The organism is Aristophania sp. ESL1142 (genome assembly GCF_058107345.1).
In genome coordinates, this window is record NZ_JBYLUH010000001.1 from 1035001 (window position 1) to 1091918 (window position 56918).

General features: G+C 47.8%; 54 protein-coding genes, 4 tRNA genes, 2 rRNA genes and 1 other RNA gene (2 of these 61 only partly in view). 44 read left to right on the plus strand and 17 right to left on the minus strand.

Annotation, left to right across the window (positions count from 1 at the left end):
* The 3 genes from AC3B6P_RS04845 to AC3B6P_RS04855 form a co-directional block, all read left to right on the plus strand.
* Positions 1-1885, plus strand: a 23S ribosomal RNA gene (locus AC3B6P_RS04845) (it extends 855 nt beyond the left edge of the window).
* A gap of 103 nt (positions 1886-1988) precedes the next feature.
* A 5S ribosomal RNA gene (gene rrf / locus AC3B6P_RS04850) occupies positions 1989-2103 on the plus strand.
* Positions 2104-2135: 32 nt separating this feature from the next.
* A tRNA-Met gene (locus AC3B6P_RS04855) sits at positions 2136-2212 on the plus strand.
* A 281-nt stretch (positions 2213-2493) separates the two neighbouring features.
* On the opposite strand, the gene AC3B6P_RS04860 is transcribed toward AC3B6P_RS04855, so the two are convergent.
* Together AC3B6P_RS04860 and cysK are read right to left on the minus strand one after the other, a co-directional pair.
* A complete protein-coding gene (locus AC3B6P_RS04860; RefSeq protein ID WP_489805547.1) occupies positions 2494-2790 on the minus strand; it encodes an amidohydrolase family protein in 297 nt (98 codons plus the stop codon).
* A gap of 581 nt (positions 2791-3371) precedes the next feature.
* Positions 3372-4361, minus strand: a complete 990-nt coding sequence (gene cysK, locus AC3B6P_RS04865; RefSeq protein WP_489804989.1) for a cysteine synthase A — start codon at positions 4359-4361, stop codon at positions 3372-3374.
* A 123-nt stretch (positions 4362-4484) separates the two neighbouring features.
* On the opposite strand from cysK, the gene AC3B6P_RS04870 reads away from it, so the two are divergent.
* The 8 genes from AC3B6P_RS04870 (at position 4485) to AC3B6P_RS04905 (ending at position 12156) form a co-directional block, all read left to right on the plus strand.
* Positions 4485-4931: an RrF2 family transcriptional regulator gene (locus tag AC3B6P_RS04870; protein ID WP_489804990.1), complete on the plus strand. Its 447-nt coding sequence runs from the start codon at positions 4485-4487 to the stop codon at positions 4929-4931.
* 89 nt (positions 4932-5020) lie between these two features.
* Positions 5021-6430: a siroheme synthase CysG gene (cysG, locus tag AC3B6P_RS04875; protein ID WP_489804991.1), complete on the plus strand. Its 1410-nt coding sequence runs from the start codon at positions 5021-5023 to the stop codon at positions 6428-6430.
* A gap of 16 nt (positions 6431-6446) precedes the next feature.
* A complete protein-coding gene (locus AC3B6P_RS04880) occupies positions 6447-6794 on the plus strand; it encodes a DUF2849 domain-containing protein (RefSeq protein ID WP_489804992.1) in 348 nt (115 codons plus the stop codon).
* Positions 6791-8461, plus strand: coding sequence for a nitrite/sulfite reductase (locus AC3B6P_RS04885; protein WP_489804993.1), 1671 nt, complete (start codon positions 6791-6793; stop codon positions 8459-8461). Before AC3B6P_RS04880 ends, AC3B6P_RS04885 begins: the two co-directional genes overlap by 4 nt.
* Complete coding sequence (locus AC3B6P_RS04890; RefSeq protein WP_489804994.1) at positions 8448-8849, plus strand: DUF934 domain-containing protein; 402 nt, start codon at positions 8448-8450, stop codon at positions 8847-8849. The genes AC3B6P_RS04885 and AC3B6P_RS04890 overlap by 14 nt, the downstream gene beginning before the upstream one ends.
* A gap of 87 nt (positions 8850-8936) precedes the next feature.
* A complete protein-coding gene (locus AC3B6P_RS04895) occupies positions 8937-9494 on the plus strand; it encodes a D-glycero-alpha-D-manno-heptose-1,7-bisphosphate 7-phosphatase (RefSeq protein WP_489804995.1) in 558 nt (185 codons plus the stop codon).
* Between the two features lie 3 nt (positions 9495-9497).
* Entirely contained in the window at positions 9498-10937 is a 1440-nt protein-coding gene (rfaE1, locus tag AC3B6P_RS04900) for a D-glycero-beta-D-manno-heptose-7-phosphate kinase (RefSeq protein ID WP_489804996.1), read from the plus strand.
* Between the two features lie 22 nt (positions 10938-10959).
* Complete coding sequence (locus AC3B6P_RS04905; protein WP_489804997.1) at positions 10960-12156, plus strand: AGE family epimerase/isomerase; 1197 nt, start codon at positions 10960-10962, stop codon at positions 12154-12156.
* A 61-nt stretch (positions 12157-12217) separates the two neighbouring features.
* Here the strand turns inward: AC3B6P_RS04905 and AC3B6P_RS04910 are convergent, their stop codons facing one another.
* The 5 genes from AC3B6P_RS04910 to AC3B6P_RS04930 form a co-directional block, all read right to left on the minus strand.
* Positions 12218-13000 carry a hypothetical protein gene (locus AC3B6P_RS04910; RefSeq protein WP_489804998.1) on the minus strand — a complete coding sequence of 261 codons (783 nt, stop codon included), beginning with the start codon at positions 12998-13000 and terminating at the stop codon, positions 12218-12220.
* A gap of 56 nt (positions 13001-13056) precedes the next feature.
* A complete protein-coding gene (locus AC3B6P_RS04915) occupies positions 13057-14124 on the minus strand; it encodes a hypothetical protein (RefSeq protein WP_489804999.1) in 1068 nt (355 codons plus the stop codon).
* Between the two features lie 18 nt (positions 14125-14142).
* On the minus strand, positions 14143-15105 hold the full coding sequence (hslO, locus tag AC3B6P_RS04920) for an Hsp33 family molecular chaperone HslO (RefSeq protein ID WP_489805000.1): 963 nt from the start codon (positions 15103-15105) through the stop codon (positions 14143-14145).
* 67 nt (positions 15106-15172) lie between these two features.
* On the minus strand, positions 15173-16114 hold the full coding sequence (argF, locus tag AC3B6P_RS04925; RefSeq protein ID WP_489805001.1) for an ornithine carbamoyltransferase: 942 nt from the start codon (positions 16112-16114) through the stop codon (positions 15173-15175).
* Positions 16111-17313 (minus strand): aspartate aminotransferase family protein, encoded by a 1203-nt coding sequence (locus AC3B6P_RS04930; protein WP_489805548.1) that lies wholly within the window; start codon positions 17311-17313, stop codon positions 16111-16113. The genes argF and AC3B6P_RS04930 overlap by 4 nt, the downstream gene beginning before the upstream one ends.
* 251 nt (positions 17314-17564) lie before the next feature.
* On the opposite strand from AC3B6P_RS04930, the gene AC3B6P_RS04935 reads away from it, so the two are divergent.
* From AC3B6P_RS04935 to dld, 9 genes are all read left to right on the plus strand, one after another.
* Positions 17565-18179: a regulatory protein RecX gene (locus tag AC3B6P_RS04935; RefSeq protein ID WP_489805002.1), complete on the plus strand. Its 615-nt coding sequence runs from the start codon at positions 17565-17567 to the stop codon at positions 18177-18179.
* Positions 18180-18224: 45 nt separating this feature from the next.
* Positions 18225-18710 carry a CHAP domain-containing protein gene (locus AC3B6P_RS04940; protein ID WP_489805003.1) on the plus strand — a complete coding sequence of 162 codons (486 nt, stop codon included), beginning with the start codon at positions 18225-18227 and terminating at the stop codon, positions 18708-18710.
* Between the two features lie 88 nt (positions 18711-18798).
* Entirely contained in the window at positions 18799-19089 is a 291-nt protein-coding gene (locus AC3B6P_RS04945) for a twin-arginine translocase TatA/TatE family subunit (RefSeq protein ID WP_489805004.1), read from the plus strand.
* Between the two features lie 37 nt (positions 19090-19126).
* A complete protein-coding gene (locus AC3B6P_RS04950) occupies positions 19127-20071 on the plus strand; it encodes a bifunctional riboflavin kinase/FAD synthetase (RefSeq protein WP_489805005.1) in 945 nt (314 codons plus the stop codon).
* Between the two features lie 87 nt (positions 20072-20158).
* Positions 20159-23017: an isoleucine--tRNA ligase gene (gene ileS, locus AC3B6P_RS04955; RefSeq protein ID WP_489805006.1), complete on the plus strand. Its 2859-nt coding sequence runs from the start codon at positions 20159-20161 to the stop codon at positions 23015-23017.
* On the plus strand, positions 23017-23538 hold the full coding sequence (lspA, locus tag AC3B6P_RS04960) for a signal peptidase II (RefSeq protein WP_489805007.1): 522 nt from the start codon (positions 23017-23019) through the stop codon (positions 23536-23538). The genes ileS and lspA overlap by 1 nt, the downstream gene beginning before the upstream one ends.
* A 115-nt stretch (positions 23539-23653) precedes the next feature.
* Positions 23654-24181, plus strand: a complete 528-nt coding sequence (locus AC3B6P_RS04965; RefSeq protein WP_489805008.1) for a DUF3035 domain-containing protein — start codon at positions 23654-23656, stop codon at positions 24179-24181.
* Positions 24178-26118, plus strand: a complete 1941-nt coding sequence (gene mutL / locus AC3B6P_RS04970) for a DNA mismatch repair endonuclease MutL (RefSeq protein WP_489805009.1) — start codon at positions 24178-24180, stop codon at positions 26116-26118. Before AC3B6P_RS04965 ends, mutL begins: the two co-directional genes overlap by 4 nt.
* 141 nt (positions 26119-26259) lie before the next feature.
* Entirely contained in the window at positions 26260-27963 is a 1704-nt protein-coding gene (gene dld / locus AC3B6P_RS04975; RefSeq protein WP_489805010.1) for a D-lactate dehydrogenase, read from the plus strand.
* Positions 27964-27976: 13 nt separating this feature from the next.
* Here the strand turns inward: dld and AC3B6P_RS04980 are convergent, their stop codons facing one another.
* Positions 27977-28543, minus strand: a complete 567-nt coding sequence (locus AC3B6P_RS04980; RefSeq protein ID WP_489805011.1) for a DUF1643 domain-containing protein — start codon at positions 28541-28543, stop codon at positions 27977-27979.
* 14 nt (positions 28544-28557) lie between these two features.
* Positions 28558-29769: a transglycosylase SLT domain-containing protein gene (locus tag AC3B6P_RS04985; protein ID WP_489805012.1), complete on the minus strand. Its 1212-nt coding sequence runs from the start codon at positions 29767-29769 to the stop codon at positions 28558-28560.
* Between the two features lie 379 nt (positions 29770-30148).
* Here AC3B6P_RS04985 and AC3B6P_RS04990 point away from each other — a divergent pair, with 379 nt between their 5' ends.
* The 3 genes from AC3B6P_RS04990 (at position 30149) to AC3B6P_RS05000 (ending at position 33280) form a co-directional block, all read left to right on the plus strand.
* Positions 30149-31846, plus strand: coding sequence for an alpha-keto acid decarboxylase family protein (locus tag AC3B6P_RS04990; RefSeq protein WP_489805013.1), 1698 nt, complete (start codon positions 30149-30151; stop codon positions 31844-31846).
* A gap of 221 nt (positions 31847-32067) precedes the next feature.
* Complete coding sequence (locus tag AC3B6P_RS04995; RefSeq protein ID WP_489805014.1) at positions 32068-32286, plus strand: hypothetical protein; 219 nt, start codon at positions 32068-32070, stop codon at positions 32284-32286.
* A gap of 118 nt (positions 32287-32404) precedes the next feature.
* Positions 32405-33280, plus strand: coding sequence for a hypothetical protein (locus AC3B6P_RS05000; RefSeq protein WP_489805015.1), 876 nt, complete (start codon positions 32405-32407; stop codon positions 33278-33280).
* A 29-nt stretch (positions 33281-33309) separates the two neighbouring features.
* Here the strand turns inward: AC3B6P_RS05000 and AC3B6P_RS05005 are convergent, their stop codons facing one another.
* From AC3B6P_RS05005 to ssrA, 3 genes are all read right to left on the minus strand, one after another.
* On the minus strand, positions 33310-34371 hold the full coding sequence (locus AC3B6P_RS05005) for an AbrB family transcriptional regulator (RefSeq protein ID WP_489805016.1): 1062 nt from the start codon (positions 34369-34371) through the stop codon (positions 33310-33312).
* A 68-nt stretch (positions 34372-34439) separates the two neighbouring features.
* Positions 34440-35021, minus strand: coding sequence for an SspB family protein (locus tag AC3B6P_RS05010; protein WP_489805017.1), 582 nt, complete (start codon positions 35019-35021; stop codon positions 34440-34442).
* Positions 35022-35108: 87 nt separating this feature from the next.
* Positions 35109-35431, minus strand: a transfer-messenger RNA (tmRNA) gene (ssrA, locus tag AC3B6P_RS05015).
* A 104-nt stretch (positions 35432-35535) separates the two neighbouring features.
* On the opposite strand from ssrA, the gene thyX reads away from it, so the two are divergent.
* The gene (thyX, locus tag AC3B6P_RS05020) at positions 35536-36450 is read left to right on the plus strand and encodes an FAD-dependent thymidylate synthase (protein ID WP_489805018.1); all 915 of its coding nucleotides are present in this window, start codon (positions 35536-35538) and stop codon (positions 36448-36450) included.
* 42 nt (positions 36451-36492) lie between these two features.
* On the plus strand, positions 36493-36744 hold the full coding sequence (locus AC3B6P_RS05025) for a hypothetical protein (protein ID WP_489805019.1): 252 nt from the start codon (positions 36493-36495) through the stop codon (positions 36742-36744).
* A 5-nt stretch (positions 36745-36749) separates the two neighbouring features.
* Here the strand turns inward: AC3B6P_RS05025 and fbaA are convergent, their stop codons facing one another.
* Positions 36750-37853, minus strand: a complete 1104-nt coding sequence (gene fbaA, locus AC3B6P_RS05030) for a class II fructose-bisphosphate aldolase (RefSeq protein ID WP_489805020.1) — start codon at positions 37851-37853, stop codon at positions 36750-36752.
* 220 nt (positions 37854-38073) lie between these two features.
* On the opposite strand from fbaA, the gene AC3B6P_RS05035 reads away from it, so the two are divergent.
* From AC3B6P_RS05035 to AC3B6P_RS05075, 9 genes are all read left to right on the plus strand, one after another.
* Positions 38074-38649, plus strand: coding sequence for a NifU family protein (locus AC3B6P_RS05035; protein ID WP_489805021.1), 576 nt, complete (start codon positions 38074-38076; stop codon positions 38647-38649).
* Positions 38650-38658: 9 nt separating this feature from the next.
* Positions 38659-39255, plus strand: coding sequence for a malonic semialdehyde reductase (locus AC3B6P_RS05040; protein ID WP_489805022.1), 597 nt, complete (start codon positions 38659-38661; stop codon positions 39253-39255).
* On the plus strand, positions 39252-39920 hold the full coding sequence (gene tsaB / locus AC3B6P_RS05045) for a tRNA (adenosine(37)-N6)-threonylcarbamoyltransferase complex dimerization subunit type 1 TsaB (protein WP_489805023.1): 669 nt from the start codon (positions 39252-39254) through the stop codon (positions 39918-39920). Before AC3B6P_RS05040 ends, tsaB begins: the two co-directional genes overlap by 4 nt.
* A gap of 22 nt (positions 39921-39942) precedes the next feature.
* On the plus strand, positions 39943-40380 hold the full coding sequence (locus AC3B6P_RS05050) for a GNAT family N-acetyltransferase (protein WP_489805024.1): 438 nt from the start codon (positions 39943-39945) through the stop codon (positions 40378-40380).
* 287 nt (positions 40381-40667) lie between these two features.
* Complete coding sequence (locus AC3B6P_RS05055) at positions 40668-41075, plus strand: Ros/MucR family transcriptional regulator (protein WP_489805025.1); 408 nt, start codon at positions 40668-40670, stop codon at positions 41073-41075.
* 108 nt (positions 41076-41183) lie between these two features.
* Positions 41184-41741 (plus strand): Fur family transcriptional regulator, encoded by a 558-nt coding sequence (locus AC3B6P_RS05060; RefSeq protein WP_489805026.1) that lies wholly within the window; start codon positions 41184-41186, stop codon positions 41739-41741.
* 135 nt (positions 41742-41876) lie between these two features.
* Entirely contained in the window at positions 41877-42707 is an 831-nt protein-coding gene (locus tag AC3B6P_RS05065) for a GNAT family N-acetyltransferase (RefSeq protein ID WP_489805549.1), read from the plus strand.
* A 17-nt stretch (positions 42708-42724) separates the two neighbouring features.
* Positions 42725-44236: an apolipoprotein N-acyltransferase gene (gene lnt, locus AC3B6P_RS05070; protein ID WP_489805027.1), complete on the plus strand. Its 1512-nt coding sequence runs from the start codon at positions 42725-42727 to the stop codon at positions 44234-44236.
* Between the two features lie 113 nt (positions 44237-44349).
* Positions 44350-44808, plus strand: a complete 459-nt coding sequence (locus AC3B6P_RS05075; RefSeq protein WP_489805028.1) for a helix-turn-helix domain-containing protein — start codon at positions 44350-44352, stop codon at positions 44806-44808.
* A gap of 7 nt (positions 44809-44815) precedes the next feature.
* On the opposite strand, the gene AC3B6P_RS05080 is transcribed toward AC3B6P_RS05075, so the two are convergent.
* Positions 44816-45478 (minus strand): protein-tyrosine phosphatase family protein, encoded by a 663-nt coding sequence (locus AC3B6P_RS05080; RefSeq protein WP_489805029.1) that lies wholly within the window; start codon positions 45476-45478, stop codon positions 44816-44818.
* 60 nt (positions 45479-45538) lie between these two features.
* On the opposite strand from AC3B6P_RS05080, the gene AC3B6P_RS05085 reads away from it, so the two are divergent.
* Positions 45539-45853, plus strand: a complete 315-nt coding sequence (locus tag AC3B6P_RS05085; protein ID WP_489805030.1) for a hypothetical protein — start codon at positions 45539-45541, stop codon at positions 45851-45853.
* 44 nt (positions 45854-45897) lie between these two features.
* Here AC3B6P_RS05085 and AC3B6P_RS05090 read toward each other — a convergent pair whose 3' ends face one another.
* On the minus strand, positions 45898-46107 hold the full coding sequence (locus tag AC3B6P_RS05090) for a hypothetical protein (RefSeq protein WP_489805031.1): 210 nt from the start codon (positions 46105-46107) through the stop codon (positions 45898-45900).
* A 125-nt stretch (positions 46108-46232) separates the two neighbouring features.
* Here AC3B6P_RS05090 and AC3B6P_RS05095 point away from each other — a divergent pair.
* Positions 46233-46307: transfer RNA gene (locus AC3B6P_RS05095), tRNA-Gly, on the plus strand.
* Positions 46308-46520: 213 nt separating this feature from the next.
* Here AC3B6P_RS05095 and AC3B6P_RS05100 read toward each other — a convergent pair.
* Both AC3B6P_RS05100 and ppa read right to left on the minus strand, forming a co-directional pair.
* On the minus strand, positions 46521-48230 hold the full coding sequence (locus tag AC3B6P_RS05100; protein WP_489805032.1) for a carbohydrate porin: 1710 nt from the start codon (positions 48228-48230) through the stop codon (positions 46521-46523).
* A 200-nt stretch (positions 48231-48430) separates the two neighbouring features.
* Positions 48431-48955 carry an inorganic diphosphatase gene (gene ppa, locus AC3B6P_RS05105; protein ID WP_489805033.1) on the minus strand — a complete coding sequence of 175 codons (525 nt, stop codon included), beginning with the start codon at positions 48953-48955 and terminating at the stop codon, positions 48431-48433.
* A 182-nt stretch (positions 48956-49137) separates the two neighbouring features.
* On the opposite strand from ppa, the gene AC3B6P_RS05110 reads away from it, so the two are divergent.
* The 8 genes from AC3B6P_RS05110 to AC3B6P_RS05145 form a co-directional block, all read left to right on the plus strand.
* Positions 49138-49211: transfer RNA gene (locus tag AC3B6P_RS05110), tRNA-Ile, on the plus strand.
* Positions 49212-49305: 94 nt separating this feature from the next.
* The gene (ettA, locus tag AC3B6P_RS05115; protein WP_489805034.1) at positions 49306-50985 is read left to right on the plus strand and encodes an energy-dependent translational throttle protein EttA; all 1680 of its coding nucleotides are present in this window, start codon (positions 49306-49308) and stop codon (positions 50983-50985) included.
* Positions 50986-51011: 26 nt separating this feature from the next.
* Positions 51012-51521, plus strand: a complete 510-nt coding sequence (locus tag AC3B6P_RS05120; RefSeq protein ID WP_489805035.1) for a GNAT family N-acetyltransferase — start codon at positions 51012-51014, stop codon at positions 51519-51521.
* A 20-nt stretch (positions 51522-51541) separates the two neighbouring features.
* The gene (gene argC / locus AC3B6P_RS05125) at positions 51542-52444 is read left to right on the plus strand and encodes an N-acetyl-gamma-glutamyl-phosphate reductase (protein ID WP_489805036.1); all 903 of its coding nucleotides are present in this window, start codon (positions 51542-51544) and stop codon (positions 52442-52444) included.
* A gap of 539 nt (positions 52445-52983) precedes the next feature.
* Positions 52984-53068 (plus strand) — tRNA-Leu (locus AC3B6P_RS05130).
* Between the two features lie 221 nt (positions 53069-53289).
* Positions 53290-54453 (plus strand): phosphoserine transaminase, encoded by a 1164-nt coding sequence (locus tag AC3B6P_RS05135; RefSeq protein WP_489805037.1) that lies wholly within the window; start codon positions 53290-53292, stop codon positions 54451-54453.
* The gene (locus AC3B6P_RS05140) at positions 54450-55589 is read left to right on the plus strand and encodes an ATP phosphoribosyltransferase regulatory subunit (RefSeq protein ID WP_489805038.1); all 1140 of its coding nucleotides are present in this window, start codon (positions 54450-54452) and stop codon (positions 55587-55589) included. The genes AC3B6P_RS05135 and AC3B6P_RS05140 overlap by 4 nt, the downstream gene beginning before the upstream one ends.
* Before the next feature lie 42 nt (positions 55590-55631).
* A protein-coding gene (locus AC3B6P_RS05145) for an adenylosuccinate synthase (protein ID WP_489805039.1) crosses the window boundary here: on the plus strand, positions 55632-56918 show its 5' portion. The gene runs 3 nt beyond the window's last position; 1287 of the gene's 1290 nt are visible here — the first part of the coding sequence; its start codon is at positions 55632-55634; the stop codon falls past the right edge of the window.

Consider the following 56918-nt stretch of genomic DNA (forward strand, 5'->3'; position numbering starts at 1 on the left):
GGCTAGGGGGGCCCAAAGCCTTACCAAACCTAACCAAACTCCGAATACCGAAGGAGTAGAGCGCAGCAGACAGACAGTGGGTGCTAAGGTCCATTGTCGAGAGGGAAACAGCCCAGACCACCAGCTAAGGCCCCTAAATCGTGGCTAAGTGGGAAAGGATGTGGGGATTCCAAAACAACCAGGAGGTTGGCTTAGAAGCAGCCATCCTTTAAAGAAAGCGTAATAGCTCACTGGTCTAATAGAAACCCTGCGCCGAAAATGTAACGGGGCTCAAGCCACGTGCCGAAGCTGTGGGTGTATGAATTATCATACGCGGTAGCGGAGCGTTCTGTAAGCCTGCGAAGGAGACGGGGTGACCCTCTCTGGAGGTATCAGAAGCGAGAATGCTGACATAAGTAGCGACAAACAGTGCGAGAAACACTGTCGCCGAAAGTCCAAGGGTTCCTGCGCAAGGTTAATCCCCGCAGGGTGAGCCGGCCCCTAAGGCGAGGGCGAAAGCCGTAGTCGATGGGAACTGGGTAAATATTCCCAGGCCTGCCAGAAGTGACGAATGAGAAATGTTGTATGCTCTTAACGGATTGAGCATGCTTTTGGACCATTCCAGGAAATAGCTCTGGCGAATAGACCGTACCCGAAACCGACACAGGTGGACTGGTAGAGTATACCAAGGCGCTTGAGAGAACGATGCTGAAGGAACTAGGCAAATTGCTCGTGTAACTTCGGGATAAACGAGACCTATATGTGGGCAACCATGTATGGGTGGCACAGACCAGGGGGTAGCGACTGTTTAGTAAAAACACAGGGCTCTGCGAAATCGAAAGATGACGTATAGGGCCTGACGCCTGCCCGGTGCCGGAAGGTTAAGAGGAGATGTGAGAGCATTGAATTGAAGCCCCGGTAAACGGCGGCCGTAACTATAACGGTCCTAAGGTAGCGAAATTCCTTGTCGGGTAAGTTCCGACCTGCACGAATGGCGTAACGACTTCCCCGCTGTCTCCAGCATCGGCTCAGCGAAATTGAACTCCCCGTGAAGATGCGGGGTACCCGCGGTCAGACGGAAAGACCCTATGAACCTTTACTGCAGCTTTGCAGTGGCATCAGGAAAATTCTGTGTAGGATAGGTGGGAGGCATTGAAGCAGTGGCGCCAGTCACTGTGGAGCCGTCCTTGAAATACCACCCTGACTTTTTCTGATGTCTAACCGCGGCCCATAAGCTGGGTCCGGGACCCTGCATGGCAGGCAGTTTGACTGGGGCGGTCGCCTCCTAAAGGATAACGGAGGCGCGCGATGGTGGGCTCAGGTCGGTCGGAAACCGACTGTCGAGTGCAATGGCATAAGCCCGCCTGACTGCGAGAGTGACAGCTCGAGCAGAGACGAAAGTCGGCCATAGTGATCCGGTGGTTCCACGTGGACGGGCCATCGCTCAACGGATAAAAGGTACTCTAGGGATAACAGGCTGATCTCCCCCAAGAGTCCACATCGACGGGGAGGTTTGGCACCTCGATGTCGGCTCATCACATCCTGGGGCTGGAGCAGGTCCCAAGGGTTCGGCTGTTCGCCGATTAAAGTGGTACGTGAGCTGGGTTTAGAACGTCGTGAGACAGTTCGGTCCCTATCTGCCGTGGGTGTAAGAGACTTGAGAGGATTTGTCCCTAGTACGAGAGGACCGGGATGAACGAACCTCTGGTGCACCGGTTGTCACGCCAGTGGCATAGCCGGGTAGCTAAGTTCGGAATGGATAACCGCTGAAAGCATCTAAGCGGGAAACCAGCCTCAAAACTAGGTCTCATAGAGCCGTTCAAGACCAGGACGTTGATAGGTCAGGTGTGTAAGTGAGGTAACTCACTTAGCTAACTGATACTAATCGCTCATATCTCTCACACATCAACACATGCACAGTCATCTCCTACTCACAAAATAACTAAAAAGAAATACTTCTCAATAAGCACTAACCCCCTCACTCTTTACCTTAAGGGTGAGCGGGAAGACCTGGTGGCTATGGCAGGGGGATTAAACCCGATCCCATCCCGAACTCGGCCGTAAAACACCCTAGCGCCTATGATACTGCACCTTAAGGTGCGGAAAAGTCGGTCGCCGCCAGGTCCCCTCGCTCACCCTCATATATACCCCACCAATGCGGGGTGGAGCAGCCCGGTAGCTCGTCAGGCTCATAACCTGAAGGCCGCAGGTTCAAATCCTGCCCCCGCTTCCAAATACATACTCCCATACACTAAAAATAATACCCAAAGATGCTTAGCCTCATCTCACTATGAGGGCAGCACATTCAATCAATATGCCTCATTGGTGATATAAGAGCCCCATAAAAAGCTAAAAAGCAGGATACACTCTTTCTAGAAAAATACAGTTCTGCTTGTTACAAGAGCCCCTGTTAAAGGGATTGGAACCCATATCCAGCATCAAGGATCAATGCTGCTCCCTCTCATTACCAATATAATATGACGGTCCGCGCTTATTTGGAGGAAAAACGACTAATCAGGGAACAGTGATAGGTCCTGGAGTGCTTGTTCCACTGTGCCAGACTTCAACTATCTTGTTTAAACTTCCAAAATCGCTGACAGGATTGCCTCTCACTACTAGAAGATCAGCCTTCTTGCCGGGAGACAGGACGCCTCTATCCTGTAAGTTTAACAGATGAGCCGCATTCTCTGTCGCTATATGAATTGCCGCAAGTGCAGGGAGGCCCGCCTCTTTGTAAAGTGCAAGTTCCCGTTGCTCCGCAACTCCAGGAACCCTGCTCGGAAATGCACCACTATCCGTGCCAAAGCCAATTCGTACGTGCGCTTGATAAAGACAGTAAGTTCGCGTTCTTTATTGCTCCTTCCTCCCTATCAGAGAGCTTAAAGAGAATATTGCCAAAAAAGAGCAGAAAAATAGAGCGATCATAATGGTATTTTCAGGAAAATGATTTTCTGAGGCAGTAGACTAGTTGTAATTTATGCGCGTAGTGAATGGATTAAGAAAAATCAGCTGGGCTGACGCTTTGCCTTTGAGGTTGCGATGGGAAGATTGATTAAAATAGCTTATGTCTCTGAAGAATCATAACAGAAAAAAGCCTATCAATGATATTGTGGTAAAAATGTTGGTTTTTTAGTCATCAATTGTTTTGGATTACCAATTCTGGTCATAGAATGCCATGGATCAGGGTGTGATCTTTCGCTAGATTTTAATAGCCGAATGGCTGTAAAATTCTTTGTATTAAAGAAAGCCGATGTAGTTTTGCTCAAAATAATTGAAAATCTGCCTTGTTCATAAATTCTCTCAGTCGTGCCGAAAATATTAGTCGTCGCGTAAGAGAGACGTAGACGAGGCGAGGGGGCTTTCATTTTTATTTGTTAAAACGTGTCAGCCCTTCAAAGACCCGCAAATAACCCTGTTGACAGATAACGCTCTGCAAAAGAAGGGGCGATGGTGACAATGGTTTTTCCTTTATAGGAAGGCTTTTTGGCCAGCTTGATGGCGACGTACAGTGCAGCACCTGAGGAAATGCCAATAGGAATTCCTTCTGTTCTGGCACAGAGGCGGGCAATTTCAATGGCGTCCTGCTCTGATGCCGTCATGACTTTGTCAATAAGGGACAGGTTGAGTGTATCTGGTTTGAAACCTGGTCCAAGACCCTGAATTCCGTGGGGACCTGGGTCATCACCATTAATGATCGCACTTTCTTGTGGTTCCACGCCAATGACTTGAAGGTCTTTCTTGCGTTCTTTAAGGCCTTCAGCAATGCCAGAGGCTGTACCGCCTGTACCTAATCCTGCAACGACAACATCAACCCTGCCCTGTGTATCAACCCAGATTTCTTCGGCTGTGGTTCTGGCATGAATGGTAGGATTAGAGGCATTTACGAACTGGCTTGGCATCCAATAATGTGGGGAAGTAGCAACGATTTCTTCAGCACGATTAATGGCGCCCGTCATCCCGAGGGAAGCGGGAGTTAGTTCGAGCTGGGCACCCAGCAGTCCCAGCATTTTACGACGCTCCAGAGACGCACTTTCAGGCATGGTGACGATCAGTTTATAGCCAAGTGTCGCAGCCGCAAATGCAAGAGAAATACCTGTGTTTCCGGAAGTTGGCTCAACAAGAACAGATTTGCCAGGTGTAATAAGGCCTTTTGATTCTGCATCGCAGATCATGGCCAATCCAATCCTGTCCTTGACTGAACCAAGAGGATTAAAGAATTCCAGCTTCAGGAGAATAGGGGCAGATAACCCTTCTTGCTGACTCAAACGATGTAAAGCGACTAGCGGTGTGCCACCTACTGTTTCGAGTATAGACCCATAAACGCGCCCGCGAGGAGGTAAGGCCAGGTTCTGAGGACAAGAAGAGGATAATTGTTCTGACATAAAAGAAAGTTTATCAGAAAATTAGAGAGTTTGCACGTGGTGAAAAGTTACTCTCTTTATTTTACGCTATGATATCGGGTAAATAGGGCTGAGAGATTTTATAACTATATAAAGAAGGGTGTCATGTACCTCAGAAAAGATCGTATTCTGACCGCCTTGGCTATTATGTTGGATGTTGCTTTTTATGCGGGACGCTCAGGTGTCGTAAGTGGGAATGATATTGCGAAACGAAATGGTTTGATGCGGCGTGGCATTGAGCCGATTTTGCAGGCCTTATCACGAGCACAGCTTCTAGACAGTGTTAGAGGGCCAAAAGGTGGTTATAGACTGGCCAAATCTCCTCGTATCATTACGCTTAAAGAGATTGCTAAAGTTGTTGGTACACAAGAAGATCTTTCAGAATCTGCGAAAAGTGATCTGCTTGAGACGGTCCTTTTCCCTTATTGGCACCAGTTAAATACGGAAATTGAAGAAAAGTTAGGCGGAGATACATTAGGAGACTTCCTTTTGCAGGCAGAGAAATCTGGTTTATCACGCCCGAGTCAGGCCCCCTTGAGTTTTTCGATCTAGCATAATAAACGAAGCTATCAGGGTATTTGGAATAATAACTAAAAATTTTAGTTAATTATCCCCAAAGGGTTATGCAAAGCTTTCAAGTTATGAAATTTACGCCGTCTTACTTGCCTCTTGCTTTCCGATTGGACTCGCTTTCTGTCCTGATTGTGGGAGGAGGGGCTGTCGCTTCTCATAAATTACGTCTTTTGCAGGGGCGGTGTAGCCGGATTCACGTCTGGACCAAACGGGCTCATCCTGAAATTCTCAAAGCGGCTGTAGATAATGTCATTACGCTTCAACTGGGTGAGGTTACTGGAGAGACATTGGAAAAGAGTCTTCCACAATATGGACTGGTTTTTGCTGCCACGAATAATGAAGTATTGAATGCGCATATATCAAGAGTTGCACATGAACATAATATACCGGTTTGCGTCGTTGATAATGTAGCTTTATCAAGTTTTATTACACCTGCATTTGTCATGCGTGACCCTGTTCAGGTAGCTATTACAACGGGGGGGACCTCGCCTGTAATGGCGCGCCGTCTGCGGCAAATGATTGAACAGATTCTTCCGACCCGCTTAGGTCATGCTGCCAAATTTATGGCCTCGAAAAGGGAATGGCTCAGAAGCCAGTTGCCAGATAATGTGCAAAGACGGCGTGTCCTGGAAGGCTTTCTGGATAGTCCTGCGTTTGAAGCTGCGTTGGATGGGGATGAGCCTGCGGCGCAAACCGGATTAGAGGCACTGGTTTCTGGAGACCGGAATGAAGGGGAAGTCTGGCTGGTTGGAGCAGGCCCAGGACATGCTGACCTTCTGACGTTGGCAGCATTACGCCTTATGAGCAATGCGGATTGCGTACTTTATGATAATTTGGTTTCGGAAGATGTACTGGACCGTGTCCGCCGTGATGCAGAACGTATTTATGTAGGTAAAGAACGCTCTCATCATACAGTTCCGCAAGAAGAAATTCATGCCGAAATGGTTCGTCGGGCAAAGCTGGGAGAGCGTGTATTACGCCTGAAAGGCGGAGATCCCTTCATTTTCGGTCGAGGTGGAGAGGAAATGGAAGCTCTCTTGAGAGAAGGGATCTCTGTGCGGGTTGTTCCTGGTATTACAGCAGCAAATGGATGTGGCGCTTCAGCTGGTATCCCTCTTACACATCGTGACTGTGCACAGAGCTGCATTTTCGTAACTGGTCATGCGCGTAAAGATGGTAGTCTTGATTTGAATTGGTCCAGCCTTGCACGGAAAGGGCAGACGGTTGTGATTTATATGGGGCTGACACCGCTTGAGAGATTATGTGAACAGCTTATGGCTCATGGCTTGCCCGCAGAATGGCCTGTTGCTGTGATTGAGAAAGGCACTACTCCTGATGAGCGTGTCGTAACGGGTAGTTTGCAGACGATTACAGCCAAAGTACAGCAGGAAGGATTGTGTAGTCCTGCTCTTGTTATTGTTGGGGAAGTAGTAGCACATCGTGGTAAAACATGTTCTATTACTTCGGTCTTTTCGTAGGAAAGGAGACGGCGTTATGAAGAACCAGTCGCGTCTTGAGCCGGGAGAAGCTCTCCTTATTACAGCTAATCGTTTATTGGATGGTCGCATTGTTTGGCTTGACCGCTCCGGTAAATGGCGTGAGGATATCAGGCAAGCGGCTCAACTTACGGCCGAAGATGCTGAAACATTTCTTGATAAGGCAACCAGCCAAGCACAGAAAGAGGGTGTGGTTGGAATCTATGATATCCCGGTTGAAGCCGGTCCTGTCCCACAACCACAGAGTATGAGGGAGCATGTCAGGGCATTTGGCCCTACAATTAATCCCTCTTTTGCCTATCCTAGCGCGTCAATGCTTATACCATCACCGGAGCCTTTGTCATGACTGTATCTGTCGGCCATTATAATTACGAGGAAAAGGACCGCGCGTTTCTTGAAGAACGTATTGTCGAATTTGAAGGCCAGATTAAACGGCGTCTCGAAGGTAGTCTGACAGAAGATGAATTCAAACCTTTGCGTTTGATGAATGGTATTTATCTTCAGCTTCATGCTTATATGTTTCGTATTGCCATTCCTTATGGTGTGCTTGACAGCCGGCAGCTTCATAAACTTGCCGATCTATCCGAGCGTTTTGACAGAGGATACGGTCATTTTACGACGAGACAGAACATCCAGTTTAACTGGATCGCACTGGAAGATGCTCCTGCCATGTTGCGTGAACTGGCTTCAGTCGATATGCACGCAATCCAGACAAGCGGGAACTGTATTCGTAATGTCACATCTGATGAATATGCAGGTGCGGCCTATGATGAGTTAATGGATCCTCGCGTTCATGCTGAAATCCTTCGTCAATGGTCAACGCTTCATCCTGAATTTTCATTTTTGCCTCGTAAATTCAAAATTGCTATTTCAGGTAGCCCTGAAGACCGCGTGGCGGCCCGTTTCCATGACATTGGAATTCTGGCTCGTCCCAGCGAAAAAGGACCGGTATTCAGGATTTTTGTCGGTGGTGGTTTAGGACGCATTCCTGTTGTTGGGCAGGAACTTTTTGATAGCGTTCCTGAGGCTGAACTACTGGCTACATTGGAAGCAATCCTGCGTGTTTATAACGCTTATGGGCGGCGCGATAGCCTCTATAAATCACGTATAAAAATTCTGGTACAGACAATAGGCATTGACGCTTACCGTGATGCTGTAAGGACAGAACTCTCGCGGATGGACCTGAACCATTACCGTCTTTCTCCCGAGAGAGTGGCTGCCATCAGGACCCGTTTTGCCTCTCCAGAATTTGTTGAAGTACCAGAGGGTGAAGCGATTTTAAAGAGACATATGGCGGAAAATTCTGCCTTTGCTCAATGGGTCAAGAGCAATACACATAAGCACCGTCAGGAAGGCTATATTATTGCAACAGTGTCACTTAAAGCACCGGGAGAAATCCCAGGGGATGTAACAGCAGCGCAAATGCACGGTCTGGCAGCTCTGGCTGAGCGTCATTCCTTTGGAGAGATACGCATCACTCATCTCCAAAATGTCGTGCTGGGTCATGTACGTAAAGATGAGCTTCTAGCAGTCTGGGAGGGGCTGAAAGCTCTTGGGCTGGCAACACCAAATCTTGGGCTTGTAGGTGATATGGTGTGCTGTCCTGGGCTAGATTATTGCTCATTGGCGAATGCCCGGTCTATTCCAATTGCACGCAAGATCGGAGCACGTTTTGGCGATGCAGCTCTGCAGGCGGAAATCGGCGCCCTGAATATCAATATTTCAGGCTGTATCAATGCGTGTGGGCATCATCATGCCGGGAATATTGGTCTGCTCGGTGTTGATAAACGTGGAGAGGAATTTTACCAGATTCTTCTGGGAGGAACATTTGGAGAAAATGCTAGGATCGGCACTATTCTTGGGGCGGCACTTGCAGAAGATGAAACAGTTGATGCTGTCGCCCGTATCATTGAATATTATCTTTCAAAACGCCTTGAAGGTGAAACATTCCTTCAGACTTTGCAGAGAATAGGGCGTGAGCCTTTTAAGGAGGTCGCTTATGCAGCTGCTTGATTTAGGCACACATAAGGCCTGTTACATTGAGAAAATACTTACTTTGGCAGAGCTAGAAGAAGGTCAGAAAGCAGAAGCTGTTCTTCTCAAGCCGGAGGAAGAAGCTGAAAAACTTCAGCCTTTTATAGCATCCTTGCGGCTGGTTTTGCTCCAATTTCCGGCTTTCAAGGATGGTCGAGCTTTCACGCAGGCGCGGTCTTTGAGGGAATATCTTCACTTTGAAGGAGAAATTCGCGTTGAAGGGCAAATTTTGCCTGACCAGGCTGATTTTCTGAAGCGATGTGGCGTTGATAGTGTCGTCTTGCAGGAAGGGGATGATCCTTCTGTGTGGCTGAATAGACTGAAAAGTTTTTCCTTTAATTATCAGACTATTCTGGAAGGGAGTTGAGACGCACGTCACGCTAATATTGTGCCTTGTTATGAGGCACAGTTATAATCCCTGAAGATTTTCACGGCAGTAATGAGGCGGGATTGGATGTCTGTTATTTCCCCGAAACTGATATCATCTTCTGGGCGCAGACCTGCTGTCTTTCTCGACCGGGATGGCGTGCTGAATCGTGATACGGGTTATCCTCATCGTCCTGAAGAGCTTATTCTGGTTACGGGAGCGGCAGAGGCTCTCGCCTTTCTGAAATCCTGTGGTTTTCTTCTGATTGTTGTGTCCAATCAGTCTGGTGTAGCGAGGGGGCTTTTTTCTGAACAGGATGTTCGGGATTTCAATGCCTTGCTCCAGGCTCGTCTGGCACAAAAAGGGGGAGCTGTAGATGATTTTTATTACTGCCCTTATCATCCTGAGGCAGTTATTGAGCGCTATCGTTCTGAGCATTCAGATCGAAAACCGAATCCAGGTATGATCTTAAAGGCGATCAGAGAACACGCCATTGATCCTGAGCATTCATTTTTGATAGGCGACAAAGAGACGGATATAGAGGCAGCTAAGGCCGCCTCTATAAAAGGCTATTTATTTCATATGGATAATCTGGATATATTTGTGAGATCACTGATGAAGATGCGGAAGGAGCAGTGTCTGTAAATCATGATTGAAACAATGACTTTTGGCCGTATCGTCGTTATTGGTGACCTCCTGCTTGACTGCTACGTAAAGGGGCGTGTTGAGCGTATCTCACCTGAAGCTCCCGTACCGGTTTTATTATATTCAGAGCGTCATTCAACGCCAGGTGGGGCAGCTAATGTTGCACTGAATGCTGCTTCACTCGGGTGTGAAGTTGCTTTGGTGGGTTTGGTAGGGATGGACGGGCAGGCAGAAATATTACGTAAAAGTCTTTCACAGAATTCATTGATTGATCTCTCGGGGCTTGTGAGTGATTCGGGCTGGGCTACAATTACCAAGACACGCGTTATGAGCGGACAACAGCAGATTGTCCGTATCGATGAAGAAGATGTCAGGCCGCTTTCCGAGCAAACCAGACAGAAACTGATTGAGGCAACGGTTAAGGCGCTTGAAAAAGCCGATGTTCTGGTCTGTTCGGATTATGCAAAAGGTGTTTTGTCTGACGAGCTTATAAAAGCTGTTTTTGCAGAGGCCCATAAACGCTCCATCCCTGTTATTGTGGATCCTAAACGTAAGGATTTTTCAGCTTATTACGGGGCATCACTAATTACGCCAAACCGGCAGGAGATGCAGAGTGCGACCAATATGGTGCTTAAAACAGGTGAGGATATAGAACAGGCAGCACGTATTGTGATCGGCCAATGTGGTGGTGATGTTCTGGTCACTTTATCTGAAGAGGGAATGATGCTCGTTAAACGTGACGGGCAGGTGTTTCATGCTGCTGCACGTCGCTCTGAGGTTTATGATGTATCGGGAGCTGGTGACACGGTTGTGGCAACGTTGGCTGCCATAGTTTCAGCTGGTGAGACAATTGAGAGCGCAATCGAATATGCAACGATTGCAGCCTCCATCGTTGTAGGGAAACTGGGAACAGCGACTGTCACACGTGCTGAACTAAGTACGGTTTTACATCAGGAACAGCGTGACGAAGGGCGGCCTGTTACCCTCAGTGAGGCCAGTGAGATTGTTGCACAATGGCGTTCAGTGGGGAAGAAGGTTGTTTTTGCTAATGGCTGTTTTGACCTGCTCCATCCTGGACATATTGCCCTGATCCAGCAGGCTGCGGCGCAGGGTGACAGATTAATCATGGCCCTTAATAGTGATGATTCCGTCAGACGTCTTAAAGGACCAAAACGGCCTTTTCAGGACCAGAATGCGAGAGCATTTGTGATAGGCGCTCTGAAAGGCGTTGATATGGTCGTGATTTTTGATGAGGATACCCCTTTAAAGACGATTGAAGTTTTGAAGCCGGACATTATCGTCAAAGGCTCTGATTACACGGAAGATCAGGTCATAGGGGGGGATTTTGTCAAGTCTTATGGGGGTAGGGTTGTGCTCGTTGACTTGATTGCTGGGCGTTCAACGACCTCGATAGCGCACAAGATACTGGATGTGCAGTCCTGAATGACAGAATAAGGATTATAAAGTGCCTTCTCCTCTGATTCAGAATGAAGTTGCCCTGAAATGGCGGACCCATCTGATAGGTCACGTCCTGCCTTTCTGGAATCAGAAAGGATTTGACACATGTCGGGGCCTCTATCATGAAAGGCTGGATTGGCAGGGAAAAGGAGTAGCTGTGCCTGAGTTGCGCCTGATGGTGCAGGCCCGCCAGATTGCAACTTATTGCCGCGCGCATCTTGATGGTTTGTACGAAGAGGGTGCGGAGCAGGCTCTTGCTACGCTGGAACGGGTGGAGCGTCTTTATTATCAGAGTGATGAGGCGCCGGGGTGGGTATTCGCGCTCGCTCCTGATGACCGGCCCTCTCATAAGCCGAGAGATCTTTATGCCCATGCATTTATACTTTTTGCTTATGGCTGGGCTTATCATCTAACTAAAAGGCAGCATTATGCGCACATTGCGCGTGAAACTGTCGAGAGTATAGACAGAATTTTTGCGCTGGAAGGTGGTGGTTATGCGACCTCTGTTCCTCTTAAAGGGAATCAGCGCTCGCAAAATCCACATATGCACCTTCTGGAAGCCTATCTCGTACTCTATGAAGTAACGGGCGAGGAGTTCTACCTGACTCATGCTGATGAAATTGTACAATTAGCCTGTAATTACTTTATTGAGCCACGTTCAGGTGTGTTATATGAATTTATGGATAAAGAGTGGCACCCTCAAAATAAATGGGGTCAGAACCGGATAGAACCCGGGCATTTATTTGAATGGTCCTGGTTATTGAGTGAATATCACCGTCTGTCTGAGCTATCTGTGGCCCGAAATGAAGAAATTCAGAAAATTGGTGACCGTCTCTTTGATGCCGGCCTGTCCATGGGGTGTGATGGTAGGACAGGTCTTGCATTTGATGCGATGACAGAGGACGGCTCAATTCTGGAGCGCTCTACCCGGATCTGGCCTCAAACGGAATTCATCAGGCGTCAGGCTCAATTAATTTCTGATGAAACTGACGGGCAAAAAGAACGTTTCTGTACATTAAATCTCTATTTTCTTGATCATTATATGCCCCTATCTCTCAAGGGGGGATGGATAGATCAGCGTGATGAAAATCAGAAAGCGAGCGTTGATTATATGCCCGCCAGCTCCCTTTATCATATTTACGGAGCAGGCAGGGACATGGTTTTCTTCTCCCAAAAAAAGCAAAAGATCTTGAGCGCAATATGATCATGATGAAGACCCGGACTTTACGAAGTGGGCTTTGATCATTTGTTACAAATATTTTCTGTTAAGGAAGATGCAGGACACCAGGTTGTGGGGAATGGGTTTGCGGCGTTCCTGAGGGATATGCTCCCGATGACGAGGGATTCATATCGGGGTTCTGTAATGTCGTGCCAGAGTCAGATGCTAGTGTTGAGGGCGTTGAGGCAGCTGGGTTGTCGAATTTTTCATTGACATCATCAAGGCTTTGACTTTTGACAGCTGCATTTAACGGTGCTCCAGTTGCATCGGTCAGCCAATCCCCCATATGTTTTCGGATCTGATATTCAAGTTCAACATTCATATCGTCCATCAAATGTTTGTTGAGCTCATAAAGATCATGCCTTCTGGAATTATTGCCCGATACATTATCTTGATGTGTTACATGCGCTGTTACTTCTGCGTGATGTCCGTTGGTGGAGTCGTCAAGTATAAGACGTGCTCCCATATTGCCGATTAATATGTTGTCAGACGTTTCGCTGATCTGTGCTTCAGTGATGATGAATGTCCCGATTCCGCTGCTGCCAGTAGCATTGAGGCGCTGATTGGCCATCAGGGTGAGTGACTGGTCTGGAGGGGAAGGACTTCTGGCAGCAAGACTATTTTCCCTGTGGGGGGCAGCATTGTCAGAAACATTTATCACTGCAACATTCAGGTTCATTTTGGGAAGGTAGCTGTAATCAGGGCGTGCAAAATTCTCGCGGGGTCGATCAGCACATCCTGCTAATAATGATAATAATCCTACACATGAAATAACTTTCAATGAGGAATTTTTCTTTAATAGAGACGAAGGAGAAAGTTCTTCGAACATTAAGGAACTCCTTTTAAGAGAGGGGTTATGTGGCTGATCTTCTGCCAGGGATAAAATTACTTTCTGGATCTGGATAAGGGACTGAAAGGAAAATAAGTGGCACTGTTAAAGGGAAACTCCATCGGTGGGAGAGACTCGCTGTTGATAATACCTCCAATATTGGAAATTTTTCCTTGATCAAGGTCATCAAGTGAAATCAGAGCCGTAGGGTCAGAAGTAAAATCAGAAAAGGATATAGGATGCGGGGCTTGAGCCTGCGACGATCCTGTAGCGGAAGGAGAAGTAGGGAGAGGTTGTGATTGCAGGGGAACGTCAAGTTGTAATTCTGTCAGCTCATTATTGTAATAAAGGAAGAAAAACATCAGCCACAAGGGAAGCAGGTCTGATGTCGGACAATCGCCGATGAGAAAGCAGCCTCTAGGATAGTAAAAGGTGACGGTGCAATTTTCCGGTCCCAAAGCACGGTTAGTGTCATATACGTGCCAGAATAGATAGAAAACAACATTCGCGTTTTTATCAAAGAACCGGGCGAAAGGCCCTCCCGTTGACTGTGCCTTGAGCTGCTCAGACACGACTATGTCCGAGAAGGGAGAAGGAATCTGTATGAGGGTATCCTGATCGAAAGAGGCCCTTAATGCTTCAGAAAGGGCTCGTTGGGAAAGCGCGACAATGTGATCGCCATCAAGCCTGATTCTGGCATTAATAACAGCTTCTGGGGCGAAAATCATGGTCTTGGAAAGTTTGACACTGCACCAGAGCATCATGATTTCAAAACAGGCTTGATAGGGTAATTGAGCCAGTGAAGTTCTGATCGCTTCTCCTTCCTGCGGGAGGGCAAGAGGTTTTGCACTTTGCATATTCATTTGCAGAGGCGCTAAGGCAGGCTCCAGATAAGCAATGAGCTTGCTTTGTTGCCCTTGTGATAGAGCAGCGGCGTGACTTGCCTGGTGGTTTCCTTTTTTATCAAGCCACCAGAAAGCATCTTTATCGCTTTCCAGCTCTTTGAGATGGATGAGATCAAGCTCCGGCGTCACATAATAATGATGCAGGGCTTTCCAGCCGGGATAAAGCTTTGTAACGGGCCTGTTATCAATTGTTATTGAAGAAAGTTCCACCGGGCGCACTGTTCAGTCACTGTCCTTTCAGGAAGTAAGAGATCGGCTATCGGCGGTAATATTATCACGGGGGAAGGTAAAATGAGTGTTGCAAAAATTGCAATCCATCATGATTACACCTTCTTGGGACATATGATCCAGGTCATCGTCACTGAAACGTTCAAGAAGGCGGGCCAGTCGCTCCCTATTGCAACGGCAGCCAAAACTTAATGGTTTAAAAGCACCTTCCCTGACACTAAGTGTGCCAAAAAGTCTTTTGACAAGTGTCGCACTATCGAGAGTGGGGTCAAAAATTTCTGTTTGTTTTAAGGAAGCAGCAAAAGTGCAGGCTGTTTCCCAGGCATCGTCAAAATTATCATGACTGACTAATTCCTGTAACTGTCCGCCTTCTCCTGCAATGCGTTCCAGTACTAATGCACCAGCATGCCATTCACCATCGCGTTGAGCAGCAAAAAGATTTATGGAGCAGGGATATTGCTCACTGGTAGTGAAATAATGTTCAGCCATTTCTGACAGGGTGGAACCTTGCAATGCAACAATCCCCTGATGACGTTCTGTATCTGGCCCTTGATCAACCGTAAATGCCAGATATCCCTTGCCGAACAAAGAGGCTGCATCACTTGGGAGGGGAGAGGAAACATCTTCATTTAACTGCACAGTAAAGCGCAGGGCACCGGTATTTGTGCAATCAGCCACCAGAAGCGAAACCGGGCCGTCTCCTTTGATCTGGAGAGAGAAAGAGCCTTCAAACTTCAGGGCTGTCGCCATGGCAGCAACGAGTGCTAGAGCCTCTCCGCCGAGTTTCAGGATTTCGGCTGGATAATCATGACGTGATATAAGGGCCTGGGCCAAAGGCCCCAGTCTGACCAAGCGGCCTCTGACTGGCGCATCGGCAAGATAGAAAGCTAAGACAGCATGGGGCACAGTAAGGTCCGGGACGCCCGCCGGGCGCGCTATATCAGGGCGAGTTTCTGTGTTCTGTACCGTCATATAACCTCTTCAGTCTGAATTCTATGTGATGCAGATAGGAGGGTTTGGTTCTTTCTTCAAGGGGTCTTCACCCCTTGTTCAGACACCATAATAGAAGCCCTTTCTGGCTATGAAGGCGGTTTTCAGCCTCATCAAACACAACGGAGTGTGGCCCCTCAAAAACTTCCTGACTAACTTCCTCGCCAATATGGGCAGGGAGGCAGTGCATAAAGAGGGCGTCCTTTGCAGCGTGATCCATAAGGGTCTTATTAACCTGGTAAGGTTTAAAGAGGCTGTGACGGCGTTCGGCATCAGTATCTCCCATACTGACCCACGTATCGGTGATAACAGCATCAGCACCTTCGACAGCCTCGATAGGATCTCTCAAGGTTTTGATCGTTGCGCCATGTTCGCGCGCCCATGTGACGGCACGCTCTGAAGGTTCAAACCCTTCAGGCGTTGCCAGACGAAGGGAGAAACCAAGCAGGGCCGAAGCTTCGATCAGTGAGGTTGCAACATTATTGCCGTCACCCACCCAGGCCAGGGTGCGTCCAGAAATCGGGCCACGATGCTCTTCAAAAGTTAGGACATCAGCCAAAATCTGAATTGGGTGTGAAATAGGGGTCAGGCCGTTAATGACAGGTACTGAGCTCCATTTGGCTAATTCTCTCAGCGCTGTATCGTGCCCTGTGCGTAAGACGATAATATCAAGAAAACGGGAAAGCACACGCGCTGTATCAGCAATTGTTTCGCCACGGCCAAGCTGCATATCGGTTGGGGAAAGAACGCTCACAGCGCCGCCAAGCTGGGTCATGCCTACTTCAAAGGAGACACGTGTGCGGGTGGAAGGTTGGGCCATAATCAGCCCGAGCGTGCGCCCAGCCAATGGTTTTTCAGGATGTAAAGGGTGACGTCGCCCCTCCTGGAGGGCTTTGACACGTGCCGCAATGTCGAGAATGCTTCTCAGCTCTTCAGTGCTGCAATCTTTAAGGTCAAGAAAATGTTTTGGCGTGTGGTGCTGCGATTTCATATCTGGTTTTCCTGATGGTGTGTCGGAGACTGCATCAGCTTTTTACAAGCGCCTCCAATGCGATTAACAGCTTCCTGACATTCTGCCCGGGAAACAATAAGGGGGGGGACGAGACGCAGAACATTATCTCCTGCCCCAACAGCCAGTAGCCCTTCTTTCATGACCGCTGCCAGAACATCGCCAACGGGAATTTTGCATTTAAGCCCGCGCATTAACCCTCGTCCCCGCACTTCAGAGAAAATATCAGGATAATCCTCAACAAGTTTTTCCAGCATCAAGCCAAAACTCTGACCTGTTTTGCGAACATGCTCAAGGAAACCTGGCTTCAATATTTCCTCTATAACAGCAAGGCCAGCAGCGCAGGCCAGTGGATTACCGCCATAGGTCGAGCCATGTGTTCCCGGTGTCAGATATTTAGCCAGTTTTTCACGCGCCAAAACAGCCCCAAGCGGGAAACCGCCTCCAATCCCTTTGGCAACAGAAATTACATCAGGTTCAATGCCGGCAATTTCATGAGCAAAAAGCGTGCCCGTACGCCCCATGCCGGTCTGTACTTCATCAATGCCAAGATACAGGCCATGTTCATCGCAGAGAGCTCTTAACCCCTGAAGGAATTCTGGTTTTGCAGGCTGGATTCCGCTTTCTCCCTGAATAGGTTCGAGGAGAATGCCGGCTGTCTCTGACGTGATGGCAGCCTTGACAGCATCGAGGTCATTAAACGGAACATGATCAAACCCTTCAACCCTGGGGCCGAATCCTTCCAGATAGGCAGGGTTTCCCGTTGCTGAAATCATGGCAAGAGTGCGCCCATGGAAGGCCCCGTTAAAGCAGAGGATATGCGTTCTTTCAGGGTGGCCGTTTTTGAACTGGGCACGACGGATGATTTTTACGAGGGCTTCATTGGCCTCGGCACCAGAATTACAAAAAAGCACAGAATCAGCAAAACTATTTTCTATAAGCCGTTCTGCAAGAGCTTCCGCCTGGGGAATGCGATAAAGATTGGAAACATGGATCAGCTTGCTTGCCTGCTCTGTGATCGCACTGATCAGTTTGGGATGGTCATGTCCCAGGGAAGAGACGGCAATGCCGGCTGCAAAATCAAGATATCGTCGCCCGTCATTCCCGAACAGCCACGCTCCTTCACCCTGGTTAAAGGAGAGGTCAAAACGTTTATAATTCGGCATGATCGCGGAAATCATAGGGATGGAACCTGCAATAGTGATAGTGTGAATGCCTGGAGGCACATATAATGACAAGCTGCAAAAAACGTCTTGGAGCATATAATCCAGCCTGTGGAATAGAGGCCAGGTTATTTGCGAAAGAAAGATGTAAATTGCATTACCGTAACTATAATACGAGACAAAGAATATTGGGAAGTGTCTGTAAATATCATCTTTCTGTATGTTCTGATAATTTTGCAGTGATCCTGTCGCAGATATGAGGGAAGTTTATGCCTGATCCCGTATTCGTTTCAGAGCCTCCCAGCAGGCAGAGCCTTTATGAGTTGGCCTTGGCGCACCTAGCCCGTTTTGCCACCACCCGACAGGGGTTGAAGCGCGTTCTGTCGCGTCGTGTGAAACGCTGGGTCATAAGTGCAGGGAACGCTGGTGCTGAGAGTGAAGAGCTCGTTGAAAAAGAACGGATGCTACAGGCTGAGATTGAAAATATCATGGACAGCATGACAGCCCTCAAGGCTATTGATGATGAAAATTTTGCCCGTTCACGCACGCGTAATCTGTTGCGTACGGGCCGGTCACGTCGTGCAGTGCAGGCTCATCTGCTGCAAAAAGGGGTTGAAACAGATCTGGCGGAAGAAACGATCAGGGAAACAATGGAAGATCTGTCAGAAGAAAGCGGAGAAGAAGCCGAGTTTATAGCAGCTCTCATTCTCGCGCGTAAAAGAGCATTAGGGGCTTTTGCCCGAGCGGACAAGGAGGCCAGAGAGCCTGAAAAAATCCTGGCTGTTTTTGCCCGCAATGGTTTCTCGCGTGAAATTGCACAAAGAGCACTGGCAATGGATAGAGACGAGGCCGAAGAGATGATCTATCATTTCCGGTCATTATGACAAGGTAGCGTGTATAAATCATTGATGAGGAAGGAGGAGGCAGGAATGAAAATACCAGGCGTAATAGCAAGTCTCTCTCTGTTAATCCTGGCTGGATGTGCAGGGGGAGGAAATCCAGGGAATCCTGTCCTTCATTCTTCGGGCATTACCTCTTATGGCAGTTCGCAGCAATGTGCTCCCTATGCGCGTTCCCAGACAGGGATCGCACTACGGGGAGATGCTGCAGGCTGGTGGTGGCAGGCCCGTGGGAAATACAGGCGCACACTCAGGCCACGTGCCGGGGCCATACTGGTTTTTAAAGCGACGCGACATATGCCCTATGGGCATGTTTCCATTGTTAGGAAAGTGAAGTCCTCTGATCGCATTATGGTTGAACATGCCAATTGGGTACCAGGTCAGGTTGAAATGAATGTCCCTGTTATCGATGTTTCTGCCCGCCATAACTGGAGCAGGGTAAGGGTCTGGTGGTCGCCAACCGAGAAATGGGGAGAAAGAATTTACCCAACCTATGGTTTTATCTTACCAGGGTAGTAGGATAGCAAGATAACGCTATTGTAAGTTGTTTTTGAGGCCAGGGATGGCCAAATAAAAACGGTCTTTTTATGGGAGTGTCTGTTTGATGGGCGGTTTTAGTATTTATCACTGGATTATTCTTGGTATTGTCGTCCTCGTGCTTTTTGGGGGTGGCGGCAAGATCAGCAGCCTTATGGGAGATTTTGCAAAGGGCATTAAATCTTTTAAAAAGACAATGGCTGAGGATGAGGCACCCGCTCAGGAGCTCAAGTCACCTCAGGCGCCAATTGCTCCGCCGCAGAATGTTTCAGCACAGACAAATACGTCACTCCGAAATGCTCCTTCTGCAAAAGATGCCAGCATGGCTGAAGAGACTTCTTCTCACACACCTAAATAGAGACGACAGGATGGTCGTTTGCTGGAATGAATGAGTTATGAAGTTTTATCAAGATTGGCATCATCTTCCTGACCTTCCGCAGAAAGCTGCTGTGGCTCTGGGAAATTTCGATGGTGTTCATAATGGGCATCTTTATCTTCTCGAACAGCTCCATCAGGTCTGTCCTGACCGCTCTCTGGGGGTCTTGACGTTTGACCCACACCCTCGTTCGCTCTTTCGTCCACAGGATCCTCCTTTCCGGCTTATGGGGGCTGAAGAGAGGAGGCAGATTCTTGCTGCGCACGGGGTCGATTTTATCGTGCAGGTACCGTTTGATGAAGCTTTTTCCCATATTACAGCACAGGAATTTGTCGATGACATCCTGGTTGGAGCCTTGAATGTGGGAGAAGTGGCATGTGGTGCGGACTTTGCTTTCGGCTATCGACGCCATGGAGATGTTGATTTTCTGAAAAAAGCACTGGGGGCCTATGGTGTCGGCCTGACGATTGTGCAGCAGCTTTCTGATCATAATGGGCCTATTTCCTCCAGCCGTATCAGGCGTCTTTTACAGGAAGGCTATCCCGAGCAGGCCGCCATGCTTCTGGGACGGAACTGGTCTGTAAGAGGGGTTGTGGAAAAAGGGAATCAGTTAGGAAGGCTTTTGGGGTTCCCGACTGCCAATATCGTTTTGCGTTCTGTGCTGGAACCTGCACGCGGTGTGTATGCCGTGCGGGTGCAGCATCCAGATGGACGTATATTGGATGGTGTTGCCAATGTTGGCCGACGCCCCACGATTAATGACGGGAATGATGAGAGCCGTCTTGAAGTCCATTTATTCGATTTTGATGAAGATCTTTACGGGAAAACGCTAGAAGTATTTTTTATTGCCCTGTTGAGGGAAGAAAAGCGTTTTAACGGGTTGGATGCCTTAAAGGCGCAGATAGCAAAGGATGCAGAAGAAGCGCGAAGGGTTCTGGCGCGTTCGCCTTGCGTGATTTCCTGAAGGAACCTTTTTTCAGGGCTTGACCATAGTGGGGAGTCTTCCCCATATGTCAGGGCATTTATTGTTCAAGAATTGGCGCGCTTATTCATGTCTCATCCTTCTGATAATGACGATTCCACCTTTCGCGAGCAGCAGGACCGCTATCGTGATACGGTTTTTCTTCCCAAGACTTCTTTTCCCATGCGTGGAAATCTCCCCAAACGCGAGCCCGAGATTTTAAAACAGTGGGAAGAGTCAGGGCTGGATGAGAAGATCAGGCAAAATGATGCTTCAAAGACGGCTATTTTTACCCTGCATGATGGCCCTCCTTATGCGAATGGCCATATTCATATAGGCCATGCTTTGAACAAGATCATGAAAGACGTGATTAACCGTGCTCATCGTATGGCTGGGTTCCAGGTACGTTATATGCCCGGTTGGGACTGTCATGGTCTGCCGATTGAGTGGAAGGTCGAAGAGCTTTATCGCAAAAAAGGGAAGGACAAGGATAGTGTTCCTGTTCTTCAGTTCCGTGCAGAATGTCGTGATTATGCTGCTCAGTGGGTTAAAGCTCAGCGTGATGATTTTAAACGGATTGGTGTTCAGGCGGAGTGGGATCATCGTTATGTAACGATGGATTATCATTCAGAGGCGCAAATTCTCGAAGAAATCGGTAAATTTTTGCTCAATGGAAGACTTTATCGTGGCTTGCGTCCCGTCATGTGGAGCCCGGTAGAAAAAACAGCGCTGGCAGAAGCTGAAATTGAATATCACGATGTCGTTTCACCAACAATTTACGTAGCCTTTCCGGTCGTTGAAGATAAGACACCCGGCCGTGTGCTGGATGGTGCTTCCGCTGTTATCTGGACGACAACCCCTTGGACCATTCCTGCAAACCGTGCAATGGCCTGTGGACCAGAGATTACTTATACCGTTCTGTATGTCACAGAGGTGAGTGAAGAAAGTAGGGTTCCTGTAGGGGCAAAGCTTATCATCGCTCAGGATCGCCTCGAAGCCTTTGCTGTTGAAGTGGGCATTACTTCATGGAATATGCTGCACCATCTTGCTGGTAGTGAGCTGGCCGGCAGTATTTTTGCTCATCCCTTGCGAGGGCAGGGCTACGATTTTGACGTCCCAATGTTGGCAGGTGATTTCGTTACGACTGATGCCGGCACGGGTATCGTGCATATGGCGCCTTCACATGGTCAGGATGACTTCCAGCTTTGCACTGCCCATGGGATGGAAGTGCCTGAACTTGTGCAGGATAATGGATGCTACGCTCCATGGGTGCCAGAACTGGCCGGCCTTCATGTGTTTAAGGCGGCCGATTCTGTCTGTGACCTGCTTGATGAGGCCCGTTTGCAAGGGGCGGAGGAAAACAGGGCCGTAGGTTTGATGGCTCGTGGCACCATTGAACATTCCTACCCTCATTCCTGGCGTTCCAAAAAACCGATTATTTTCCGTGCAACACCGCAATGGTTTATTGCAATGGAAGGTGAGCATGGACAGTTCCTGCGTCAGCAGGCGCTTGAGGCCCTCGATCATGTGACATTTGTCCCGGCACAATCCCGCCGCCGTCTGACGACAATGGTCGCACAACGTCCTGACTGGTGTATTTCCCGCCAGCGTTCATGGGGTGTGCCTATTGCGGTTTTTGTTGAAAAACGTACAGGCTCAGTACTACGTGATGCTGCTGTCATGGAGAGAATTGTTGCAGCGTTTAAAGAACGCGGTGCCGATGCCTGGTATGATACGGATCCATCTGTCTTTTTAGGGTCAGACCGTAATCCTGAGGATTATGAGCAGGTCTTTGATATTGTTGACGTTTGGTTTGAAAGTGGGTGCAGTCACCGCTTTGTGCTCCATCAGGAGGGGGTAAATTTCCCTGCCGACCTTTATCTCGAAGGATCAGACCAGCATCGTGGCTGGTTCCAGTCTTCCTTGCTGGAAAGTGTCGGTGCTGAAGGTGTCGCACCCTATAAAGCAGTTGTCACAAATGGTTTCGTGCTCGATGGGCAAGGGCGTAAAATGTCCAAATCCCTGGGCAATACGATTGTGCCTGATGATGTGACCAAAACCCTTGGGGCCGATGTGCTGCGCTTATGGGTGTTGAACTCCGATACGCACGAAGATTTACGGATCAGTCAGGAGATTCTCAAACAGCAAGGTGAGCTTTACCGTCGCCTGCGGAACACATTGCGCTGGCTGCTTGGTGCCGTTGACGGGTTTGAAGAGAGTGAAAAACTTTCTTATGAGGAGCTGCCTTCTCTTGAACGTTATATCCTCCACCGTCTCAGCGAGGTCTATCATTGCCTAAAAACGGCTATTGAAACGCATCAATGGACAGGAGTTTATCCGGCACTTCATGGTTTCTGCAACAATGACCTGTCTGCGTTCTATTTTGATATACGCAAAGACTCTCTTTATTGTGATGCTACCGACTCAAAAACACGTCGGGCCGTCAGGACGGTGCTTGATATTCTTCACCGCGCTTTGACGACATGGCTGGCGCCTGCGCTGGTTTTTACGGCAGAAGAGGCATGGCAGGCCCGTTTCGGGCAGCAGGAGAGTGTGCATGTGCAGTCTCTCTTTGTCCCTGAAGTTCAATGGTTGGACCCAACTCTTGGCCAGAAATGGGAAATTTTACGTGATACACGTGCTAAGGGGACATATGCTTTAGAGGCGTTACGTCAGACTGGAGAGATAGGCTCTTCTCTTGAAGCAAAGCTAGGTGTGACCTTATCTGATGAAGTCGCAGCAATTACAAAAGAGGAAGCAATTAATTGGGCAGAGCTATGTATAGCATCTCATGCCTATATGCTGCCTACTGATGGTGAGGTTGCTTTTAGAGCAAGTAAAGCTGAGGGTCAGAAATGCGCCCGTTGCTGGCGTATCCTGCCTGAAGTGGGGAGTGATAAGGTCCATCCAGCCCTTTGCCTGCGTTGTATTGAAGTTGTTGACGCCTGATGAGTGGGAATAGCCTTCCTGAGGGGAAGAAGAAAATTGCTGACGGCCTGATTAAAAAACTGGTCGGGCTGGTTGTTCTGTTTGTGGTATTGCTGGCCGATCAGGTCAGCAAATACTGGATCCTGTACGGGCTGAAACTACCTTCAAAAGGTAGTATTGCTTTAACATCCTGGCTGAATCTGACAATGGTCTGGAATCATGCAGTGACATTCGGCATGTTTGGCGGACATACCCGTTGGGTTTTTATTGTTATTTCATTGCTGGCAGTGACCGCATTACTTTTTGTTTTAATGAAAAGTCGCCGCTGGCTTGTGGTGGTCGCGTCTGGGGGTATTATTGGGGGCGCTATCGGGAACGTGATTGACCGCTTTAATTATGGAGCTGTTGTTGATTTCCTTCATTTTCATGTTGGAAACTGGTCCTGGTATGTTTTTAATATTGCTGATTCTGCAATTGTTTGCGGGGTTTTCCTGTGGGTTATTGACACATTCTTATCGGATAGAAAGAGTAGGGTTTCCTGATAAAGATGGGTGTTTCTCTGTCTTCTTCATGATAAAATAAAATACGTTACTTGCCCAAAGCTCTCAAGGACGTTAGGACTGGTGAACTAATATGAATGCAGTGCGGGAACTGATCATGCGGCGCAGAACTCATTTTATTGTGACTTGTAGTGTGCGGATGGGGCTTATTGCCTTGTGTGGCGTTACTTTGGCAGCCTGCTCAGGGAGCGATGTTTCCCGTGCTTTCGGCTTAAGACGCCCGACACCGGATGAATATACAGTTACGACGCGCACGCCGCTTTCCATGCCGCCTTCAGAAGTTCTGGTCGTGCCGGGTTCCTCTCAGGCGCATCGTCCTGACGAGAGTCCCCGTATGCAGGCTTTGGAAACATTGGCACCTGACATAGCGCTTCACCCTGTTCATGGAACTGGTAGTGATGGACAGACCGCCTTGGTTAAAGAGGTGAAATCAGCAGCACAAGGGCCGCAAAATGCAGAATTAGGGGATTCTGAAGCCGGTTTTGTCGATCATCTGATGTTCTGGCAGGCTGGGCGTTCGGGCTCAGTGGTTGATGGGGTTTCCGAAAACCAGAGAATTCAGAGAAATATGGCATTAGGTCAGAATCTATCCAATGGTGCGACCCCGACCATGGAAGGGAAATGACACCATCTTCAGTAGGCAGAGACGCTGAAAATAGGGTGCCTGAGCACCCGGCCATTCACCGCCTGTCTGATCATGTTGTTGATCTTATTGCAGCAGGAGAAGTTGTTGAACGTCCAGCGGCTGCTTTAAAAGAACTTGTTGAAAATGCCCTTGATGCAGGGGCGACCCGTATCGAAGTTAATCTCGCTGGTGGTGGCTGTGATACGATTGAGGTGATTGATAATGGCTGGGGCATTGCTCCTGATCAGCTTTCTCTCGCCATAGAGCGTCATTGCACTTCAAAACTTTCTGACCAGCAGCTCGTACAGATACGTACGCTCGGTTTTCGTGGAGAGGCACTTCCTTCTATTGGAGCGAGTGCGCGTCTGTCTTTGACTTCACGTTTGAGAGGCAGTGATACAGCCTGGAAAATTACGGTTGAAGGTGGCGTTAAGACATCCCCTGTGCCTGATGCAGGGGCTGAAGGTACGGTTGCTACAGTCAGGGATCTTTTTTTTGCAACGCCAGCACGGCGTAAATTTCTCAAAAGTGCGCGTGTGGAAGGCAGTCATGCAGAGATGGTTATGCGTCGTGTGGCACTTAGTGCGCCGCAATGTTCAATCCTGTTTCGTCTTGAAGGTAAAGAAGTCTTTAATCTTCCTCCGCAATCCTTGCATGAACGTGTCGCTGCAATTTTAGGTGTGCGTCCCGAAAGTCTGTTGCCCCTTGATGAGCAGCGTGGAGCCATGCATCTGACGGGATATTTGTGTAACCCCGCTCAGACTAGGGCAACGGGGGCGGGACAGTTCTTACTCGTAAATCATCGTCCTGTTACAGACCCTGTTTTGCGGACAGCTGTCAGGGTTGGATATCGTCCTGTCATTGAACGTGGGCGTTTTCCAGTTTTATTGCTACATCTTGAGCTTCCTTATGAGAAAGTGGATGTCAATGTTCATCCCGCCAAAACGGAATTACGTTTTGCTGAAGAGGCTGAAGTCAGGGCTTTTGTCATAGGGGCGATAGGACGCGTTCTGACACGTGGTGCCCGGCAACAGGGAGGGATAGAGGCAGACCTTGCCCCCTTTATGGAAGAACAGCAACTTTCTAAGGATGTTGCCTTGCCCATTGATTGGTCTATGCCAGAAAAAAAGGGCATGAAACCTTCAGCAGGTGAGGTCTCTGAACCATTTTCCGCCGATCTTGGGTTTTCGCCATCCTATCGTCGTTTTCCAACAGCATCTGCTACGCTTCAAGGTAGGGGAGGATTTTCTGAAAATCGTCGTGCCTATAAGACGCCAGAGATTTTCGAGGCAGACGAAAATGAGCTTTTGGAATATCAGCAGAAAGAAGAGACTCTCCACCCACTTGGGGTGCCGATAGGGCAAATTCACGCAACCTATATTCTTTCAGTTGCGCCTGATGGTGACTTAATTTTGGTAGACCAGCACGCAGCTCATGAGCGTTTGACGCATGAACATTTGAGAACACGCTTTGAAGAGGGAAATATTCCTGCTCAGGCTCTGCTTCTTCCTGACGTCATTGATTTGCGTAGAAATGAGCTGAATGCCGTTTTGTCCTGTCGTGACGAACTGGCGCGCCTTGGTCTTGAACTCGAGTCTTTTGGGGAAGGAAGCCTGCTTGTCAGAACCGTTCCAGCCCCCCTGAAAGGGGGCGATGTAACGGGGCTTATTATAGATATTGCGGAAGAGCTGGTTGCTGAAGAAGCAAGTTCAGTACGTCAGACAGATAGTCTTGATCAGCGTTTTGAAGCGATTATGGCGCGTATGGCGTGCCATGGAAGTATCAGGGCAGGACGGAAACTGAATTTTGAAGAAATGGATGCTCTCTTGCGTGAGATGGAGCGTAACCCCCGGGCTAATAGTTGTTCACATGGCCGGCCAACATGGTTACGTTTGAGTAAAGATGCTCTGGAGAAGTTATTTGGTCGTTCCAAATAACGTAACGAATATTATATTTCCGTGAACTTCATAATATAAATATAGGTTTGTAATAGAGGCTATGTTATAAGATATATGTAAAGTAATTTGGCGATTATGACTTTTTTGTGATGAAGGTCATGACACATATGTGAGGTTCTGATGAACGACTTTGTTTCAGGTCTGGTTACCCTTGTCGGGAAGTCCCACGTGCTGACCAGTGCCGGTCAGACCTTCCGTTATCAGAGAGGATTCCGTTTTGGAGGAGGCGCTGTGGAAGCTGTTGTGCTTCCCGGGAGTCTGGTTGAGTTATGGCGTGTTGCACAACTCTGTGTGCAGCAGAACCGTATTCTGATCATGCAGGCAGCCAATACAGGGCTGACAGGTGGATCAACACCAGATGGTGATTTTTATGATCGCCGCGTTGTGATTGTTAGTACAAGACGTCTGAAAGGGATTCATGTTTTAGGCGAAGGCAAACAGGTTCTTTGTTTGCCTGGAGCAACATTGAATGAGCTGGAAAAATGTCTCAGACCTTTGGGGCGTGAGCCTCATTCAGTGATTGGGTCATCCTGTATCGGGGCTTCTGTTCTGGGGGGGGTCAGCAATAATTCAGGTGGGGCTTTGGTACAGCGGGGGCCAGCCTATACAGAAATGGCCCTGTTTGGTCGCGTTAATGCGCAGGGACAGCTTGAGCTTGTCAATCATTTGGGAATTAACTGTGGTGATAACCCAGAGGCGGTTCTTGAAGCGGTCGAAAAGGGAACCTTCGATGAATACTCAGTTGATTGGTCCGCAGGACGTGGGCATGATACGGATTACATAAAACGCGTCAGAGAGGTCGAGGCGGAGACACCGGCTCGTTTTAATGCTGATCCTGATCGGCTTTATGAGGCATCAGGCTGCGCAGGCAAGCTGGTCGTCTTCGCTGTCCGGCTGGATACTTTTCCCAAGGAAGATGAAACCCGCGTTTTTTATCTGGGAACAAATGATAAAAAAGTCCTGGAAAAGGTGCGTCGGGTCCTTCTGACAGAATTTGATGAACTCCCGATTTGTGGTGAATATATGCATCGTGATGCTTTCGATATTGCTGATCGTTATGGTCGTGATACGGTTGCGATGATTAGGTTTTTAGGAACGGAACATCTCCCGCTTTTCTTTGGTGTGAAAGCATGGGTGGACCTGCTGCCTCATCGCTTTTCGTGGCTTCCGGCTGCTCTTGGGGATAGAATCCTGCAATTTATCAGTAAGTTCCTTCCTTCTCAGGTGCCAGAGCGCATAAAAGTCTGTCGTGATCGTTATGAACATCACCTGATTATCCAGACTTCTGGAACACTTGCTGAGAAATTGGCACCATGGTTTTCAAAAACACTGTCCATGTTAGGAGAGGGAGGTGTTTTCGAATGCACAAAAAAAGAAGGAAAGCTGGCATTATTACATCGTTTTGCTGCAGCTGGTGCTGCCGGACGTTATAATGCGATCCATCGTTCTGAAACAGGGGGGCTTTTAGCGCTGGATGTTGGTCTGAGACGTAATGACTGGGATTGGTTTGAAAGATTGCCTGCTGAAATTGAGAGCAAACTGGTGTTGAAGCTCTATTATGGCCATTTTCTCTGTCATGTTCTGCATCAGGATTATGTAGTTAAGAAAGGGGTTGATCCCATGGCTGTGGAGCATGCCATGTGGCCTATTCTGGATCGTCGCGGGGCACGATACCCCGCAGAGCATAATCTGGGCCATCTTTATAATGCGCCAATTTCCATGGTTGACCATTATAAGCAGCTTGATCCCTGTAATTGCCTGAATCCAGGCATTGGCAATACGACAAAGCTGCGGAACTGGGTGGCCGAATCTGTTTCTTCCTGATTGTAAACAGGCTCTAAATGAATGAATCCGGGTCCAATGTGATTGGAACCAAGGCAGAGGGGAGATAAAGCGGGTGTTCAGGACGTCCGCTTTTCTTACTGAGGCGCATGGCTTTCAGGATAATTTTTTGTTGGGAGAGTAGGCGGGCAACGTCTGTTCCTCTTTGTTGTAATGTTTTAGCCTGTGGCGTGCCATAAGCCAGAATGACAAATTCAGCCTGTTTCCCCATTTCAACTAAATAATGATCATTCAGAGGCCCGATAGGATCGGAAACTTCCAGAAGGCGTTTCTGGTCCGTGCAGCGATAGGCGAAACTATTTCCGACAAACATCCCCCCATAGCCCCATGTCCGGCTATATCGCTGGCATTTAGCGACAGTACGGTCATCGCCAAATTCTGTCGCAACTGATGGGTTCATCATGAGCCACATGATAACTGGTTTTTTATCGTTCCAGACGCGTTTCAGGCAATAGCGGTAACAGTCACCTGGTCCTCCATAGAGCGCGGTGCTGACAACGTCATCGCGTAGATTAAGTGGTTTCGCTTTGCCAACAAAATGGTTTGAAAGTTTATGATTCAAGGAAAAACTCTAAATTAAGGAGAGACGGTAAAACAGGCAGTTACAGAGGAAAGTTTTTGACAGCTTTGCTGAGCCTGCGTTTTTGTGAGACCTGTATAGCGTGTGCGGTAGAGGGTACGGTTTCTGACACGGACAGGTGTAATTGTAATTGAGACATTTCTTCTCGATGTCACAAAATGGCGGAGTCTGTTTGCAACAACACTGGCCTGTTTCTGACTGATATAACTGCCGATCTGGATCGCCCATCCAGACTGGCCTGTGTTGATCATATCCGTAACCCGGCCATGTTTGCGGGTTGGGTGCGCCAGTGGGATGGAGCGCACCCGAACGAGGTCGTCGCCTGGGTCATTCTGCGGCGTGGGGCGTAGGGTTACGCGAGATGCTGGTGTTGGAGTATAGCCGCGTGCTGCCCAGGCGGCACTGACAGACTGGCTCCCAGATAATGGTGGGGCAGCGGGGCCGGACGATGATCGTGCAGCGCTGATAGCAGCGGAGGCGCCATCATCTAGTGACGTGTCATTTAAACTCTCAGTATTTGCTGAGGCATAACGCTGGGCGGTCCTGTCATATTGCGAGACCATCAGGTCAGCCCGTGAACGATTATGTGGCCAGGTGCCCATAATATGTGGCCCGATAGCCGCCACATAATGACGGGTTTCACGCGGTAGGGGTTTGTTCTGACGCAGATAATGGTCAATATTGCCAGGGCCGTCATTATAGGCCGCCAAAAAGCCTGGCGTGCCGTAAATATCATACATCTGCCTGATATAGGCTGTCCCGGCGAGGATGTTATCATGGGGATCGTAAGGGTCGGGACCAAGATTATATTGCTGTCTCAGATCATCATAGGCAGGAGGCATAACCTGCATGAGGCCCATAGCGCCGGGTGCTGAGGTAATCAACCTTCCATTTGCGTCATAGAGGTGACCACCTGATTCCTGCTTCATAACCGCTCGAATCCATATATCAGGTACATCAAACCGTTCCGAGGCTTCCTGGATATAAGGCCCCCACGGATCATATGAAGGACCGGGCGGCGCATAATATGAGCGGGCATGAGCTTGATATTCCGCAACTTCCTGCATGAGGGGAACGCCCGGCCCTGAAGGAACGGTTTGCGCACAGGCACCAAGCAGAAGCAATAGGCTGAAAATGAAAATATGGGGCAGAAAATTTTGCGTAGATCCCTCTTTAAAAGCCGGGGTAACGTTGCTGCTTATCTGCATTATCTCGCCTGTAACTCTTTGTTATGCCCATCTGGAACAGGCAGAGTATATGCTAACTTGGCAGAGAGACCTATAATTTTATCTATAATTGACCCTCTGTTACAGAGACTTAATGATGAGAAAGATATTTATTTTTAAAAGTGGAAAATGAGCCCATAAGAAGCATACTCAAAAGTAATGAATACATATAAAAATAATATATTTTGTTTTTTATTTTCTATTCACAAGCATTTTATATTTCTTATTTAGATAAAGATGGTAGCCTTACTGAAGTTAATAGAGATAAGAGCTGGTCTATCAAGAATTATACTTAGTTTTACCGTGTCTCATATTATTCCAGCCCTTATGATCCTTTAATAAATCAGTAAATGAGGGATTTATGTTGTACAATGTAGGGAAATATTTGGCTGAACGCCTTGCTCAGGTTGGAGTAAAGCATCATTTTGCCGTCGCTGGTGACTATAATCTTGTTCTGTTGGATCAGTTCCTTCTTAACAAAGATACGAAGCAGATCTATTGCTCAAACGAATTAAATTGTGGTTTTGCTGCTGAAGGTTATGCGCGTGCTAATGGCGTAGGGGCTGCGATTGTTACATTTAGCGTTGGAGCATTATCAGCACTCAATGCAATTGGTGGTGCCTATGCAGAGAATCTGCCTGTTATCCTGATTTCAGGGGCTCCTAATTCAAATGATTATGCCAGTGGCCATATCCTGCACCATACGATCGGTACCACGGATTATGATTATCAGTTGCGTATTGCCAAAGAACTAACATGCGCGGCTGTCTCTATTATCTCTGCAGAAGATGCGCCTGAAAAAATTGATTATGCGATTGCAACGGCCTTAAGAGAAAAGAAACCTGCTTATATTGAAATTTCCTGTAATGTTGCCGCGCAGCCTTGCCGTGCTCCTGGGCCGGTTAGCGCGCTCCTTAATGAGCGCCCTTCTGATCCGGCAACATTGAAAGCTGCAATTTCTGCAATCTCCCAATTTATTGAGGGTAAGGCCAAGCCGGTCATTCTTGCTGGCTGTAAATTACGTGCAGCTGGTGCTGAAGAAGTAACAGTCAGGCTGGCGGATGCTCTCGGCTGCGCGGTAGCGACCATGTCTGCGGCTAAAAGCTTTTTCCCTGAAAATCACCCAGCTTATGTCGGTACCTATTGGGGGAGTGCAAGCTCTCCGAAAGTAGTTGATCTTTTTAGTTGGGCAGATGGGATTTTGGCTCTTGGATGTGTTTTCAATGATTACTCAACTGAGGGATGGAATTACTGGCCACGTGGTGAGGCTGTAGTCAATGCAGATAAGGATGTCGTCACTGTTGGTGATCAGACATTTACCGGAATCCATTTGCGTGATGTGCTTGAAGGTGTCGCAAAATATTTTGCAGGTAAGACGAAAAAAGATGCGACGATGGTTGAGTATAAACGCATCATTGCCAGTGAGAAGGACTCCATTCCTGCAAAAGTGGATAAGGCTGCAAGTTTGACCCGAGAGCATATTCAGAACTCGGTTCAGGCCATGATTACAAGTGATACAACCATTTTTGGTGAGACTGGTGATTCCTGGTTCAATGTTAATCGTCTGAAGTTACCACATGGCGCACGTGTGGAATATGAAATGCAGTGGGGACATATTGGCTGGTCCGTGCCTTCAATCTTTGGTTATGCCATCGCGAAGCCTAAACGGCGTAATATCCTGATGGTCGGCGATGGTTCATTTCAGCTGACGGCTCAAGAAGTCGCTCAGATGATTCGTAATAATCTGGAGGTAATTATATTCCTGATTAATAATGATGGTTATACAATCGAAGTCCAGATTCATGATGGTCCATATAATAATGTCAAGAATTGGGACTATGCCAATATCATGACGACCTTTAATGCTACAGATGGTCATGGCAAAGGGTTGCGTGCCACGACAAATGGTGAGCTTGATGAGGCGATTAAGACTGCTTTTGCTCACAAAGGCGGCCCAGTGCTGATTGAATGTGTTATCCCTCGTGATGATTGCACTAGTGAACTGATTTCCTGGGGGCGTCACGTTGCCGGAACCAATAGCCGCCCACCAAAGAAATAAACCGGGCAATTTTACGATTTTAACGTCAGGCAGGAGGGTCGATTGGGCCTCCTGCCTTTTGATTTATAGAGGCGACCATCCCTTTAGGGAGATATTCTGAAGAATTGTGAAAAAAAGGGGAGTTTATTGATGTAAATTGCCTTTTATTTCCCTGGCTGATATATTGTGGACGCTTTTATAAGTTGCAGTTATTAAGATGAACCTATTGAAGGAAGACACGTATGTCTTACGCAGCACTTGATGCAAAAAGAATTGAGAAGGCAGCGGAAGCGGCCCTGCATACATTACGGGCAGCTCATGAAATGACAGAGGCTTATCAACGCAAATTTCTTATGATTGAGCGTATCCACGCTCTGGCCCGGGCTGCTGCTGAGACGCAGGGGCAGGGGGTTATTACGCTGACCTCTGAAGAATTCTGGCTGCTTTCGCGAAACTGGTAAAGGCAAAGAGGCTTGCAGGCTGGGGTCCAGACTAGGGGTGAGCTTCTATTTCCTTAAGGTTTGTCAATTTTATTCAGTATGAGAGCTGGACGATCGTGTCGATAAAGGGCGGATAAGGATGAAGTGGTTTTTTGCAATTACTGAGCTGACACTTTCCAATGATCCTGAACATGGTTTTATTGATTGTATCCGTGTTGCTGTTCAGTCTGCGAAGGAAAACACAACCCTGGTGCCTCATATGGTGTTTGATGGACAGGAATGTGATTTTACTCGTGAGATGCGGGCTGCGGGGGTCAATGTCATTTTCCACAGACTTCATTTTTTTGATCGTTTGCAGGAAGCTCAGAGAAAACAGAAGCCTGAATGGCCTAATTATATGCTAACAGCAGCAGGTGCTTTTATGCGTCTTGAGCTGCCTTTACTTGAGAAAGAGGATAAATACGTTCTTTACACAGATTGTGACGTCATGTTCCTTCGTGACCCGTGTGTTGAGTTCTGCCGCCCTGAAATTTTTGCCGCGTGTGGTCAGTTCGAACCACAGGACTATTATGTTGATATGAATTCCGGCGTCATGGTGATGAATCTTGAGCGTATCGGAAATGATCTCCCTGCTATGGTCGAGTTTTTATGTGATAATTTTTATTATGTTTCAGGATATGATCAGGAATTATTGCGTATTTTCTATAATCAGAACTGGTCACCTCTTTCAGCCCGTTATAACTGGAAGCCTTATTGGGGGGTGAGTGATGAGGCGACAATCGTGCATTTCCATGCCGGGAAACCGCCTGCTGCACGTCATCTTCTGGATGATCCGACCTATCGTGAGCATGATCCTGTTTTTCATACATGGCGGCACTGGTTTTTCAGAAATACAGCTGGGTATGCGCATTATGTGCCGCTATGGGAAGAATATCTCCGTAAAAGCAGGGTTGCTGTCGCTTCGGAAGCAGATCAGGTTAATGAGTTTGATGCACTGAGGGAAGATAATCATTAAGTAATCTTCCATTTCGTTTGTCGGATATTTTATTCAAGCTCTTGCTCAGTAAATGGGCGGGAGCTTTTTTTTAAAGAATGTGTTTCCAGCCAATGTCCCAGAGGTTTGGCAATAAGGGGGCCTAAAGCAAGAACAGCAAGGAGCCTTGCTGTCTGTAGTGCGATGATAAAAGGCAAGGCTACGTGAATAGCTGTGCTGATAATGATAATGGTATCCAGGCCGCCTGGGCTGGTCGCAAGATAGGCACTTAAAAGGTCAATATGAGCCCATTTTGCAACGGGGAAGGCGAGTAATGCGCAAATAGTGACGAGCAAAATGGAGGAAAATGCGACGGCAGGAAGTGTCTTTAAGGCGTGGCGTAACACGGGTCGCGTAAAACGTAAGCCAATCGTCCAGCCGATAATCATATAAGCAGGCAGACGGAGCCATAAAGGGGGTGCGACCGTCAGTAAGCCGGAGAGCTGTAAGCAAGCACCGACAGCCATTGTGAGTAAAAGAGGGGCAGCAGGAAATTTGATTCTACCCCCAATTGTACCTGTTATGATGATGAGAGCTAATGTAAGAAAATGATTTCCTTCAGGAGCTGTCGGGAAATAGGATTCATGGCGTGTGTCAGTGACAAGCCAGCCGACTAGGGAAGTTGCAAGGGCAACCAGAATTACCCGAAAATAAAGCATGAAGGCAGTCAAACGAGGATCTGCCCCAAAGGAGCCGCATATAAGCATCATTGTGGAGGCACCTCCCGGTGACGAGCCCCAAAGGGCAGTCGTACCGGGCATAATACGGAACCATGCAAGAATAGCGCCACTCAGAAAGCTGACAATAATAACTGAAAAGACACTAAAAAGCACAACGGCCCAGTGTTGCCCAATATCATGCAAAACAGACCGGGACAGGCTGCTGACAACAACACTTGCTAAGACAGCTTGAGCCAAAGAAAATAAAGAACGACTGATTTTAGGTGGGGTTGTTGTAATGGCTAAAATGATAGCGGCAATCATTGCCCCTAGCAAAAAGCCTGCTGTCAGATGAGTAGCAAGGAAAAAACAGATAAATATTGCAGAAAGGCCGAGAAGAATGAGCCACTGCATGATTATCTGATAGTATCGGGTCTCTTTTATGAAATGCAAAATAAGAACAGCAAAACTAAAAATAAATTTTAAGTATGCGGTTCTGAATCAGGATGACGTTTACGGAAAGCATCAAGACTGACAATTTCGGCCTGCTGACGATTTTCCTGAGACGAAGAAGGAGGTGCCGCTTCGCTACGTATGAGGCTTGGTGCCTTATCCTGCCTGGTCTTTTCTCCAGATGGTTGGTCATCAGAAAAAGTGAGGCCGGAAAAGCGCAAGCCAAACTGGATATGTGGATCAGCAAAAGCTGTGATGGCATGTACAGGGATGATAAGTGTCGTAGGTACTCCCCCGAAAGAAAGTCCTACAGAGACCTGTCGTTTCTGGTGATCAACCACGAGATTACGGAATTGATGCTGAAGGACAATCGTCATTTCTTCCGGGTAACGATCTTTAAGACGCTGCGGAATCTCGACTCCCGTCATATTCGTCAGAAATGTCAGGTAAAAATGATGTTCCCCAGGCAGTCCGTTCTGACTGGCATAGTCTAGAGCTTTAAGCATAACATCACGGTGAGCATCTTCCAGCCAGGCATCATAAGGGATCAGGCTCTCGGGAAGAGGGGATTCGAAATCGTCTGGGCCGTTACCGTTAAAATCGTCGCTCATAACCTAATCACAATTATTAAATAGATGACTTCTGTCGGTGTCTCACCGACCAGGAACAATTTTTGCCGCTTCAGAGAGCAGCTCAAAAGTGGGGGGATTCTGTTGCCCGGTTCCCCCCGTACCGCGCTTATCGCTTAAGCTGCGACAGCGAGCACCTCTGAATTATCGTTGGCACTTGTAAGTTTAGCCCGATGACGGTGGTACAATGCCGGGCAAAAGATAGATCTTTACCATGCGTGTCGAGCCTGTTTCGTCCCCAAACACCCTTGCTTAACCAGGGGAAGCTGGTGGAGACGCCGGGTACCGCCCCCGGGTCCACAACACTTATTCCATCTACCGTTTATCGCCATAGCCGGGGAAATCCCCAAGCACCTTGGAAGATAGGGATAGATCTTTTCTTTTGCAAGAAGATAAATCTTTTGCATGTCGTTATATCTTTAAGAGGATTCACGGAATTATATGTTAGATGGTATGGGTTAATAAAATAAGTGACAGAAATTGAGGATATCGTTCCATGGCGTTGACATCAGAACAGCGTGCCGAAATTGCGGCTCAGCGCAATGCACCCCAGCAGACTTCCCGCCCGACAGTCCCAGCGATGGAGGCCCTGCTTTTTGAGCCGTTAGAGGTTCTGGACCATGGATTTATCCGTGTTGTGGATTATATGGGTAACGATAATGCTATTGTACAGGCAGCGAGAGTTTCCTATGGTACAGGCACAAAACGGGTTTCTGAAGATGCAGGTCTGATACGCTATCTAATGCGTCATCGTCATTCATCCCCTTTTGAAATGTGCGAGATCAAGTTTCACGTAAAGTTGCCTCTTTTTGTAGCGCGTCAGTGGATTCGTCATCGTATGGCAAATGTGAATGAATATTCCGCGCGTTATTCTGTTATGGATAAAGAGTTTTATCTCCCTGACCTCTCGCAGATTGCGACACAGAGTATGACAAATAATCAGGGAAGGGGAGATGTCATTAACCCAACCCTTGCGCAGGATGTGCTTGAGATACTCAAGCGTGATGCTACACGTTGTTATGAGGATTATGAGGGTCTTCTCTCTCCTGAGCAGGGTGGTGTCGCTCGTGAACTGGCTCGAATTAATCTGACGCTGAACATGTACACGCAGTGGTACTGGAAAATAGATTTACATAATTTCATGCATTTTCTGGCTCTGAGGGCTGACCCCCATGCACAATATGAAATTCGTGTTTATGCTGAAAAAATGATCGAGATTCTTAAAGCATGGGTGCCTCATACGGCAGCTGCCTTCGAGGAGTATCGCCTCGGAGCTTATAGTTTTTCTGCGGGAATGTTGAAGGTCTTGCGTCGTCTGCTTGAAGGTGAAGAGGTAAAACAGGAGACGTCAGGTCTTACGAAAAGAGAATGGACTGAAATGATGGATGTATTAGGCAAACCTTCTCTATAAAGCTGTAATGGTGACAGCCACAGGGGAAATGGAGAAAAAGGTGTGGGGGATCTTAAAAAAATCCTGAAAGAGGGTAGAGCCTTACAAAATGAGCAACATATCCCTCCATTGGAAAAGCCTCTGCCATCTCTTTGGCCTTGGGCCGTTATTGCTCTTTTTCTTATTCTGATTTCAGTCGGGATCGAACTTTTCTGGCCTTTGCATGCTCATGGGCCGTTACCTCTATGCGGGAAGGGCACGCAGAAGGAGGTTTCCTGTCAAAGGGAACCCCCTTCTGCCTTAAATCATCCCTAAACTATTTAGCGTACAATGCTTTTGCCTTCAGATCCCAGAATTTGGAGGGATTCGGTCACACGATCAGCAAGGCCACGTTCACCAAGGCGTAACCAGGCACGTGGATCATAGATCTTTTTGAAAGGCTTTCCCGTTTTAGGGGAAATCTGGTGCTCAAAAGCTTCCTGATTCTCATTAATGAAGGCAGCGACCTTGTGGGCATATGCAAATTGCGTATCTGTATCCAGATTCATTTTAAATACGCCGTAGGAAATGGCTTCTTTGATTTTTTCAAGTTCCGATCCTGACCCACCGTGGAAAACCAGAGGAAGCGGTTTGGGGCCTGATTGCGTAACGCGTTGCACAAGAGATTGAGAATCCCTAAGGATTTCGGGGTGGAGCTTCACATTCCCTGGCTTATAGACGCCGTGAACATTGCCGAAGCTTGCGGCGATAGACAACATACCCAAGGGACTTAATGCTTGCCAGGCTTTCAGGACTTCTTCAGGTTGGGTGTATAAGCGGGTGTTATCGGTCGCGTTTTCGTCAAATTCGTGACCTATTCCATCCTCTTCGCCACCTGTAATGCCCAGTTCAATCTCCAGCCCTATATCAAGCGGAGTCAGGCGTTTGATCATTTGTGCCGAAAGTTCGATATTGACGTCTAGCGTCTCTTCGGAAAGGTCAAGCATATGAGAGGAAAAGAGAGGGCGCCCTGTCCTGGCATGATGCTGAGCACTATGTGTGATGAGATCATCAAGCCAGGGAATGAGGGAACGATTTGCATGATCTGTATGTAAAATAACGGCTACGCCATATGATTGCGCGAGGAGATGGACATGGTGCGCAAGAGAAAGGGCCCCATAAACAGCAGCTTTATGAGTATCTTCCAATCCGTTTCCACCATAAAAACGGGCGCCGCTATGTGAAACCTGAATAATAATATCAGAATGAGTGCGTGAAGCTGCTTCTAGAACGGCATTAGCCATGCTCGAACTGGCAACGTTCACTGCAGGCAGAGCATAGCCTCCTGCACGGCAGGCTTCCAGAAGCGTGCGATAATCAGCTCCTGTAACCACACCAGCAGGGACATGCAATGGAGAATTTGGGGAATGAGGAAGGTTATCCATGAATCTACCAGCCATGTTGAAAAGACTAACGGTCTTCATAATAGACTATAAATAAAATTTTACCCAAGAGATTAAATCTGAATTTAATATTTTTTAATCCCTGAAACTTTCTTTCGTTGCCTAACAGGCTTTCTATTAATTTATCTTGTATTTTGAGATTAAAAGTTCCATCTCGAAAAATTCATGAACACAGTGCAGAGTCCGGAACAGATAAAATAATATGCTCATTGAAATCGAGAATACACCTAATCCTGCGACGCTTAAATTCTTGCCAGGGCGGTCTGTTATGGGAGATAAATCTCCCCTTAATTTTACGAATCGCGAGGGGAATATCCATATTTCGCCCTTGGCAGAAGCGCTTTTTGTTTTCCCGGAAGTAAAAAACATTTTCCTGGGGCATGATTTTATTTCTGTGACAAAAACAGACGAATCAGATTGGTCCGATCTCCGGCCTGTTATTCTTGCCTCTTTGACGGCCTTTATCGCGTCAGGACGTCCTTTTTCTAATCAGGAAGAATCGTTTCAAGAGAAGTCTGAAGAAAATGCCTCCTCTCCTGAAGACGAGAAAATTATTGCACAGATTAAAGAGTTGCTGGATGAACGCGTACGTCCAGCTGTAGCAGGCGATGGGGGCGATATTATTTTCAAGGGTTATAAGGAAGGGGTCGTATCCCTGATTATGCAGGGGGCCTGCGCTGGATGTCCTTCTTCCAAGGCAACCTTGCGTCACGGGGTTGAATCCATGCTCCGTCATTATATTCCTGAAATTACCTCTGTTGAGCAGGTAGAGGAATAAACAGATTCTATGGCCGAAGAGATATTTTTCCCGTTAAAACGTATTTTCACGCAGCATCATACGCCTCAAGAGCTGTCCTCTCGGCCGATTGAGAAAGAAATATTGCATGAGCTTTATGATGTTCTCAAGTTAGGGCCTACTTCAGGAAACTGTCAGCCGGGACGTTTTGTGTTTCTGACAAGTAGTGAGGCTCATGAGAAGCTCAAGCCAGCTCTATCTGCGGGTAATGTTGCAAAAGCCATGACAGCTCCTGTGATTGTAATTGTGGCACATGACCCACTCTTTTTTGAAAATCTGCCCCGTCTTAATGAGCTTTCCGGTTTGCGGGAATGGTTTGCTGGTGATGTTGGTTTGAGTGAGGAAACTGCCTTTCGTAACGGAACATTGCAGGGGGCCTATCTTATTATGGCGGCACGTGCAGTGGGTCTTTCAGCCATACCTATGTCTGGTTTTGATAGTGCAACGGTTGAAGAAGCTTTTATGCAGAAACAAGGCTGGAGAGCCAATTTTCTAGTGGCACTCGGTTATTCCTGTGAGAGTGAAGATGCAGAATCTTTCAAGCGTGCAACGCGTTTATCCTTTGATGAGGCTTGTTTGTGCCTGTGAAGTTTGAGCGTTCTCTTGTTTTAAATGGTTCTGGTGCGGGAACAGGACGGACAAATCTGATTGCCCTCATGGAGGGTGAAAAAGTTATTGCCTCCGAAATTATGGCTGGACGGGGGGCTTCAGAACGTTTTTCTCCAACCGTGCAGGCACTTCTTGCGCAAGCTGAGTGGCGGACTGCTCCAGATCAGGTTATTGCTGTGGTAGGGCCAGGCTCCTTTACAGGACTGAGAGCCTCACTTTCTTTGGCTGCTGGTCTTGCTCGTGGATGGGGATGCGCCGCCAAGGGGGTCCGCCTTGGAGATGCATTGCGAGAGACAGCTGGGCAATCGGAAGCAGTCTGTCTTTGTCTGGCTAGGAGGGGGCGCGTTTTTATAGATGCTCCCCGTCAGCATGTTCAGGCTGCCTCCCTCGAGGAACTACAACCGGAAAACTGGCAGTTTTTATTGGGTGATGCTGTTTCTGGGGAGGATGCACTTCAGGAATTTACAGGGAGTAACGGGGTATTCTCGAAGCTTGGTATCCATATCCTTCCTTTTGCAGCCCCAGATGCAGTGGGGATTTATCAGGCTGCCTGTCATAAAGAAATATTCCCTCTGAAACCTCTTTATATTGACCCTCCTGAAGCACGTTTGCCCGCCAAGGGATTACGGCCTGCGCCAGTCTGAATGGCTGACAGAAAGAAATCTAATGATTATCAAAACTATTGGTCTGGAAGGGGCAGCTTTATTGGCTGCGATTCATCAAGAGGCTTTCGAGAAAAAAGGGGAAGTCTGGGATGAATCCTCTTTAGGTCAACTTATGTCTTTACCAGGAGTTACCGCGTGGCTTGCCTTACAAGGTGACGAGCCTCTTGGTTTTTTACTTACCAGGACAGTATGTGATGAAAGTGAAGTTCTGACATTTGCCGTCAGACCTGCGCATCAGAGACGGGGCGTTGGGGTGGCGCTTTTTAAATATTTTTTAAACTTTGTGAAAGGCTCTGTAAAGTTTATTTACTTGGAAGTTAGTATCACTAATAGTGCAGCTATTTCTTTCTATAAGACATGTAGTTTTCATGAAGTTGGGCATAGAGCAGGCTATTATCGAGATGGAAGCGATGCAATCCTGTTAAGATATTCTTTATAATGAGCATAGGGTGTGTGTTTGCTGATAACGTCAAATCATATTAATTTTTTTTATATAAAATAAATATTTTATTTAAGAACCTTTTAATTCTATTTGAATAAACTATATATAGTGATACATTGTCTCAGAACTGTTTTCCTTCACAGGAAGATTAAATGTCTGATTTTGTCAGTTTTATTCATTATTAAGACTATAATCTTTCTGAAGAAAATAGTATGAGACTTCCACCTTTGAGACTTTTGTTCATAAGCTCGATAACTAAACCATGAAAGAGGACAGGTAGTTCCATGTCATCAGATACTGATCTTCCGAACCTGCGCGCACTTACCGCACAGATCGTGACCGCTTATGTTGGGAGCCACGATGTTGCGGCTGAAGTTGTTCCCGACCTTGTTCGTTCCGTTTACGGCGCCCTTGCCGGCGTTGCAGAACGCCCTTCCGCAACTCAGGAAAAGCCAGTTCCTGCGGTTCCTCCCCGCAAGTCTGTTTTCCCCGATTATATTATTTGCCTTGAAGATGGTAAAAAGCTGAAACTTTTACGTCGTCATTTAAAGACTGCCTATAATATGACGCCGCAGGAATATCGTGAACGCTGGGGCCTTCCACCTGAATATCCAATGGTTGCACCGAATTATGCAAATCATCGTTCTTCGTTGGCACGCCGTATTGGACTGGGCCGTCGTCGCGGTGAGTGAATTATCTTTGCAACAGTGAAGAAAAATTCCATTATAGAGGGGTCAAGAAGTGTTTTGCCTGATTTTTAAATTGGACATAACACCCATTAATCGGCTAGGCCCCTCTATATGGTAGTCAATTATAACGAGTCTAAAAAACGGCGTTCTCTCGATGGTGCAGGTGTAGGGGATTCTCCCATTGCCCGCTTGTGTGTCGAGAACGGCTTAAAGATGACAGGCCAACGTCGTGTTATTGCTTATGTCTTGTCTCAGGCTGAAGATCACCCCGACGTAGAGGAACTCTATCGTCGGGCTTCTGCTCTTGATAGCCGGATTTCAGTTGCAACTGTCTATCGGACGGTTCGCTTGCTGGAAGAAAAAGGTATTCTGGAAAAGCGTGATTTCGGTGGTGGTCGTGCCCGTTATGAGGCAACCGAACATGGACGTCATTATCATTTTATTGATATTGATACAGGCCGCGTTGTAGAGTTTGAAGGTGGCGAACTTGTTTCTCTTTTGGAAAAAATCGCCGCGAAATTAGGTTATAATCTGGTTTCAAATCATGTAGAACTCTTCGGAAGGCGGTCTGACAAGGCGGTGGATAATGGCGCGCCCTTGGAAACTCAGGCAGCGTCTAGCGTAATGTCGCAAAAACGTGGAGAGAGTGGATCACGTAATGAAGGATGACCGTGTATGACTGTAAAAATGCTGGCACAAGGTCGTTCTTTCGGGGCACAATCTTCTCTTTCGTCAGAAAATAGTCAGACAGATGATCAGGATGATGATGTCAGGGTTGTGAGTAGTGAAACTGCCCGTGAGCAGATGGAAACGCTTGCGACACTTTCCCTGGACCGCCATGGCGGGTTTCAGGAATTGCGGGGCGGGACGCTTGGTGTAAGAATCGCTCAGACTGATTCAGAAAAAGAAGCAGCTCAGGCATTACGTTATAAAGTTTTTTTTGAAGAAATGGGAGCTCGTCCAGATGAGAGGGTTATGCAGACTCGTTTGGACTCTGATGAGTTCGATGAGGTTGCAGATCATCTTCTGGTTATAGACCACTCAAAAGCATCTGATGCAGGTGGCGTTGTTGGGACTTACCGTCTTTTGCGTTCTGAAGCGGCGCGTAAAGTCGGCCGGTTTTATACATCTTCTGAATATGATATTTCCCCTTTAACGGGCTTTCCGGGGCATCTGCTTGAAGTGGGGCGGTCCTGTGTCGCGAAGGAGTATCGCGGTCGTACCGCTATGCAGCTATTATGGCGTGGAATTGCTTCTTATATTTTCCTGCATCGTATTGATATTCTCTTTGGGTGTGCAAGTCTGCATGGGACGGACCCTGACGCTCTGAATGATGAGCTGACATGGCTTTATCATAATCATCTGGCGCCACCAGCTTTGCGTGTAAAAGCGCTTCCAGAGCGTTATGTCACTATGCAGCGAACAGATCCGACGAAGTTGGACCAGAGAAGCTGTCTCAGTCGTTTGCCCCCTTTGATTAAAGGCTACCTTCGCCTTGGCGGATATGTAGGTGATGGTGCCGTGGTTGACGAGCAGTTTAATACAACTGATGTTGCTGTCATCGTGAAAAGTGAGCTTCTTGCTGATAAATATTATCGTCATTATGAGCGTCGCTTAAGGGATGCCCTTGATTAAAAAGTCATAGGGCACAAATGCCTCTTTTCTCCAGGATTATTGATTGTCGCTCAGAGTGGCGGCTAGCTTTTGTCTTGCTTGGGGCAGGTGCTCTGTCGGCGTTAGCGCTGCCGCCAGTTAATTTTTTTCCTATCCTGGTTTTGACCTTACCTCTGTTGTTTCAGGTTTGTGAGAGTGCAGCTGGACTAGGAAGGGCAGCCTTACGAGGCTTTCTTTTTGGTATGGGGTTTCATATAGCCGGATTATACTGGTTGACGAACGCCATTTTAACCAGAGTTCATGAATATTGGTGGGCAGTTCCCCTTGCGGCTCCGGGGGTGGCGCTGATTATCGCGCCTTTAATCTCTATACCAGCGATTTTCTGCCGTTTTGTTAAGCCGGGTTGGTCCCGTATTTTTATGTTTACGGGGTTCTGGACGCTAAGCGATATGAGCCGCGTTTTTATATTTTCAGGTTTTCCCTGGAATCCTCTTGGCAGTGCATTGGAGTTACCCGGACTTGCAGGTGATATCCTCATACAACCAGCCAGTCTTATTGGTGTTGATGGGATAACGGCTTTTCTGGTCCTGGCTTCTCTGTCGTTCTGGAAGCAGAGAAGCGGGAAGTTTTTTGTTCTGGGAGGGTCTCTGCTCTGGCTTATGGTGGGTAGCTGGTTATGGACACATCCTCATTATAAAAACTCTTCTAATCCTGCACTTGTGCTTGTGCAGGGAAATGTTACTGAAAAAGAGGTTCTGGGCCGCGAAGATGCATTTAAACAGTTTCAGTCCTATCTTGCTCTGACGCGTGAAGGTGTTGAAAAGGCCCGGACTTTGATAGCGGAAAGACCCATTGTGGTTGTCTGGCCTGAATCTGCTTTTCCTGGTCTTCTGGATGAAGATGAATGGGCGCGTCAGGCGATTGCCCATGCTGCAGAAGGCTCTATATCGTTCATTGGTTCCGATCGCAGAATGAATCACCATTGGTATAACAGTCTGGAGGCAGTTGATACGAATGGGGAGATTAAGGCGATTTATGATAAAAGTCGCCTGGTGCCATTTGGAGAGTATCAGCCTGCTATCATTCCTTTTAATATCTTACCAGAAGTTATAACGGCAGGAGATGGTCTTAAAACATGGAATTTTCCTGAAACAGGGCGTGTTGGCCCAATGGTCTGTTATGAAATTATTTTTTCGGGGGAGGTTACGGCCTCTCATGACCGACCAGACTGGCTTCTGACCATTTCAAATGATGCCTGGTATGGCCATAGTGCGGGGCCTTATCAACATCTGGCAACTGGGCGTATGCGTGCAGTAGAAGAGGGGATTCCTGTTGTTTTTGCAAATAACCGGGGTGTATCTGCGCTATATGATTCAAGGGGGCATGAAGTAAAGAAAACAGCATGGGGAAAAGAGGAAATAATGATTTCGCAAATACCTCAGCCAAAAAAAGGAACTTTTTTTTCATTATTTGGAAAACTAACGCCAGTTCTTATTTCTGTTTTCATGATTGCAGTTTCGATTGGTATGGGGTATGGAAAGAAGCGTTAGTATTGTTGTTATCTATGATGATTTGATTTTTAATTAAATATAAATTATATTCCGCCCATTTCGGAGAGGCCGTCACGCATTGTGTGGTCCTTATTGGAGGAGCCGGAAGGGGTATGCCAGTGCCAACTTCTGTAGATGTCCATATAGGAAGTCGGATAAAATTGCTTCGTGTTCTTAGGGGGTTGTCTCAGGGAATGCTGGCGGACTCCCTCGGGATAACATTCCAGCAAGTTCAAAAATATGAACGTGGAGCGAACAGGGTTGGGGCAGGGCGGCTCTATGAAATTGCCAACGTTCTGGGAATCCCCGTCAATTTCTTTTTTGAGGATCTGCCAGATCTTCCTTCGGCTCAGAGGGGGTATGTTCTATGCGATGGTGTGAAGCCTTTACGTCCCCCTTCGCGTCGTGAAAACCAAAGCCAGAAAGTGGCTTCTGATATTCTTGATGATGCAAAACTCCTGACAAAAGCCGAAACATTGGAACTGGTAAAGGCTTATTATCGCGTCAAAAATATTGCGACGAGGCGTCAGATTTTACAGCTTTTAAAAAATCTTGCGGAGCAGGATATATAAGGGCTCTCTATTCTCGGCGTAGAATATAATCCGTTATGAGATTGCTCCAGGGTTTTGTTCTGAAACTGTCACGTAATTTCTGTTCGTCATAATGATCTTCAACCCACTTGATGAAAGGTAGTTTTCCTTCACCTTCTTTCTGGAATAAAAGAAAAAAGGCATCAAGGACTCCCGTGCGTGAGCCTTTAAAATGTAAAAAACGCCAGTGAAGGTGTTTTAGGGCTTGTTGTGTGGTTCCACCTTCAAAAAGGATAATCAGGCCACTAGCCAGACCTGCCCGATCTGCTCCTGATTTACAGTGGATGAGGGTCGGAGTCGGCAAGGTCTTATAAATTTCATAAAATTTTAAAATACGGTCTTTATGAGGGGCATTGCGGCTTTCAAAAGCCATATCAATATAGGGTATGTTCTCTGTCGCGCAGCAATTGCGGGCAAGGGCATCTGAACCACATTGGCGATGACCGCGCAAATTAATGATGCTGCGCAGCCCCAGTTTTTTCTTTAATCGTCTGATTCGCTGTGGTGTAGGGTGATTGCACCGCCAGACCTTCCCCTCAATAACAGGTGAGAGATTCGTCCATATGAGTCTGAAAATAGCGTGATCGACAAAAAGACTGTCAGACCAGGCTTGCAAGGAACGATAAAATGAGGTGGGTTTCCCTATAAACATAGCTATCTCTTTCCATGCAGAAAGAAATGCGTCAATGATGGAAATGACGAGGGAGATGTAATGATGAATAAATTTTTGTTCCTGGTTATTTTATGCCCCCTGGGCCTGGCTGCCTGTTCAGATGATGGTCCTCAATTTAGTGGTCCTAAGGCAGATATGACCGAATCTTATCCTGGTGCTTCTCTCGCATTGGATAAATCCATGCATAGAAAATCTGCTGACAAGGTTCCTTTCCTTTCAATGCCGGCGAATGTGCCTGATGAAGAAGGACATGGCGCAGCTATGGGCACAGGGGCAACGGGTGCGGTTGCAGAACGCGAAGCTCATCCCGTCCAGACAGATACTGAAGTTTCATATGGAAGCCCCAATAAATAGGCAGATTCTACAAGGCTGAAAATGATGGGGAAGCTAGAGGGGTCTTATTTATGGCCTTCTTCCAGAACCTCATCAGCCTTTTCATCAATGGTTTTTTCTTCACTGATGGGCATACGTCCTGCCTCTACAGCTTGGGTCGCACGTGCTTTTGCATTGGCAGCATGGGAGCGGTCTGGAATAGGGTAGGTCCTGTTGGGGCCAGCAAATTCACTGTCAGGGAGAGCACGTCTTTCTTTGGCAGTTAGTCTCGTCATGATGCTTTCCTTTCTATAATTTTACAGGGCTTTGAAAAAAAAGATAAAAAAATGGAAAAACTTGTTTTTTAGGGCTTGCGCTGAACCAAAATTTCGAGCATAACGCACCTACCGAACGACGGAACGCGGGCGTAGCTCAGGGGTAGAGCACAACCTTGCCAAGGTTGGGGTCGTGGGTTCGAATCCCATCGCCCGCTCCAGTCGCTTCATTATAGAACGGAATAGTTTAAAGAGTGACAAACTATCCTTTCTTTTTTCCTGAAAAGATCCAAAGAATTTCTGAGAGTTGACTCTTTCGTCGAGAGCATGAACTACGCTGTGGCTTTGTCGAAATGATCGATGAATCACTTTTTTACGATAGAAATCATGAAACACGCCCATAAGGAAAAATTATGGGCGTATTTATTATGTCCTTAAAAAAGCTGGATGTGGGATTTAAAGCCGATCATGGCTGCGTTTTTGAGGGTTCTTTGCCCGCCGGGGTGGATGTAATATTGAAAGTCCGGGGCAAATGTGACGCCGCGCATAACGTGAATACGGTACATGGCTTCAATCGTGCTGCCACTTCTCTGAAGGTCATAAGAGCCATTCATGAGGGCTGGTCCGCCTATGGCAGTGACGTGTCCACCCTGGGCTAGCTGGAGCCTTTGGGTACGCTTTACACTGCCAGAAACGCTTGTATAGCCATAATTGATCCCGAAAGCATCAAGAGGGCGTGCGGGCCAGAATCCGGTATCAACGAGGCCGAACTGGAACTCATTTTTGCGTGTTGAGGCCCGTGGCTGATTGAAATAAGCACCTGCAACAAGGGAGAGACCTCCTTCCATTGTATCAGGCGTGTTATTGCGAATCAGCATCTGGTCTACGATAACCCAGGCAGCCCAGGCATTGTGATTTACGCGTTTTTTATCACCTGTGATGGCCCATGGCCTGCCATGAACATCGTAATAATTATCATTATGCTCAGCGGTATCCTCGACAAAACCAACTTTATAATTTCCCGGAAGTTTGTCTTTGCCGAATTCAGGAGTCCAACCAAATTCGATTGGGATACTCTGACCACTGAGGTCAGAACTGCTATATCTGAAACCTGTACGATTACGTGTGTAATTATAAACCTCTTTTTGTGGGAAATAGATACCGATCTGGAAATAAGTATGGTCAGTCGGACGATATCTCACACGTAAAGCCCAGTTTGCAGCCGGATAGGAGGAATGAGCGTAATTGTCTGAAGAAGGTTTCAGGTTGCCGCAAAAGGCATTATTCATGAAATTGCAGTAAAGTGTATCAGCCGAAAAGTCGGATAAAAATGACATACGGCCTGCTGCAATGTCTAGGTGCCCTTTCAGAAGCGTTTCTTCGCCATAAAAATAAACCATATGGACGAAAACATTTCCGCCACCACCGTAAATTTCAGAGCTTGGGTTAAGGTTGTCGCCATACATGTTGCTGCCCGGTGTTCCATAACGTCCGACGATGACAGCATGGGTGGCAAAACCGGTAAGACCAGCAAGCATTTCCCAGTCAATATCACTTTCAAGTGCGTATTGTCCGGCATTTGCACCACCTTTACGCAGGCTCCCCCCATGGTGGCTGTTCCAGCGTCTGGAAGGGCTCGTGATCCCATTGGCAAATTCATTCGTGTTATCAAGCATAATGGCGATGCCGTGATTGCGCAGATAACTATTCCAACCAAATGGATCAGGAAGAATGGCTTCTGGATGCGGAAGGGCGGGAACGGAGCTGTTTTTACCGAAAGCGATATTGCTTAGTGGCAGTGTAACGCGTTCCGCCATATCCATCGCATTTTGATCATAAACGCCATATTGGATGGGTTCATACCCGTAATTTAGAGTTGGAGCTGCGGGATTAATATGGATCGGCGCCAGGTCATGGAGTAATTCGGGAGTTGCAGGCTGGATGGTCCCTGTTTCGGTAGAGGGCGAGGGAGCAGAAATTGGTGCTTTAGATGTTTTTTCCTGCGGTCTGGATATTAACGTCTGGGAATGTACTGTAGGGCTTGCGAGAATGGTCCCACCCAATAGAAATATGAGGGAAAGGGCCAGGGTACAGTAATGTGCCCTGAAGGAATGGGAAGATTTTTCTGAAAGCCTGCGCTCCATAAAGGGGTCCTGTTATATAATTTTTGCGTGGATATTAATTTTCATCCTAGATTTTTGTTATGATCGCAATAGGAGAAAATTTGGTAAATAAGGTCACAAAAGACAATTTCGTTACAGTGTTGCAAATATATCATTATATATAAAATATATGGCCGGTTAGGCTGTTAATTAAGGTGATGGAGGCTAACCGGCCTTGTGTTTTATTTCTGGGCGGCCTTCAAGGCTTCGAGAATAATTTTCCCTGCTTCTTCCTTATTTCCCCAACCAGAAACCTTAACCCATTTATTAGGTTCCAGATCTTTGTAACGTTCAAAGAAATGGGAAATGGCTTTCAGGGTGATTTCAGGAAGATCCTCAATTTTGCTGATATTGCAGAATTGGGGATGAATTTTGTCATGAGGGACGCAGATGATTTTTTCATCACGGCCACTTTCATCTTCCATTTTCAGAACCCCGATAGGGCGTGCACGGATCACACAGCCTGGCACAACAGCGTTAGGTGTCAGAACCAGGGCATCAACTGGGTCACCATCAGCAGCTAATGTGTTGGGGATAAATCCATAGGCAGTTGGGTAAGCCATGGGTGTGAAAAGAAAACGATCAACAAAAATTGCACCACTCTCTTTATCGACTTCATATTTGACCTGAGAGCCTTGGGGAATCTCAATAACGACATTAACATCATTAGGCACATCTTTGCCGGCTGCGATCTTGGAAGTATCCATAGGGATCATACTCACTGACTGTTGAAAAAACATAAGGCGTAATGAAAGGTTCTCATGCAAAAAAGCCCACTTTCCTGTCAGGAGAACCATCTTCGGAGAACAATTCTATAGAATTTCGATATTATTTATAGCTTATGGGGTTGAAAAAAAGATAAAATTAAGCGATTTCCATTTCCACCTGGGCGCCTGTAGCTCAATTGGTTAGAGCTGGCCGCTCATAACGGCTAGGTTGCGGGTTCGAGTCCTGCCGGGCGCAGGGTGTTTTTCTGACACCTTGCCATCAGGTTAACCTTAAGGGTTATAGCGTGTTTCTCTGTCATTTTTCCGGCTTGCGTTAAAGGAGACCTCCCATGGCAGCCTATCAGTACGTCTATGTCATGAAGGACCTTACCAAGGCTTATCCTGGTGGGAGAGAGGTCTTTAAAGGAATTACACTTTCCTTCCTTCCCGGTGTGAAGATTGGTGTTCTTGGTGTTAACGGTGCCGGTAAATCGACCCTGCTCAAAATCATGGCGGGGATCGAAAAGGAATTTGGTGGTGAGGCCTGGGCTGCCGAAGGTGTGCGGATTGGCTATCTGGAACAGGAGCCACAGCTTGATCCTAACCTGACAGTTGGTGAGAATGCTGCCATTGGTTTTGGCGCCATTAAACATGCGGTAGATCGCTTTAACGAGATTTCTGCCAAATTTGCAGAGCCAATGTCCGATGAGGAAATGAATGCACTTCTTGCAGAGCAGGCAGAGCTTCAGGAAAAGATTGATGCGGGCGATGGATGGGAACTTGATCGCAAGTTAGATATTGCTCTTGACGCTCTTCGCTGCCCTCCTGCTGACAGCCCAGTGACACATCTCTCTGGAGGAGAGCGCCGTCGTGTGGCCCTCTGCCGTCTTTTGCTGGAAAAACCTGACCTTCTTCTGCTTGACGAGCCGACCAACCATCTGGATGCAGAAAGTGTAGCCTGGCTAGAAAAGACCCTCCGTGATTATGCAGGCACTGTCATGGTCATCACCCATGACCGTTACTTCCTCGATAATGTCACGAACTGGATTTTGGAAATTGAACGTGGCCGTGGCTACCCATTTGAAGGAAATTATTCTTCATGGCTTGTGCAGAAACGTAAGCGTTTGGCTCAGGAAGAAAAAGAGGAGAGTGCGCGTCAGCGTGCCCTCGCTGCTGAGCAGGACTGGATTGCCAGCTCTCCTAAAGCCCGTCAGGCCAAAAGCAAGGCTCGTATCACGCGTTATGAAGAAATGCTTGCAGCTGAGCAGGAGCGTGTCGGGGGCACAGCTGAAATCGTTATTACCCCTGGACCACGTCTGGGTGGCACAGTTATTGAGGCAGAAAATCTTTCCAAGGGATTTGGCGACCGTCAGCTGATTGACAATCTGAGCTTCAAACTTCCGCCTGGTGGCATTGTCGGGGTTATCGGTCCGAACGGTGCTGGTAAATCGACCCTCTTTAAAATGATCACAGGGCAGGATCACCCGGATTCAGGAAGCTTGACGATTGGTGATACGGTCAAGCTGGGTTATGTTGACCAGTCCCGTCATAGTCTTGATGACAATAAAACGGTTTGGGAAGAAATTTCAGGCGGCACAGATGTTATTTATCTGGGTAAACGGGCTGTGCCTTCCCGTGCTTATGTCGGCGCCTTTAATTTTAAGGGGTCAGATCAGCAAAAACGCGTTGGTATCCTGTCGGGAGGAGAGCGTAACCGCGTTCACCTTGCAAAGATGCTGAAACAGGATAATAACGTGATCTTGCTCGACGAACCGACTAATGATCTTGACGTTGATACGCTGCGTGCCCTTGAAGAAGCTCTTGAGAGCTTTGCAGGATGCGCCGTGGTGATTACCCACGATCGTTGGTTCCTTGACCGTCTGGCGACACATATTCTAGCCTTTGAAGGCGATAGTCACGTCGAATGGTTTGAAGGCAATTTCCAGGACTATGAAGAAGATAAGCGTCGTCGTCTGGGCCCTGATGCGACTGAGCCAGGTCGTATCCGTTACCGTCCTATCGCGCGTTAAAAATAATATGACTGTTACAGGCTGCTGTGCTGGGGCGTGAGCTTCAGACAGCGCGTCTGGTGCTCCGTCCTGTCAATTGGCAGGACATGGAGTCTATGGCACGTCTGAAAAGTGATATAGGGGCTTTCGGCGCCATGCTTGGTGGCGTGCGTAATCGTGTTCAGGCTGAATGTGAAATGGCTGAGGATATTGCGTTCTGGGCCAGGCGGGGCGTGGGCATTTTTTCCATTTTTGAAAAAAATGTTTTTGTCGGCATGACCGGCGTGCATGAACGCCCCGATGGGCGCGGGTTGGGGTTGAGAATTGCCCTTTTCTCCCATGTCTCAGGCAGGGGGATTGCGCGTGAGGCGGCTGGCAGGGCGCTCGCTTTTACATTGGATAACGGGGAAGAGCGCGTTGTTGCTGTGACGCGTGAAGATAATCTGGCCTCCCGGATTGTTCTGGGCAGTATTGGTATGACGCTTGCTGAACAATTCCAGCGTGACGGGCAAATTATGCTACTTTATGAAAAGAAACAGAAAAGCTTGGACTGGTAAGGTAAAAAAGGGAAACAGGCATGACAACGCGAATCTTTATTGATGGAGAGGCCGGAACAACGGGGCTTGGGATTCGCCAGAGGCTGGAAAATCTGCCAGCTGAGTACGGGTTTGAACTTCTGCATATTGATCCTGCTTTGCGAAAAGATCAGCAGGCCCGCAAAGTGCTTATGCAACAGGCTGATATTACTGTGCTCTGTCTACCCGATGATGCAGCGCGGGAAGCGGTTTCTCTCGGTAGGGGCGTGACGCGCTTTCTTGATGCCAGCACGGCCCACAGGGTTGCGCCAGACTGGGTTTATGGTCTTCCAGAGTTGTCGGAAGAGCAGGGTGACCTGATTCGCAAAGCGTCTTACGTCAGTAATCCCGGCTGTTATGCAACGGGAGCAATTGCGCTGTTGCGTCCTTTGGTGAGGTCAGGCCTCGTGCCTGCTGATTATCCTGTCTCCATTAACGCGGTGTCTGGTTATAGTGGAGGGGGGCGTACCATGATTGAAGATCATGAGCGTGATCATGGGCCAGCTTTCATGCTCTATGGTCTGGGATTGACCCATAAGCATTTACCCGAAATAACACATTATAGTGGGCTTAAGCATAAACCACTTTTTGTGCCGTCTGTTGGCCATTTTGCACAGGGAATGATCGTATCAGTTCCTCTGCACCTCGTTAATCTTCCAGGTTTCCCTTCAAAGGAAGAAGTTATTTCAGTGCTCAAAAACGCCTATCAGAATGCTGAAACGATTCGCGTTTGTGAGGAAGAATCAATGCTTCTCGCCGATAGTTTGGCTGGGCGTGATGATATGGAGTTACGTGTTCATGGACATGAAGGGCAGGTTGTACTGACAGCGACACTGGATAACCTAGGAAAAGGGGCATCCGGTGCAGCGGTGCGTAACTTGATGCTCATGAGCAGGGGTTCTTAAATCGAGAATAGGGCCTACTTGGTTTTCTGAAGTGAGCATTAAGTCAGGGAATTACTGACTTAATGGATGGTAGGTCTCTGTGTAATGTAATTTTTATCTAAAAAAAGATACGAGAATTGCGTGTTAATGGGATGCAGAGCCCTATAGGCAGATGTATGATGGGTCATAATTGAATTATATTTATCAGTACATTCAATTATTCAGGCTTGATGCGTTTACACATAAGTGTATTGGCGGTTTTTGTACGTATATCATGACTGATTGACAAACATTCGTTTCATAATGTCGGTGCAGATTAAAGGATCAACGTGGCAGGTTTCCTGATTTGTAATGGTTATTTGGCAGAAGATTGCGGAAAAACGAGAAATTGCTGTACAGCAATTTCTGTACAGAAAGAAATATTCGTATTAAAAAACTAGAAACTTAGCGAATAAAAATTTCTGTTTTTAAAGGCACTTTCCCTCTGGCTCTTTCAGCAAAGATGGATTATCTAGCTTCCACAACGGTTATCTTCTCTTTATGGAAGTTATCCAGATAAAGCGAGAGTGGCGGAACTGGTAGACGCAGTCGGCTCAAAATCGACCGCCGCAAGGCTTAGGGGTTCGAGTCCCCTCTCTCGCACCATTCATCGAAAAATTTCATCTTCCTGTCTGGTCGTTGCAGAAGCAGCCATGACAGCGCAACTGCACTATGTTAATATTCCACCGACAGGGCACTTGCGTGAGAGCAGGGCTTGAAGCGGAAGTATCTGTCATCGGGGGCTTTAATCTGACGTCTCTACGTTGGGGGTTTGGCTGATCCGGTTTTTTATTGTGTTTCTTTTGCTGATGGATTGCCCTTTAGCCATGCCTCACTCTAAGCCTTCTTTACGTCCTGCCCGCCCTTATTTTTCTTCCGGTCCTTGCGTAAAACGCCCTGGCTGGTCGCCTGAAGTGTTAAAAGACGCATTATTGGGCCGTTCTCATCGTTCCCCAGAGGGACGTGAACGCCTAAAGGAAGTTATTACACTCAGCAAAACTCTTCTGGAAATTCCACAAGACTGGCGTGTAGGCATTGTTCCGGCTTCTGATACCGGGGCAGTGGAGATGATCCTGTGGGGGCTCGGCGGCCAAAGGGGAGTTGATGTCCTAGCCTTTGAGAGTTTTTCAGAAATCTGGGCAAAAGACCTTAAAAATGAGTTGAAGCTTGAGGATATTCGTGTTTTTGAAGCGCCCTATGGCCAGCTCCCCGATTTTTCCCGGATAGACTGGTCCCGTGATGTTGTCCTGACATGGAATGGCACGACATCAGGGGTCTGTATTCCGTCAGCTGAACTGATTCCTGTCCAACATGAAGGTCTGGTCATCTGTGATGCTACTTCAGCCGCTTTTGCGATGGAACTACCTTGGGATAGGCTCGATATCGTAACATGGTCATGGCAGAAAGCCTTGGGAGGGGAGGCTGCTCATGGAATGCTGGCGCTTAGCCCGCGTGCTGTAAAGCGTCTGGAACAGGGCGCTCCGAGAGCACTTCCCAAGATTTTTCGTCTAACCAATAAAAAAGGTCTAATTGAGGCGATTTTTGAGGGAGACACTATCAATACGCCTTCCATGCTCTGTGTTGAGGATGCTCTCGATAGTCTGAAATGGGCCAGGGATGTTGGCGGTCTTTCTGCTCTTAAAGCACGTTCACAAAAGAATTTTGCTGTCGTGAAGCCTTGGGTTGAGGCTTCAGACTGGGTTGCATTCCTGGCTGAGGAACCGTCAACACGCTCCTGCACATCAATCTGTCTGAAAATTACAGCATCATGGTTTGAAAATTTGTCAGAAGAGCAGAAGGGGAAAGCCGTGAAGCATTTAACTTCCCTTCTTGCCGGAGAAAAAGCAGGGTATGACCTGGCTTCTTATCGTGATGCGCCAGCTGGTTTGCGGATATGGGGTGGGGCAACGGTCGAGGCTGAGGATATTGCCCTGCTTTTACCATGGCTTGACTGGGCTGCAAACGAAACCAGAAAGGAATTTGCGGCATGAAGGGCTCAACAGATATTTTAAGCCCTTCTCTTTTACCTATGGGGTTTGTTGATCTCTTACCTGGTGATGCTGAAGCCGAAGCGCAGGGGATTGCTAAAGTTATGGACGTATTCAGCTCATATGGTTATGAGCGTGTCCGCCCTCCTTTGCTGGAGTTTGAAACGTCTCTTCTCAGTGGTGCTGGTGAAGTTCTTGCTGAGCAGAGTTTCCGCCTGCTGGACCCTTCTTCTCACCGCATGATGGCTTTGAGACCCGATATGACGACGCAGATTGCGCGCATTGCGCAAGTGCGTCTACAGGATATGCCCCGGCCTTTGCGTCTTTCTTATGCAGGTGATTGCGTTGTCATCGGTACGCCGGGCCGTGAATCTGACCGGCAGATTTTACAAACCGGGATTGAATTGATCGGTCCTGATTCGGCTCAAGCTGATGCTGAGGTGATTGCTCTTGGGGCGGAAGCTCTTGAGGCTTTGGGGATCAAAGGTGTTTCTTTTGACTTATCCATGCCTGTTCTTGTGTGGAGTCTGATTGACCAGAGTTTTGAGGGAACGGAGAGAGACGCTCTTATTCACGCGCTGGATCGCAGGGATGCGGCAGCTGTCGCAGAAGTTGGCGGTGAGCTTGCGCCCCTCCTTTTGGGTATGATGGAGGCTGCGGGGCAGGCTGACAGAGCTTTGGAGCGTTTGCAAAAGCTTTCATTTCCTGCCCGTTTAAAGCCTTATTTGGAGCGTTTGCATGAGAGCGTAGCTGCGCTGAGGCTACGTCTTCCTTCCCTGCGCCTGACGATTGACCCTGTTGATTTCAGGGGGTGGCGATATCACACAGGGCTCTGTGTAACGGTATTTGCGCTTAAATCGCGCGATGAATTAGGTCGTGGCGGGCGTTACCTGGCGGGCAAGGAGCCTGCCTGCGGTCTGACATTGCACCCGGAAGCACTGCTGAAGGTTGCGCCAATACCTCCCCGTCGTCCACGTTGTCTGGTTCCTTCAGGATTGGGGACTGAGGGGTTATCTGCACTTCATAAAAAAGGTTTTGCCACAATCGAGGCTCTGGGTGAAGCGGAGGCGTCTGCTGAGGAAGCACGCCGGTTGCGTTGCAGTCACTATTGGCATAATGGCCATGCTGAAGCCCTTTAACTGTTTAAATTTCTGTTCTTGCTGTAAGGAAAGTCTGTTTTTATGTCCAACGTAACCGTAATCGGCACCCAGTGGGGAGATGAAGGAAAGGGCAAGATCGTTGACTGGCTTGCCAGTCGCGCTGATATTGTCGTCCGTTTCCAGGGAGGACATAATGCAGGTCATACTTTGGTTGTAGGTGACCAGGTTTATAAACTTTCCCTTCTGCCTTCAGGACTGGTTAGTGGCAAAATTGGCGTGATCGGGAATGGTGTCGTGGTTGATCCTCAGGCTCTTCTTGGCGAGATTGAGCGTGTCACAGCACAAGGGCTTGTGGTTACGCCTGAAACATTATGGGTTGCAGAGACCGTTCCGCTTATTCTGCCTCTTCATGGTGCTCTGGACCGTGCTCGTGAAGCTGCCCGCGGAGAACATAAAATTGGGACAACAGGTCGTGGCATTGGTCCTGCTTATGAAGATAAGGTGGCGCGCCGTGCTATCCGCCTTTGTGATCTTCAGGAGCCAGAAACGCTGGACTGGAAAATTGATGAATTGCTACTTCATCATAATGCCCTTCTAGCGGGCCTCGGCGCAGAGACCTTCACAAAAGAACAGGTCCTCTCTTTCCTTCATGAAGTAGCGCCAAAGGTTCTGCCTTTTGCCTGCCCGGTTTGGGACAGGCTGGATGAGGTGATCAGAGCAGGCAAACGGGTTCTGTTTGAAGGTGCGCAGGCTGTGATGCTGGATGTTGATCACGGTACTTATCCCTTTGTCACAAGTTCTAATACAATTGCTGCAATTGCTGCATCTGGCAGTGGTGTCGGGCCGAAATCAGTTGGATTTGTTCTGGGGATTGCCAAAGCTTATACAACCCGCGTTGGTGAGGGGCCTTTCCCTTCGGAGCTACATGATGAAGTTGGGCAGGGGCTTGGTAAACGTGGTCATGAATTCGGGACCGTTACAGGGCGTCCCCGTCGTTGTGGCTGGTTTGATACAACGCTGGTGCGTCATGCTGTGCGTGTTGGTGGCGTTGATGGCATTGCCCTGACCAAGCTTGATGTGCTGGATGGTATGAAAGAAGTCTCACTTTGCGTCGGCTATGAGCTTGACGGTAAAAGAATTGACCGTTTCCCATCTTCACCAGCGGCTCAGGCAAAAGTGAAGCCTGTTCTGGAAACTATGCAGGGTTGGAGTGAAACAACGGCAGGTGCGCGCTCATGGGCAGAGCTGCCTGCTCAGGCTATTAAATATGTCCGCCGGATTGAAGAATTGATTGGCGCGCCTGTAACACTTCTTTCAACCAGTCCCGAGCGTGAAGATACAATTCTTATGAAAGACCCGTTCGAAGGG

Coding starts and splice junctions, on each gene's coding strand:
- cysK (WP_489804989.1), bottom strand. CDS start 4,361: ATGTCAGAACAATTATCCTCTTCTTGTCCTCAGAACCTGGCCTTACCT.
- rfaE1 (WP_489804996.1), top strand. CDS start 9,498: ATGATTGAAACAATGACTTTTGGCCGTATCGTCGTTATTGGTGACCTC.
- AC3B6P_RS04910 (WP_489804998.1), bottom strand. CDS start 13,000: ATGTTCGAAGAACTTTCTCCTTCGTCTCTATTAAAGAAAAATTCCTCA.
- AC3B6P_RS05075 (WP_489805028.1), top strand. CDS start 44,350: ATGCCAGTGCCAACTTCTGTAGATGTCCATATAGGAAGTCGGATAAAA.
- AC3B6P_RS04985 (WP_489805012.1), bottom strand. CDS start 29,769: ATGCAGATAAGCAGCAACGTTACCCCGGCTTTTAAAGAGGGATCTACG.
- AC3B6P_RS05040 (WP_489805022.1), top strand. CDS start 38,659: ATGGCCGAAGAGATATTTTTCCCGTTAAAACGTATTTTCACGCAGCAT.
- dld (WP_489805010.1), top strand. CDS start 26,260: ATGAACGACTTTGTTTCAGGTCTGGTTACCCTTGTCGGGAAGTCCCAC.
- ileS (WP_489805006.1), top strand. CDS start 20,159: ATGTCTCATCCTTCTGATAATGACGATTCCACCTTTCGCGAGCAGCAG.
- ppa (WP_489805033.1), bottom strand. CDS start 48,955: ATGGATACTTCCAAGATCGCAGCCGGCAAAGATGTGCCTAATGATGTT.
- hslO (WP_489805000.1), bottom strand. CDS start 15,105: ATGACGGTACAGAACACAGAAACTCGCCCTGATATAGCGCGCCCGGCG.
- AC3B6P_RS04885 (WP_489804993.1), top strand. CDS start 6,791: ATGACTGTATCTGTCGGCCATTATAATTACGAGGAAAAGGACCGCGCG.
- AC3B6P_RS05135 (WP_489805037.1), top strand. CDS start 53,290: ATGCCTCACTCTAAGCCTTCTTTACGTCCTGCCCGCCCTTATTTTTCT.
- thyX (WP_489805018.1), top strand. CDS start 35,536: ATGGCGTTGACATCAGAACAGCGTGCCGAAATTGCGGCTCAGCGCAAT.
- AC3B6P_RS04935 (WP_489805002.1), top strand. CDS start 17,565: ATGCCTGATCCCGTATTCGTTTCAGAGCCTCCCAGCAGGCAGAGCCTT.
- mutL (WP_489805009.1), top strand. CDS start 24,178: ATGACACCATCTTCAGTAGGCAGAGACGCTGAAAATAGGGTGCCTGAG.
- AC3B6P_RS04880 (WP_489804992.1), top strand. CDS start 6,447: ATGAAGAACCAGTCGCGTCTTGAGCCGGGAGAAGCTCTCCTTATTACA.
- AC3B6P_RS05085 (WP_489805030.1), top strand. CDS start 45,539: ATGATGAATAAATTTTTGTTCCTGGTTATTTTATGCCCCCTGGGCCTG.
- AC3B6P_RS04940 (WP_489805003.1), top strand. CDS start 18,225: ATGAAAATACCAGGCGTAATAGCAAGTCTCTCTCTGTTAATCCTGGCT.
- AC3B6P_RS05140 (WP_489805038.1), top strand. CDS start 54,450: ATGAAGGGCTCAACAGATATTTTAAGCCCTTCTCTTTTACCTATGGGG.
- AC3B6P_RS05065 (WP_489805549.1), top strand. CDS start 41,877: ATGGAAACGCTTGCGACACTTTCCCTGGACCGCCATGGCGGGTTTCAG.
- AC3B6P_RS04945 (WP_489805004.1), top strand. CDS start 18,799: ATGGGCGGTTTTAGTATTTATCACTGGATTATTCTTGGTATTGTCGTC.
- AC3B6P_RS05100 (WP_489805032.1), bottom strand. CDS start 48,230: ATGGAGCGCAGGCTTTCAGAAAAATCTTCCCATTCCTTCAGGGCACAT.
- AC3B6P_RS05005 (WP_489805016.1), bottom strand. CDS start 34,371: ATGCAGTGGCTCATTCTTCTCGGCCTTTCTGCAATATTTATCTGTTTT.
- AC3B6P_RS05055 (WP_489805025.1), top strand. CDS start 40,668: ATGTCATCAGATACTGATCTTCCGAACCTGCGCGCACTTACCGCACAG.
- AC3B6P_RS05000 (WP_489805015.1), top strand. CDS start 32,405: ATGAAGTGGTTTTTTGCAATTACTGAGCTGACACTTTCCAATGATCCT.
- argF (WP_489805001.1), bottom strand. CDS start 16,114: ATGAAATCGCAGCACCACACGCCAAAACATTTTCTTGACCTTAAAGAT.
- AC3B6P_RS04965 (WP_489805008.1), top strand. CDS start 23,654: ATGCGGCGCAGAACTCATTTTATTGTGACTTGTAGTGTGCGGATGGGG.
- AC3B6P_RS04950 (WP_489805005.1), top strand. CDS start 19,127: ATGAAGTTTTATCAAGATTGGCATCATCTTCCTGACCTTCCGCAGAAA.
- AC3B6P_RS05090 (WP_489805031.1), bottom strand. CDS start 46,107: ATGACGAGACTAACTGCCAAAGAAAGACGTGCTCTCCCTGACAGTGAA.
- AC3B6P_RS04990 (WP_489805013.1), top strand. CDS start 30,149: ATGTTGTACAATGTAGGGAAATATTTGGCTGAACGCCTTGCTCAGGTT.
- AC3B6P_RS05050 (WP_489805024.1), top strand. CDS start 39,943: ATGATTATCAAAACTATTGGTCTGGAAGGGGCAGCTTTATTGGCTGCG.
- AC3B6P_RS04930 (WP_489805548.1), bottom strand. CDS start 17,313: ATGATTTCCGCGATCATGCCGAATTATAAACGTTTTGACCTCTCCTTT.
- AC3B6P_RS05080 (WP_489805029.1), bottom strand. CDS start 45,478: ATGTTTATAGGGAAACCCACCTCATTTTATCGTTCCTTGCAAGCCTGG.
- AC3B6P_RS05035 (WP_489805021.1), top strand. CDS start 38,074: ATGCTCATTGAAATCGAGAATACACCTAATCCTGCGACGCTTAAATTC.
- AC3B6P_RS04870 (WP_489804990.1), top strand. CDS start 4,485: ATGTACCTCAGAAAAGATCGTATTCTGACCGCCTTGGCTATTATGTTG.
- AC3B6P_RS04890 (WP_489804994.1), top strand. CDS start 8,448: ATGCAGCTGCTTGATTTAGGCACACATAAGGCCTGTTACATTGAGAAA.
- AC3B6P_RS05010 (WP_489805017.1), bottom strand. CDS start 35,021: ATGAGCGACGATTTTAACGGTAACGGCCCAGACGATTTCGAATCCCCT.
- ettA (WP_489805034.1), top strand. CDS start 49,306: ATGGCAGCCTATCAGTACGTCTATGTCATGAAGGACCTTACCAAGGCT.
- AC3B6P_RS04995 (WP_489805014.1), top strand. CDS start 32,068: ATGTCTTACGCAGCACTTGATGCAAAAAGAATTGAGAAGGCAGCGGAA.
- AC3B6P_RS05060 (WP_489805026.1), top strand. CDS start 41,184: ATGGTAGTCAATTATAACGAGTCTAAAAAACGGCGTTCTCTCGATGGT.
- fbaA (WP_489805020.1), bottom strand. CDS start 37,853: ATGGATAACCTTCCTCATTCCCCAAATTCTCCATTGCATGTCCCTGCT.
- argC (WP_489805036.1), top strand. CDS start 51,542: ATGACAACGCGAATCTTTATTGATGGAGAGGCCGGAACAACGGGGCTT.
- lspA (WP_489805007.1), top strand. CDS start 23,017: ATGAGTGGGAATAGCCTTCCTGAGGGGAAGAAGAAAATTGCTGACGGC.
- lnt (WP_489805027.1), top strand. CDS start 42,725: ATGCCTCTTTTCTCCAGGATTATTGATTGTCGCTCAGAGTGGCGGCTA.
- cysG (WP_489804991.1), top strand. CDS start 5,021: ATGAAATTTACGCCGTCTTACTTGCCTCTTGCTTTCCGATTGGACTCG.
- AC3B6P_RS04895 (WP_489804995.1), top strand. CDS start 8,937: ATGTCTGTTATTTCCCCGAAACTGATATCATCTTCTGGGCGCAGACCT.